This window comes from Shewanella electrodiphila (genome assembly GCF_023283985.1).
GTDB classification, from domain to species: Bacteria; Pseudomonadota; Gammaproteobacteria; order Enterobacterales; family Shewanellaceae; genus Shewanella; species Shewanella electrodiphila.
In genome coordinates, this window is record NZ_JAKIKU010000016.1 from 1 (window position 1) to 57671 (window position 57671).

The 57671-nt window shown below is 40.8% G+C and carries 45 protein-coding genes and 1 pseudogene (1 of these 46 running past the window's edge); 14 read left to right on the forward strand and 32 right to left on the reverse strand.

Annotation, left to right across the window (positions count from 1 at the left end; genetic code table 11):
• Positions 1–206 precede the first annotated feature (206 nt).
• The 7 genes from L2737_RS19885 to L2737_RS19915 all read right to left on the reverse strand — a co-directional run bounded on the left by L2737_RS19885 (position 207) and on the right by L2737_RS19915 (position 7767).
• Positions 207–887: a hypothetical protein gene (locus tag L2737_RS19885; protein WP_248956887.1), complete on the reverse strand. Its 681-nt coding sequence runs from the start codon at positions 885–887 to the stop codon at positions 207–209.
• A 113-nt stretch (positions 888–1000) separates the two neighbouring features.
• The gene (locus tag L2737_RS19890; RefSeq protein WP_248956888.1) at positions 1001–1759 is read right to left on the reverse strand and encodes a hypothetical protein; all 759 of its coding nucleotides are present in this window, start codon (positions 1757–1759) and stop codon (positions 1001–1003) included.
• Positions 1760–2286: 527 nt separating this feature from the next.
• Positions 2287–4530 (reverse strand): xanthine dehydrogenase family protein molybdopterin-binding subunit, encoded by a 2244-nt coding sequence (locus L2737_RS19895; RefSeq protein WP_248956889.1) that lies wholly within the window; start codon positions 4528–4530, stop codon positions 2287–2289.
• A gap of 2 nt (positions 4531–4532) precedes the next feature.
• Entirely contained in the window at positions 4533–5000 is a 468-nt protein-coding gene (locus L2737_RS19900; protein WP_102527157.1) for a (2Fe-2S)-binding protein, read from the reverse strand.
• Between the two features lie 3 nt (positions 5001–5003).
• Positions 5004–5660, reverse strand: coding sequence for a nucleotidyltransferase family protein (locus tag L2737_RS19905; protein ID WP_229371319.1), 657 nt, complete (start codon positions 5658–5660; stop codon positions 5004–5006).
• Entirely contained in the window at positions 5660–6778 is a 1119-nt protein-coding gene (locus L2737_RS19910; protein ID WP_248956890.1) for an XdhC family protein, read from the reverse strand. The genes L2737_RS19905 and L2737_RS19910 overlap by 1 nt, the downstream gene beginning before the upstream one ends.
• A gap of 344 nt (positions 6779–7122) precedes the next feature.
• On the reverse strand, positions 7123–7767 hold the full coding sequence (locus tag L2737_RS19915; protein ID WP_102527160.1) for an MBL fold metallo-hydrolase: 645 nt from the start codon (positions 7765–7767) through the stop codon (positions 7123–7125).
• Positions 7768–8110: 343 nt separating this feature from the next.
• Between L2737_RS19915 and L2737_RS19920 the strand changes: the two genes are divergently transcribed.
• Complete coding sequence (locus L2737_RS19920; protein WP_248956891.1) at positions 8111–9409, forward strand: alpha/beta fold hydrolase; 1299 nt, start codon at positions 8111–8113, stop codon at positions 9407–9409.
• Positions 9410–9638: 229 nt separating this feature from the next.
• Here L2737_RS19920 and L2737_RS19925 read toward each other — a convergent pair whose 3' ends face one another.
• The 5 genes from L2737_RS19925 to L2737_RS19945 all read right to left on the reverse strand — a co-directional run bounded on the left by L2737_RS19925 (position 9639) and on the right by L2737_RS19945 (position 15074).
• The gene (locus L2737_RS19925) at positions 9639–10139 is read right to left on the reverse strand and encodes a hypothetical protein (protein WP_102527162.1); all 501 of its coding nucleotides are present in this window, start codon (positions 10137–10139) and stop codon (positions 9639–9641) included.
• A gap of 217 nt (positions 10140–10356) precedes the next feature.
• Positions 10357–11343 (reverse strand): HlyD family secretion protein, encoded by a 987-nt coding sequence (locus tag L2737_RS19930; RefSeq protein ID WP_248956892.1) that lies wholly within the window; start codon positions 11341–11343, stop codon positions 10357–10359.
• A complete protein-coding gene (locus L2737_RS19935; RefSeq protein ID WP_248956893.1) occupies positions 11343–11801 on the reverse strand; it encodes a hypothetical protein in 459 nt (152 codons plus the stop codon). The genes L2737_RS19930 and L2737_RS19935 overlap by 1 nt, the downstream gene beginning before the upstream one ends.
• Positions 11802–12174: 373 nt before the next feature.
• Positions 12175–12960: a heparin lyase I family protein gene (locus L2737_RS19940; RefSeq protein WP_248956894.1), complete on the reverse strand. Its 786-nt coding sequence runs from the start codon at positions 12958–12960 to the stop codon at positions 12175–12177.
• 83 nt (positions 12961–13043) lie between these two features.
• Positions 13044–15074, reverse strand: coding sequence for a DNA topoisomerase III (locus tag L2737_RS19945; RefSeq protein ID WP_248956895.1), 2031 nt, complete (start codon positions 15072–15074; stop codon positions 13044–13046).
• 413 nt (positions 15075–15487) lie between these two features.
• On the opposite strand from L2737_RS19945, the gene L2737_RS19950 reads away from it, so the two are divergent.
• A complete protein-coding gene (locus L2737_RS19950) occupies positions 15488–15670 on the forward strand; it encodes a hypothetical protein (RefSeq protein ID WP_102527167.1) in 183 nt (60 codons plus the stop codon).
• Positions 15671–15837: 167 nt separating this feature from the next.
• Here the strand turns inward: L2737_RS19950 and L2737_RS19955 are convergent, their stop codons facing one another.
• Positions 15838–16743: a dienelactone hydrolase family protein gene (locus tag L2737_RS19955; protein ID WP_248956896.1), complete on the reverse strand. Its 906-nt coding sequence runs from the start codon at positions 16741–16743 to the stop codon at positions 15838–15840.
• A gap of 118 nt (positions 16744–16861) precedes the next feature.
• Entirely contained in the window at positions 16862–17107 is a 246-nt protein-coding gene (locus tag L2737_RS19960) for a DUF2164 domain-containing protein (protein ID WP_102527169.1), read from the reverse strand.
• Positions 17108–17483: 376 nt separating this feature from the next.
• On the opposite strand from L2737_RS19960, the pseudogene L2737_RS22565 reads away from it, so the two are divergent.
• Positions 17484–17669 (forward strand): annotated as a pseudogene (locus L2737_RS22565) (hypothetical protein); the annotation flags it as partial.
• A gap of 92 nt (positions 17670–17761) precedes the next feature.
• Here the strand turns inward: L2737_RS22565 and purF are convergent.
• From purF to fabB, 9 genes are all read right to left on the reverse strand, one after another.
• On the reverse strand, positions 17762–19273 hold the full coding sequence (gene purF / locus L2737_RS19975) for an amidophosphoribosyltransferase (RefSeq protein ID WP_102527170.1): 1512 nt from the start codon (positions 19271–19273) through the stop codon (positions 17762–17764).
• Between the two features lie 33 nt (positions 19274–19306).
• Complete coding sequence (locus L2737_RS19980; RefSeq protein ID WP_102527171.1) at positions 19307–19795, reverse strand: CvpA family protein; 489 nt, start codon at positions 19793–19795, stop codon at positions 19307–19309.
• 115 nt (positions 19796–19910) lie between these two features.
• Positions 19911–20552, reverse strand: a complete 642-nt coding sequence (gene dedD / locus L2737_RS19985) for a cell division protein DedD (RefSeq protein ID WP_102527172.1) — start codon at positions 20550–20552, stop codon at positions 19911–19913.
• A gap of 13 nt (positions 20553–20565) precedes the next feature.
• On the reverse strand, positions 20566–21870 hold the full coding sequence (folC, locus tag L2737_RS19990; protein ID WP_248956897.1) for a bifunctional tetrahydrofolate synthase/dihydrofolate synthase: 1305 nt from the start codon (positions 21868–21870) through the stop codon (positions 20566–20568).
• Positions 21871–21998: 128 nt separating this feature from the next.
• Positions 21999–22784, reverse strand: a complete 786-nt coding sequence (gene truA, locus L2737_RS19995; RefSeq protein ID WP_102527174.1) for a tRNA pseudouridine(38-40) synthase TruA — start codon at positions 22782–22784, stop codon at positions 21999–22001.
• 115 nt (positions 22785–22899) lie between these two features.
• Positions 22900–26682 carry a FimV/HubP family polar landmark protein gene (locus L2737_RS20000; RefSeq protein ID WP_248956898.1) on the reverse strand — a complete coding sequence of 1261 codons (3783 nt, stop codon included), beginning with the start codon at positions 26680–26682 and terminating at the stop codon, positions 22900–22902.
• Between the two features lie 179 nt (positions 26683–26861).
• Positions 26862–27878, reverse strand: a complete 1017-nt coding sequence (locus L2737_RS20005; RefSeq protein ID WP_102529486.1) for an aspartate-semialdehyde dehydrogenase — start codon at positions 27876–27878, stop codon at positions 26862–26864.
• Positions 27879–27880: 2 nt separating this feature from the next.
• Positions 27881–29029 (reverse strand): 4-phosphoerythronate dehydrogenase, encoded by a 1149-nt coding sequence (locus tag L2737_RS20010; RefSeq protein WP_102529487.1) that lies wholly within the window; start codon positions 29027–29029, stop codon positions 27881–27883.
• 216 nt (positions 29030–29245) lie between these two features.
• The gene (gene fabB / locus L2737_RS20015; RefSeq protein WP_102529488.1) at positions 29246–30457 is read right to left on the reverse strand and encodes a beta-ketoacyl-ACP synthase I; all 1212 of its coding nucleotides are present in this window, start codon (positions 30455–30457) and stop codon (positions 29246–29248) included.
• A 327-nt stretch (positions 30458–30784) separates the two neighbouring features.
• On the opposite strand from fabB, the gene mnmC1 reads away from it, so the two are divergent.
• Both mnmC1 and L2737_RS20025 read left to right on the forward strand, forming a co-directional pair.
• Positions 30785–32755: an FAD-dependent 5-carboxymethylaminomethyl-2-thiouridine(34) oxidoreductase MnmC1 gene (gene mnmC1 / locus L2737_RS20020; protein ID WP_248956899.1), complete on the forward strand. Its 1971-nt coding sequence runs from the start codon at positions 30785–30787 to the stop codon at positions 32753–32755.
• Between the two features lie 30 nt (positions 32756–32785).
• Positions 32786–33250 carry a hypothetical protein gene (locus L2737_RS20025; protein ID WP_248956900.1) on the forward strand — a complete coding sequence of 155 codons (465 nt, stop codon included), beginning with the start codon at positions 32786–32788 and terminating at the stop codon, positions 33248–33250.
• 78 nt (positions 33251–33328) lie between these two features.
• Here L2737_RS20025 and L2737_RS20030 read toward each other — a convergent pair whose 3' ends face one another.
• From L2737_RS20030 to prmB, 6 genes are all read right to left on the reverse strand, one after another.
• On the reverse strand, positions 33329–33874 hold the full coding sequence (locus tag L2737_RS20030) for an RNA methyltransferase (protein WP_102529491.1): 546 nt from the start codon (positions 33872–33874) through the stop codon (positions 33329–33331).
• 20 nt (positions 33875–33894) lie between these two features.
• Positions 33895–34170: a YfcL family protein gene (locus tag L2737_RS20035; protein WP_229371373.1), complete on the reverse strand. Its 276-nt coding sequence runs from the start codon at positions 34168–34170 to the stop codon at positions 33895–33897.
• A 3-nt stretch (positions 34171–34173) separates the two neighbouring features.
• Positions 34174–35343 carry an ATP-NAD kinase family protein gene (locus L2737_RS20040; protein WP_102529499.1) on the reverse strand — a complete coding sequence of 390 codons (1170 nt, stop codon included), beginning with the start codon at positions 35341–35343 and terminating at the stop codon, positions 34174–34176.
• Between the two features lie 83 nt (positions 35344–35426).
• A complete protein-coding gene (locus L2737_RS20045; RefSeq protein ID WP_102529493.1) occupies positions 35427–36599 on the reverse strand; it encodes an MFS transporter in 1173 nt (390 codons plus the stop codon).
• The gene (gene aroC / locus L2737_RS20050; RefSeq protein WP_102529494.1) at positions 36600–37694 is read right to left on the reverse strand and encodes a chorismate synthase; all 1095 of its coding nucleotides are present in this window, start codon (positions 37692–37694) and stop codon (positions 36600–36602) included.
• A 43-nt stretch (positions 37695–37737) separates the two neighbouring features.
• A complete protein-coding gene (prmB, locus tag L2737_RS20055) occupies positions 37738–38682 on the reverse strand; it encodes a 50S ribosomal protein L3 N(5)-glutamine methyltransferase (protein WP_248956901.1) in 945 nt (314 codons plus the stop codon).
• Between the two features lie 80 nt (positions 38683–38762).
• On the opposite strand from prmB, the gene smrB reads away from it, so the two are divergent.
• The gene (gene smrB / locus L2737_RS20060; protein WP_102529496.1) at positions 38763–39290 is read left to right on the forward strand and encodes an endonuclease SmrB; all 528 of its coding nucleotides are present in this window, start codon (positions 38763–38765) and stop codon (positions 39288–39290) included.
• Positions 39291–39444: 154 nt separating this feature from the next.
• Here smrB and sixA read toward each other — a convergent pair whose 3' ends face one another.
• A complete protein-coding gene (gene sixA, locus L2737_RS20065) occupies positions 39445–39918 on the reverse strand; it encodes a phosphohistidine phosphatase SixA (protein WP_102529500.1) in 474 nt (157 codons plus the stop codon).
• Between the two features lie 192 nt (positions 39919–40110).
• Between sixA and L2737_RS20070 the strand changes: the two genes are divergently transcribed.
• The 3 genes from L2737_RS20070 to L2737_RS20080 all read left to right on the forward strand — a co-directional run bounded on the left by L2737_RS20070 (position 40111) and on the right by L2737_RS20080 (position 48570).
• Positions 40111–42924, forward strand: coding sequence for an insulinase family protein (locus L2737_RS20070; RefSeq protein WP_248956902.1), 2814 nt, complete (start codon positions 40111–40113; stop codon positions 42922–42924).
• 272 nt (positions 42925–43196) lie between these two features.
• A complete protein-coding gene (locus L2737_RS20075; RefSeq protein ID WP_248956903.1) occupies positions 43197–47486 on the forward strand; it encodes an EAL domain-containing protein in 4290 nt (1429 codons plus the stop codon).
• 82 nt (positions 47487–47568) lie between these two features.
• Entirely contained in the window at positions 47569–48570 is a 1002-nt protein-coding gene (locus L2737_RS20080) for a hypothetical protein (RefSeq protein WP_248956904.1), read from the forward strand.
• Between the two features lie 655 nt (positions 48571–49225).
• Here L2737_RS20080 and fadJ read toward each other — a convergent pair.
• On the reverse strand, positions 49226–51346 hold the full coding sequence (gene fadJ, locus L2737_RS20085; RefSeq protein WP_248956905.1) for a fatty acid oxidation complex subunit alpha FadJ: 2121 nt from the start codon (positions 51344–51346) through the stop codon (positions 49226–49228).
• Between the two features lie 5 nt (positions 51347–51351).
• Positions 51352–52662: an acetyl-CoA C-acyltransferase FadI gene (fadI, locus tag L2737_RS20090; RefSeq protein WP_229372179.1), complete on the reverse strand. Its 1311-nt coding sequence runs from the start codon at positions 52660–52662 to the stop codon at positions 51352–51354.
• A gap of 398 nt (positions 52663–53060) precedes the next feature.
• Between fadI and L2737_RS20095 the strand changes: the two genes are divergently transcribed.
• From L2737_RS20095 to L2737_RS20115, 5 genes are all read left to right on the forward strand, one after another.
• Entirely contained in the window at positions 53061–54017 is a 957-nt protein-coding gene (locus L2737_RS20095; protein WP_248956906.1) for an AAA family ATPase, read from the forward strand.
• Positions 54018–54079: 62 nt separating this feature from the next.
• Positions 54080–55024 (forward strand): DUF58 domain-containing protein, encoded by a 945-nt coding sequence (locus tag L2737_RS20100; protein ID WP_102526701.1) that lies wholly within the window; start codon positions 54080–54082, stop codon positions 55022–55024.
• Entirely contained in the window at positions 55025–55564 is a 540-nt protein-coding gene (locus tag L2737_RS20105) for a DUF4381 domain-containing protein (RefSeq protein WP_248956907.1), read from the forward strand. It begins immediately after the preceding gene.
• A complete protein-coding gene (locus L2737_RS20110; RefSeq protein ID WP_248956908.1) occupies positions 55552–56556 on the forward strand; it encodes a vWA domain-containing protein in 1005 nt (334 codons plus the stop codon). The genes L2737_RS20105 and L2737_RS20110 overlap by 13 nt, the downstream gene beginning before the upstream one ends.
• Positions 56556–57671 carry the 5' portion of a vWA domain-containing protein gene (locus L2737_RS20115; protein WP_248956909.1) on the forward strand. It continues 915 nt past the right edge of the window, so the window shows 1116 of its 2031 coding nt (coding positions 1–1116); its start codon is at positions 56556–56558; its stop codon lies beyond the right edge, outside the window. The genes L2737_RS20110 and L2737_RS20115 overlap by 1 nt, the downstream gene beginning before the upstream one ends.

Below are 57671 nucleotides of genomic sequence, written 5' to 3' on the forward strand. Positions count from 1 at the left end.
CTGCATTAGGAAGATGGTTGTGATCTTAAATTCGATGCTAAGAGACGGTGTTTTGTGGGAAGCGCCAAAAGCTTAAAATTAACTATTGACGCCATAGTCTCTTGTTAGGCATTTGGTAATTTAAACGGAAAAGTTGATTTACATTTATGACATTCAACATGTGTATATTTATGCAACTCCCGCTTATCCATTCTAAGTAGTTCATTTCAGTTTGGGCAATTACCCGAAACTTCATTTGGGTTTCCGCCAAAACTAATAGACCCTCCAGCACCAAAACCTATGCCGCTACCCTGAACTGAAATAGGCCCTTGAGTCGTAATCCCTTGCATTGAAACACCACCGAGATTTCCCTGAAAAGTTGTGCCATCAACAAAGTTTTTACTATTTCCTGTTGCATGTAGATGCGTTTTTTCAGAGTTTACCGTTGAATCTTGGATTACATTAGTACTTCCATCTTTTGCTACGAAAGCTGAAATATCAGCATGAACAATACTATTACGTAATTCTTGATAACTGTGATCTTCAGTTAAAACGGTGAACTCTTTTTGACTCTTACTAAGTGAAGCTATAAATTGTTTTGTTTTAGCCTCAAGCTCAGGGAACGATTCAATAGTTTTAGCAATTTCTTGAATAGCCTCCTCTAGCGTACCGACTTTACCAACTAACTCATTAGCTTTAGAAATTTCAGCCCAAAGTTCTTCCAGTTGTGAATTAAAGGCTTTATCGCCAAGATGACGATCTAATGCCATTCCTGCTTGTTGAATTCCAGGGATTGGCAACATGCTTAAACAAAAACCAAGAAACCTCATCGGTTCTTTGATTCCGTGTTTTTCCCACATCTTTCTAATGCTATTTGATGCTACTTCAATTGATTTATTATCACTCAACTCTCAGATTCCTCTTGATGCCTAACGCCCACTTAAGCGGACAAAAATTGATGGCTATAATTTTGTGAGGAACGAACAATAGCCAACTGTTTTTGTTCCGTTTAAAGTGCTTGTTAGGCTCGTGGTAATTTAAGATTGAGCAGTTCTTCTGGAGACACCACTTTAATTTCATACTTTTGACTAACTTTAGTCAGGTTAGTGGCGCTAAAAATCGAATTTACCCCAGCACCGCTAGCTTTGTCGTTGGTACAGAAATAGTCAATGCCATAACCATAATGAGCCGCTATTGCATCGCCATCAACCCACTCTGCAATATCTTTAGCAAACTTCTTATTTGTTAGGTTGGTATCATTTGTAGTTTTCTCCACCATGCCATAACCCGCGTTTTCCTCGATATTAGTATCTAACTTCCCCTTTCCTGCCCCCAAACTCTCAATATAGCGTGCAACTTCAAATGTTCTAGCCAAGCGTTCTTTTAATGGATAATTAATATCCTTAGCAGCGCAGTCTGCTGAAGCATCAATTCCATGACTACCAATTCTTGGGGTTCTTATAAATTTGAAACCAATTTTTAGGGCTTTAGGAATATTAATTTTTAAATAATCAGACAACTCTGGTGGTGGAGTACCTACAGTCACGTTTGGTTCTTCATCACCGACTTGGATAGAAATCGTAGCCTTAAAACCACGTATATGTGCTTTTCTATCTTGTTTTGGAATAGTTTCTAATGAAACTATTCCTTCAAAAAAATATGGGACAATTTCATTATTATTAATTAAATCATATATTTTTTGGTACACAGGAGAAGCACCACGCTTTGTATCGTCTACGACACTTTCCCACACATTTGAATCGAATGTCACAGATATCATTACAACTCCGGTTAATGATGATAATAGAGCCTAACAGCTTATTAGCGAGAATTCCGATAAACACCCCTAGGCTACTTACCAACACTTAATCACTTTTCAGCTTAATTTATTAATAATTTTAATAACTTAACAGCCATCAAAATTTAAATCAATCGACTAAATAGTGGATAAAACCGAGAATTGAGATAACCGAGAATTATTTTGGGTCGTTATGTAAATATCCATATTAAAAAAGTTATTCATTTTCATAAACTTAAGGCGTAATGATAATAGAAAGTGAGCATTTTCTTGTTTACATAACGAGAAGCAAAGTTTGCATTTATGTGATACGGATATGTATTTGATAATTCACTATAATACACTGAAAAGCAGTAGGTTCTGACAATGTGCAGGTAAGTTAAATGACCAATTTCGTTGCTTATTTCCACCTATATATTCCCACCTATATATTCCCACCTATTCATTTCCAGAAAAAATGCCCAAGCTATAACCTAGCTTGGGCATTGATATTACTTTAAATGTTGGAACTACATTTTCAGGACTTTACTCAGTGGTAAATCACGATAACGTTTGCCTGAGGCAGCAAATATGGCATTGGTTAAACTCGGTGCCACGGGTGGCACGCCGGGTTCGCCCACGCCTGCAGGTTTTGCATCTGACTCGACAATAATGGTTTCGATTTCAGGTGACTGGCCGATGCGTAGCAGTGGATAGTTATGGAAATTAGATTGCTCGACTTTACCGTCTTTATAACTAATTTCGCCCATCATCGCCAAGCTTAAGCCGAATATGATGGCGCCTTCGGTTTGCGAATGTACCCTATCTGGGTTGACCACAGTACCTGCGTCAATCGCGGCAATGCTTTTTAATACAGTCAACTTATCGCCGTCCATTTCAACTAATGTGGCTACTGCAACATAACTGACAAAGCTACGATGTACTGCAAAGCCCCAACCTTGATTGGCTTGGATTTTAGGCTGTTTTGCCATGGCCTTTTCTACTGCGTCAATCACGCTTAAATAGCGGCCGATATCAATAGGAAAATCCTCTAAGGTTTCACCATAGTTACCGTATTTCACCACTTGGTTTTCAAGCTTTTCATGTCGCGGTTTGCCCAGCAGCTCACGCCACATGCTAATACAGGGTTTACCTGCATTTACTGCAAGCTCATCGACAAAGCTGCCGACACCAAAGCCATGCTGAATATTACACACTGAGCGCATCCAACCGATTCGTGAATGGGCAGTGGCTTTGACTGATTCAAGCTGAATTTGGCTTAAATTAAACGGCATATCAGAAAAGCCAAGGTCTAACTCCCCTGCTGATGGCATATCAACGCCTTCGGCAAAGGTTGAACTAATCGATGGGAAACCTGTGCGGGCAAGTAACGCCGTTGGCGCTTTATTGCCATCTAACTTAGCTTGGTAATGCTGCGCACTAATAGCATGGTAGTAACCGTTTTGAATTTCATCTTCGCGGCTCCATAGCAGTTTGACTGGTTTAGCGATTTTCTGTGATAACCACGCTGCCTCGGCGCTAAAGTCAGGTTTTGACTTGCGGCCAAAACCACCACCTAGCAAGGTGACATTCACTTTCACTTGCTCGTCTTTTAAGCCTAAAACCCCAGCAACATTTTTCTGGGTGCTTTGCGGTGTTTGAGTTGATGCCCAAATTTCGCAGCCGTCTTTAGTCACTGATGCAGCAGCCGCTGGCGGCTCCATCATGGCATGGGTCAAATACGGCACGGTATAAACTGCTGATAAACTATTATCGTCACTCCAGTCACTGACTGATTCGCCCAATTGACGAATAACCGTACCTGACTCACCGACGCGTTTAACAAGCGCAGCTAAATCTGTATCCGAGTCATATTGACTGTTTGCAGAGTCTGTCCAGGTGATTTTTAGTGCTTTACGGCCTTGCAGCGCACTCCAGCTATTAGTAGCAATAACCGCAACACCACCAAGGGGCTGAAATAACGGCGCACCTTTTGATATCGGAATTTGAATCACATCCAATACCCCTGCCACTTTGCGAGCAGCGCTATCATCTAAAGTCGCTACATCACTGCCCAATACTGGCGGTCGAGTAATTGAGGCGTGTACCATACCTGCTACTTTTACATCAAAACCATATTCAGCTTTGCCGTTAAGCATAACGTCCATATCTACGATGGTGGGCGATTTTCCGATATGAGTAAATTTCGACGCTGGCTTTAACGCCACGCTATCAAGTGCTGGTGTTGTAAGTGCTGAGGCTGCAATGGCAAGCTCGCCAAATGACAGGCTTTTACCATTAGTTTTATGATGAATTTTACCTGCTTTGGCATACACATCTGCCGGTGACACTTGCCACTGGTTAGCGGCTGCTTGCTCTAGCATGCTTCTTGCTGTTGCGCCCATTTGACGCATTTTTTGATAATGCTTACGGATACTGCGGCTACCATCGGTGTTTTGACTGCCATATTGCTCGTCAGCCAAACCTTGAACCACAACGATTTGATCCCACTCAGCTTCTAGCTCATCGGCTAAGACTTGTGGCACACCTGTTCTAATACCTTGACCCATTTCAGAGCGGTGACAGGTTAAATACACCTTATTGTCTTCACCAATGGCGATAAAGATGTTCAGCTGCGCTTGCTTGCCTTGAGCAATTGCCATGGGACTCCACGCTAAGCCAGATGCGCCTAAGGCTAAGCCTCCGCCCACTGCGCCAAACAGTTTTAGCACGTTACGACGGCTAATGTTTTCAACTGCGGTAAATGTGGTCATGGTTATGCCTCCACTTTACTGTTTTCAGCAGCGGTATTAATTGCAGCTTTTATGCGAGGGTAAGTGCCACAGCGGCAAATATTACCCGACATGGCATCATCAATTTGCGCTTCAGACGGTTTGGCTGTGGTGTTAAGTAACGCAGCCGCAGACATAAGTTGTCCTGCTTGGCAGTAGCCACATTGCGGTACGTTATGTTTCTCCCACGCGGCTTTTAGCTTATCGGCTTCAAGCCCTTCAATGGTCGTTACTGACTTACCCGCCGCTTGTTTTATGCTGGTTAAGCAGCCGCGAACTGGCGCACCATCAATGTGGACGGTACACGCGCCGCAAAGGCCTGCACCGCAACCATATTTGGTACCTGTTAAACCTAAAATATCTCGCAGCGCCCATAAAATTGGCATGTTTGGATCTGCATCTAAGGTGAAGCTTTTACCGTTCACTTCAAGTGTTTGCGTTTGTTGCGTCATCACTTACTCCTTGTTGGCCAACCACCAGCTAAGATCGGCTTGGGTATCTATATCAATGGCGGCTTGCTCTAACGGAAGTACAGCCAAGGTTTGATTAGTTAAATGTTGTTTTAATAGTTTTTTAGCCCCAGCATCACCTTCGAGCTGCTGAAGGGCATCAAAGTCTTCAGCTACAAATATCGCAGGTACACCTGGGTTTTGTTGATAATAAGCCGCGGTGGTTTGACCAAAAAGGCAAAACACACGGTATAGGCTTAAATAATGTAATTGGGAAACAGCCACTTGATCTGCAAGGCTTAACAACAGAGCATCGGCTTTTTCGGCTTGGGCATATTTTGCCGCCATGGCAACCGAACTGGCGATGCCCGATTGCCAGTCTTTATTGATGAGTATCGGTGTATTCATTGGCACTAATGGCGATAACACATCGATATGTCCGCCTAAGATAACGCAAGGTTTACCAATATCTATTTGCTCAGCCGCCTGGGTTAATTCCAATAGGCTGTGAGTCAGTAGACTGTGGGGGTTAGCTTGTGGGTCTGGGTCATTCACTTCTGGGCCTGATACTATGGCAGCAAGCTTTGCACCATCAAATCGTGTGCTTTGACCTGCAGCCAACATCACGCTGACCACTTTAGGGGGCTTAGATAAAAACGTCACTAGGACATCACCTTATCTAAACGACTCAATTCTGCCTGCTTGCCAATGCGGTGGTGTAACACGCCATGGCACTGAGATAAAATACTTAACGCCACAGAACTAGGCAGTTCACCGCCCAGTGCAAGCCCTGCAGGCGCTGAAAAGAAACCACTGAAATCTTGCTCTGTTAACTCAGCTAAGCCAAACACTTTATCCCGCCTATGCCCTGGACCTAACAATGCAATGTAATCAATATTGGTAGGCTGCAGGGTTTTAAGGGCCTCGCAGTCGAGGTCTAAGTTATGGTTCATCACCACTGCAGCATCGAGTTGAGTTAGCTCTTCTGTTTTCAATTGAGTAAGCGGTGTTTTATTGATTTTTGCCGCAGGAAAGTCATAGCTTCGCGCATAGGCGGAGCGACTATCGAATACGGTAATTTTCCAATCAAGCTCGGCAGCGATTGCGGCTAACGGCTGAGCATCTAAACCGCCACCAAATATCCCCAGATGATAAGGCGCTCTCACAGGGACAGATAAATAATCTTGCCCATCTAATGATATCCGCTTTGTTATCTGTTTAGCACTCTGTTTCGTGAGCTGTTTCGTGAGCTGTTTCGTGACCTGCTTAGCGCTCTGTTTAGTGACCTGCTGTGCTTTTGAGGAGGGTTCGAAACTGTCATGTTTAGCAGCATCAGAGGCGATAAATTTACCTGACATTTCTCCTGCATGACTCTTGTTGCCATGCAGAGATAATTGATAATGCCCCTGATTACCGCGCGTAAGCTGCTGATGAAGTTCTGGCAAGCCAAGGTATTGGTTATCTGCCAGTAATGGCACCATCATGATATTAACAAGCCCACCACAACCGAGTTGGTAACTCGTATCGTTTTCATCAGTAGCATCGTAGGTGATATGAGCAATACGTTGAGTTTGAATTGCATCTTGAGCATGACGACGTAAATCTGCCTCTAAACAGCCACCACTAAGCATTCCCAACGTTTTACCGAGTGGGTCAAACAACATGATAGCGCCCGCTTTGCGATAAGATGAACCTTCAACTGACGTGATGACAGCTAACGCCCATTCCAATTGCGGTTTTTCAGCCCATGAGTCGAGTAATGAAAGTAAGTGATGCGCCATAGTCCCTGCCTGCTAAATCAGTCCATAATTCACTTCTGTAGCAGCAATTTGTCCAGAGGGAGCATCAAATCGTTACCCAGTCGTAGCCCTCACATTTCAGCGAGGCTCAACATAAGCTAACAAAGGATGTCAATAATGCAAAGATTACTGGGAATTTAATGCTGTAACTCGAGGTGATATATCAATATAACTTGCCAGCGAGTCAAGCTACTCGCTGGTTTGCTAATATACGAAGGAAAGGATAAAAAATGTAACTGTTTATGCGAAACTGACTCGGTTGAACAAACTGTCTTAAGCGACTTTAATGTAAGCGGCTTTAATAAAAGCCAGTTTAATGTAAGCGATTAGGCCAACAACTGATCAGCAACAAATGGATTATGCTGACGCTCTTCTTCAAATGTCGACATTGGGCCATGTCCGGGAATAAAGTTAACTTTCTCTCCTAATGGCCACAATTTTTGAGTAATTGAATTAATCAGTTGCTTATGATCAGACTGCGGGAAATCAGTGCGACCTATTGAGCTTCTAAACAAAACATCCCCTACCCAAGCAATTTGTGACTCAGACGAATGAAATACAATGTGTCCTGGTGTGTGTCCTGGGCAATGCAGCACTGATAACGTTTGCTCACCGACAGTGACATTATCACCTTCATTTAAATATTGCGTCGGCTCAAACGAGTCAATGTGCGGAAATCCGAAGTTTTGGCTCTGTTTAGCCAAACCTTCTAACCAAAACTTGTCAGCCACGTGAGGGCCGATAATAGGAATATTAAGTTGATTAGCGAGAGTTTTAGCTCCGCCAACATGGTCAATATGACCATGGGTTAATAAAATCTTTTCTAATTTTAAGCCTAACTTACTGACTTCAGATACGATTCTGTCAATATCTCCGCCAGGATCAACCACTGCTGCAAGTTTGGTTTTGTCACACCAAATCACACTACAATTTTGCTGGAACGGGGTGACTGGAATGATTTGATATTTCATTGCTTATTTCCTTACAGTAGCAGGCGTTTGCTTTGAGCTTATTATGCTTCAAATAGCACAAAAAAGTTTGATCTATCTTTTAAATATTTATAAAAAACTCAGATTAGCCCTTACGTATGATGCAAAGTCGTAGCTTAAACTGCTAGTGCTGCGTTGCTAAAGGGAATATCAGCTTTAATTGACTCACGGTGAATAGACTTCAAGCTAGTGTAAATTTAAAGGAACATAAATTAGCTTTCGCTAACAAAACTTACACTGGTTGCGATAAGTTTTCATTGTGATTGATAGTTAAGCTTTCTACAATAGCCCCTTTCTAAGACTCTATTCACATCACAGGTACAGTATGCAAATGGACAGCATTCTTTCAGGTATTGTTTCCAAGAAACATTTTTTCTCGGTTCCGCTCAACTATCAGCAGCCAGAAGGGGAAAAAATCACCGTCTTTGCCCGTGAAATTGTCAGCACAGAAAACCAGCAAAAAGATCTCCCCTTTCTGGTTTATTTTCAAGGTGGTCCAGGATTTGGGGCTGTTAGACCGATTGAAAGCTCAGGTTGGATTAAACGTGCGCTACAAGAATATCGAGTGATCTTGCTAGACCAACGCGGCACAGGGCTTTCAAGCCTTATCAACCACGCAACCCTTGAGCATTTATCTGTCGATGAACAAGTGGATTATGTCAGTCAATTTCGCGCTGATAATATCATTCGAGATGCTGAATTCATTCGCCTTAAATTAACCAACAATACCCAGTGGAGTATTTTAGGCCAAAGCTTTGGTGGTTTCTGCGTACTGCATTATCTATCTGCTGCACCGGATTCAATTAAAGAAGCCTTCATTACTGGTGGTATTCCGTCGTTAACCCGTAGAGCTGATGATGTTTATAAAGCCACTTATCAGCGAGTGATAAAAAAGAATAATGACTTTTATCACCGCTTTAAAGATGCTGAGCAATTAACCGCTGAGTTAGCTGAGTTCATCGATAATAATCAAGTCACATTAGCTACAGGCGAACAACTTACCGTTGAGATGTTGCAATTACTGGGTGTGAATATCGGTATGGAGCAAGGGCCTGAAGCCGTTTACTATTTATTAGAACAAGCCTTGATTGAAACAGGCTCAGGTAAACAGATTAATCCGCTTTTCTTACATCAATTTAGTCAATTTTTAGACTATAACACCAACCCTATTTTCGCTTTAATGCATGAGTCGATTTACTGCCAACAGTTCCATCAGCAAGGTGCAAATTGGTCTGCCCATCGTGTTAGAGAACAGTTCCAACAGTTTAATTATCAGCGAGGACAACGCTTATTATTTACTGGCGAAATGATTTACCCGTGGATGTTTGAGCAATTTAATCAATTAAAGCCTCTTAAAGCATTAGCAAATGCCATTGCCGAAAAAGCTGATTGGAGCAATTTATATGATGTTGATGTGCTGATGCAAAACACTGTTCCTGTCAGTGCTGCCATCTATAGCGAAGACATGTATGTCGATATGAACTACAGCCTAGAAACGGTGCAATTAGTTGATAACTTGAAATATTGGCTCACATCAGAATATGAGCACAATGGTATTCGTATCGATGGCGAGCGGGTTTTAGATAAGCTAATCTCATTAAATCGCCAAAAGAGTCTTAGATAATATAATATTTAAGCTAAAACCTGCTTATGATCACAATATGAAAGGCTAATTTAATTTTCAGTTAAGCAAGAACGGGCATAATCTAGCCTGTTCCGCCCTTTATGTTGTGAACTAGTGAATTTTTTATGAGTAATCCTTAATTGAATTACTCATTTTTTTTGCCTCAAATTCAGTGGTTAGTATGCTTTATTTTAATCATTCACCAACAAAGCTAGATTCCCACTCATCGCTAGCTGGCTGCGGCCGCACCTTCAGTTTCATCGTTAGGTTTGTCACGAAGCGAGAAATAAATCTTCGATACCATAAATTCTGCAATCAAGATACCAAACACTAAAACAAAGAAAGCAACGATGCCGTCAAATGGGCCAGTAAAGGTAATACTGTCGCCGAAGGCTAAGTTAATGGCTTCAAGCATGATGATTTTCGAAAAGAACAAAATCGCCCAAGTACTTAGCGCGCGATAAACCTTAGGTGCAGTGCCAGGTTTACTCTTGAAGTAGTCAGCTAACTTATGTTCAAAGGCTATGGTTAGCTTTAACAGCAACTGCAACAGAATGGCGACTAATAATGAAATTGAGAAAGACGAGACACTAATATGTTGCCAGTACTCAGCAAGTAGATTTAACACCGTCAAATCGACTAAAACAGCGAGAGTATAACCAACAAAATAACGTTGGGGACTATTAAAACCATGCAAAGGTGTGGCAATACTGGTTGTTTCTGCTGACATTATAAACCTCTAATATATTGATACTTTATAAAAAAAGATTAATCACTCATTTATATTAACCACATTACAACAATACACAAACATATTACTGCATGAAGCACCTGACTAACTCATTCGAATAGCTGTTGGTTACAGCTATTCGTTTCAGCTATTCGTTTCAGTCATTCAATCCAGTGCTTAAGCCGCTATATTATTTTACCCGTTATTAAGCTAATACCTAAAAAGCGCCAAAGAAGCTTTTCAATGCTTTAAGCCTGAGTGTTGCGGCCCCTAACATATCAATCGGGCCTAGCAGTGAAAAAGGTTTCTCAGTAGAAATCCAGGCTGAGCCTCGTGCGCCAATCGGAATTTCAATGCCTTCTGGGTCGCTAAACTCTATCAACACTGTTCGGCCAATATTTTTTGAGTTATTGACTAACTGCTGAGCGACGCCTTGTTCTTGACTGCCGTGACTGCCTCTTGCCTCCCCCGTAGCTAAAGATATTGAGTGAACTCGCCCTCTAAAAATATGCCCAGGGTATGCATCTACATAAAACTCGGCAAATTGACCTTGCTTTACTCGGTTCCATAGCTGATCGGGTATACGCATCTCAAGGATTTTAGTTTCAGTATTCCACAGTTGAATATTACCAATTCTTGACCCTGCTGCTGTATCAATACGTGTTACTGCGCCATCAAAAGGAGCGCGAATTTCTAGTTGGCTATTTTCAAACTCAGCTTGTTGTTGCTGGGCAACTAATGATTCACGATCAAATTTCATCGCATTTAACCTTGTTTGATACTTATCAATGTCTCGTTTAGCCACGACATTTTTAACTTGAGTTAACCTTGTTAAATCCTGCTCAGTTTGTGCTATATCAGCGTCTAAGCTATTAATCTCAGCTTCAACCTGGCGAAGGCTATTGGTTTCTTCATTATTCACCAAAGTGTAGAGTAACTGGCCTTCTTTAACTTTCTGATTGTGCTTAACATAATACTTATCGATTGACTCTGTAATCGGGCTTAAAACCGCTGTTTGTGCTCTCACAACCGATGAATCAGTTAAGTCCACAGGAGAATAGAATCGATGAGCAAAGAACACTGCAAGGTTAATCAGCACACCTACAACAATCATAGAAATATAATTAGCCGTCGTGCGTTTCACTAAGCCAGTTTTAATTAAAATCCAGCAAATTAGTACATATGGATACAATAGTTCTTTCATTATGCTTGTCTCCCTATAATCACTGCAGAAATTTTCTTCCAGTCGGTTACAACAATTAAGATGGCAGCTATCCACAATTCATTGTAAAAAAAGCCGATAGTACATAACCAGAAAATCAATTTTGCTTGCCCCGTATGTTCAGCATGCTTTTTGGGTAGAGAATGAAGTTTCCAGTAACCCCAAATTGCTAAGCAAATAGTCACGACCAACATCATGGTTAATGCGCCAATAAAGATTTCAGTGTCCAGCAACTTACCCTTTAACGCTGAAGTGGTGGTCCAATAATCCGCTGGAATATCTTTGTGATGAACGGTAAAACCATTTGCTAGTAATACCGAGCCGCAAATGACCGCCAGCAGCGTCAATAAAATATAAAATTTTGTTTTATGGCGATTAAAAAAACCTGCTTTAGCATTAGCTGCAGTGGTATCAATAGACGAAGGTATTTGTTCTGTCATAGCCTGCCTTATTTTGATGTTGTTGAATCATCTTGGTATGGCAGAAATTATAAGGAGAGAAGCTACGGCAAAGTTACCATTTTGCGCCACACATTATTTAGTATCGAAATGAACAAAATCAGCCACAATGACTCGAACTAGAAATGAGGAGTGAGGTATTTGTAGTAAGTAGTGCGTTATGCGTTATAAATAGTGAGTTATGAGTTATGAGTAGTGAGTAGTGAGTAATGAGTAATGAGTAGTGAGTAATGAGTAATGAGTTATGAGTAGTGAGTAGTGAGTAGTGAGTAATGAGTAATGACTAACAGGAATTTAGCTAACGAGTCGTCATATAGAATATACAAGTATGAATGTTCGGTAATTAATCAGAAGATTAAAAATGGTCAACTTTCACGTTATCTAACCAAATAGATTCAACTCGGTCTGCACGTTCTCGTAGAATGCCTAACTGGATAAACATATTCTCATCGTGTGCCACAAGCGTTTGCAGGGTTAAATGTACTTGAGGCTGATTGTTTATTGCCATCATTATGCGACCTTCAGTCATCGACCAGTATGTTTCTAATGTCACCGTATACCAAGTATTAGCTTTAATATCGTCAAGATACCACAAGGCTTGCTTAGTATTAGGTTGCGCAGCTTCACCATCTATAACAACTGATTTTGCGATATTAGAAACCAAACTCATGCGTGAACCATTAAGCTGTAAACGATAACTTTGCCGGTAGGTTTTATCTGACTCCCAGTAAGCAATCTGATGGGTATCTTCACTAAATAGTTGAGGTAGTAGAAATTGCCAGCTAACAGTGGTTGTTTGACCTGGGCGAGTATGGGTGGGTTTATGTTGTAGTTCTACTCGGTTAAGTGCTTCAATCCCACGCCATAGGTAAGATTGTTCACCTTTAATTGTTAATAATGCACCGTAATTTGAACTAGGTTCACTCGTAATATCTGAAATTGATTCTGAATTAATCAGATTTAACCCTGCAGGCTTAGGAAGAATATTGATGCCTTGTGGGTGAAGCACGTATGACCAATTATCTAGATTCAATTCAGCAAAAGTTTCTTGCCACCCCCCAGCCGACCAACAAATGTTACTCATCAATACACTTAAGATGACTAAAGTTGATTTAATAAAAAAGTGAACGCCTTGCTTCATGTAACTCATCCATAAATTTCATTTAAGCTCAGGAGTAATAATTTAACTAAACACATACTTCCGATTGAATAAGTTAATTTAAGCTAATTAGCGGTTTTTTTCGATACTCGCTTAGTGGTATTTTTTATCGTTTTATTGCCAGAAGAGGAAGAAGACGCTTTTCTTTTATAACCACTGCTTTTTGTACTACTACCTTTTGAACTACTGCCTCTTGAACTACTGCTGCGACGCTTTTTATAACCAGGGCCTGTGACACCTGACAGAGCACTAGGTAATTGATTCGCTGCTTGAGTAATCAAGTCATTCAACTGGTTTAGCAAAGGAGACATAAATGCATCATAGCGTAATTGCTTTTGACTAATGGCATCCAGGCTACTTTCCCATAATGCGGTCATATCCGGTGTTGTGGCTGACTCTGGTAATGAGTTGACCAGACCAATACCCACAGGAGTTGCTACAATCGATTTACCTTGGCGCTGCAAATAACCGCGTTTAAACAGTAATTCAATAATCCCCGCACGGGTGGCCTCAGTGCCTAAGCCATCAGTATCTTTAAGGATTTTTTTAACGTCTTTGTTGGTCACAAAGCGGTTGATACCCGTCATCGCACCCAATAACGTCGCATCAGTGAAATGCTTAGGCGGTTGAGTCACCTTTTCAAGAAGCTCACCCTGAGTGCAATGTAACGACTGACCTTGAGTGAGTGCTGGTAAGGTCGCCAGTTCATCATCATCCTTTTTAGTCGTATCGCTTGCAGCAAACAGCTGTTTCCAACCTAACGAGGTTTCTTGCTTGGCCTTGGTGGTAAACAAACCGCCTGCAATAGTCACTTCTACCTGAGTTTCATCGTATAAGTAAGCCTTATAGAACTGGGCTAAATATTGCCTGGCAATATGTGAATATAACTTGGCTTCTTTACTGGATAAATTGGCCAAATTAGTGACTTTTTCTGTTGGTACAATCGCGTGATGAGCATCGACTTTTTTGTCATCCCACGCTTTGGATTTAAGTTTGCTATTTGGTGAATCCGCTTTTGCGGTTAGTGACGGATCATTTTTGGATATTGCATTAATAACTTGCGGCGCTAAACCATGTTGCTCAACCGGCAAATAACGGCTATCAGAACGTGGGTAAGTAATCAGTTTATGGCGTTCATACAAGCTTTGACACGTATCTAACACGTCCTTGGCACTCATCCCAAAACGCTTTGCAGCGTCGATTTGCAACGCAGATAAACTGTAAGGTAATGGTGGGTTTTGACGTTTACTCTTAGCTTCCAGTTTTGTGACTTCAGCAGGTTGATTAGTGATACGGCCAACCACATTTTCAGCAAGCCCTTTAGCCAGCACTCGCCCTTCTTCATCCATGTAGGGCTGACAGGCTTCACTGGGTTTCCATTTAGCCGTAAAGGTTTGATTTTCTTGAGTGATAAGATGAGCTAACACATCGTAAAACGGTTTTGGCACAAAATGAGCAATTTCTTCGTCACGTCTAACAACTAAACCAAGCACTGGCGTCTGTACCCGACCGACCGACAAAACCCCTTGATAACCGACCTTTCTACCTTGAATGGTATATGCACGAGTCATATTCATGCCGTATAACCAATCAGCGCGACTACGCGCCAGCGCTGAAGTTGAAAGCGGCACAAACTCTTTATTGCTGCGCATTTGGTTTAATGCTCTTTTCACTGCAGAGGGGTTTAAATCGCTGATGAGTAGCCGCTGAGTTTGGCTAATCTTATCGGCTTTAATACCAGAATAGGATATCACTTCATCAACCAGTAATTGCCCTTCTCTATCAGGATCGCCTGCGTTAACCAGACTTGATGCCTGTTTTATCAGTTTTTTTAATGTGCTTAGCTGAGAGCGTGTTTTTGATTTAGGTTTTAACTTCCATTGCTGTGGCACTATTGGCAAGTGAGCTAATTGCCACGACTTATAAGCGGGATCATAAGCGTCGGGTTCTGCTTGTTCTAATAAATGTCCCACGCACCAAGACACGCAATCACCATTGGCTGTCATGATGTAACCATCACCTTTTTTGTGAGGCTTAGGTAATACATCGGCTATGGCACGACCTAAGCTAGGTTTTTCGGCAATATAAAGGATCATTTAGTTCAAACCATCAAAAATCGTTAAAGCACTTTTAAGCAGGCTTTTTCATCAGAATTAGTTTACTGTATATAATTACAGTGCATTTTAATAGTCATTCAAGAAATAATTTATCGAAAACAATAAATGAATATAAATAACTCGTGTCGAACACCAGATAACATTTATAAAGCAAATCTAACTAACTCTCGCGCTGACGCGCGCCAATTATTGTAGTAAATTTTCATAATCGATTTATAAACAATATAAATTAGCTCCAATAGCCATACAATTGACTTATTTAGCCTCTTTAAACAATCAAATCATCTTCCCCTGCTTGATTAAAGCTGGAATAAAGTTGATCCAGATCATGATTGCGAACAAATTCTTGAGATAGTTTTAGTTAACGCAGAAAATGAGGTCAGGAGCCCGTTATGGAATTGAAGCAATGTGAGAAGTGCTATACCGACGTTTGTGTTAACGGTAAATGGTTTCACCATGACCACTTAACAACCAGTGCTTATATGCTAAATGGCGGTTCGCCTGAAATGATTGAGCTCGCTAAAATGCCAACAACTGAAACTGAGCTTGTGGATATGCTCACCTGCGTATTTTAAATGTCGGTGATAGCTTAAAGAGTGAATTAACACGTATTACATCTATCAGGATTAAAGACTTACGCCTTTGCGTTAACACTTAAGTCAATGGCATAAAAAAAAGCAGTGCTTGCACTGCTTTTTTATGTCTTGTCATCACCACATTTCAGTGAGCCATCAAGTGCGACTTAAGCCAATTCTTGATTAAAAAATGCAATGGTTCTGTCCCAAGCAAGCTTTGCATTCGCTTCATCAAAGCGTGATGTAGAATCATTATGAAATCCATGCTTGGCATTCTTATACATGTGCATTTGGTATGGCACATTTAACCGCTTTAAGTCAGCTTCATAATCTGGCCAAGATTTATTAACCCGTTCATCTTCTTCACCAAGTTGTACCATCAATGAGGCTTTAATATTTTCTCGGAGTTCTTTCTTAGCGGGTGTTCCATAAAAAGGCACGCCAGCGGTAAGCAAATCAGATTCGACTGCAGCAAGATAATTGACGATATAGCCACCAAAACAAAAACCTACAGCGCCGAGTTTTCCATTACTGTTTTCATGAGATTTTAAAAACTTTGCTGCAGCGACAAAATCTTGTTGGATTTTATCGCGATCCATAGATTTTTGCATCGCTCGGCCTTCATCATCATTACCTGGGTATCCACCCAGTGGATAAAGTGCATCAGGGGCGAAGGCGATAAAGCCTGCTTTGGCTAAACGGCGTGCAACATCTTTAACGTAAGGGTTTAAGCCTCGGTTTTCGTGTATGACTAACACCACAGGTAAAGAAACTGCAGCTTTGCTTGAATCAACATTAGTGGGAACAACCAAATACCCTTGGCCTTTGCCGTATCCCTGTGGTGAGTCAAATGTCTCATAGGTGGCTTTGATATCTGCATCATTAAATGATACTTGCTCTGCTAGCGCGTAATTGGGTAGTAATGCAGAAGTCAGTACAGTCATGGAGTAACCGACAGCGACTAAGGTACCTAGTTTCTTCATGAAGGTTCGACGATCCATGCCACCGTGGGCATATTCGTCATACCAGTCAAATGCTTCTTGTGGGATATCATTTCTTTGTGGCTGAGACATTGTCTTTCCTCCATTTTGAATCATTTAAAATTGAGTTTCTTTGACTAACCTAGGGGAGGAGAAGCACAATGTAAATAGTTTGTCGTACAAATAGTAAATGATTGATTTACTTGAGAAGCTATTTTATATCTTTCTCAATACCGTATATATCTTCATCAATGGTCTCGATACGAGCTTCGAATATGGCTCGTGCATCATGTAAGCCACGGTTATAAAAGTGCGCACCAATATTACTGGCAAAGAAATCCAATAAAAATTCGGCATCGAACTGACCTAAATCTTGGTCTAGTTCATCTTCAAAATAGGTTTGAATTTTTTGCACCATCAGTTCGCGCTGTTCTGCAGTAAACTCAATTTTAGACATCTGCTTGGCTCTCCGTACACATCTTAATTATCAGCGTAAATTAACAAATTAAACTGCTTAGCCCTAGGGCCTGTTGATCTTTGCTGGTTAAATTTTGTTCGAAGTAAAAGCGTTTTAATCGAGGCGGATGAGTTGATGCCTAGTCATCTAAGCCCCTTTTATTGGCAAAGATGCATCCAACAAAGAGTAAAACGCTTTTAGTCGAACCCTTCGGGCAGCGTTTGTTGGTCATTTTTACTGCGTTATCGACTTTTTATGTAGAATAACTACACCACAAAGTCTCTGCCTTGCGCCCTTGATACATAGAATGGCCAACAATTCGCTTCAAAAACAACCTTGAAAGATCAACAGGCCCTAATCATCTAAGCCCCTTTTATTGACAAAAATTCATCCAACAAAGAGTAAAACGCTTTTAGTCGAACCCTTCGGGCAGCCTTTGTTGGTCATATTTACTGCGTTATCGACTTTTTATGTAGAATAACTACACCACAAAGTCTCTGCCTTGTACAAATGGCCAACAACTCGTTGCAAAAACAACCTTGAAAGATCAACAGGCCCTAATTATTTACAATCAAGGGTCTGTTGTTTTTACATTATTCAAAAACAAAAAAGCCAGCTTTTGCTGGCTTTTAACACACAAACTGTCATAACAAATTAAGGATGACAGACGTTATGCATTTCTAAGTTAGTGCCGATGTCTTTGCTATTCGCTTTCGCGTCATCATTACGTAACTGCGTTAAGTGGTCTAAGTAAGCTTGGTCAACATCGTTTGTGATGTATTGGCCATCGAATACTGATGTTTCAAAACGCTTAATTTCAGGGTTTTCCATGCCTACTGCATCGACCAAGTCAGTTAAGTCCTGGAAGATAATGCCATCAGCGCCGATGATTTTTGCAATCTCGTCAGCATCACGGCCGTGAGCAATGAGCTCATTGGTCGTTGGCATATCAATACCGTACACGTTAGGGAAACGAATTTCAGGTGCTGCTGAAGCAAAGTACACTTTCTTCGCTCCAGCTTCACGTGCCATTTCAATAATCTGCTCTGAAGTGGTACCACGTACGATAGAGTCATCGACTAACAATACGTTTTTACCTTTAAACTCAGTATTAATGGCGTTGAGTTTACGACGTACTGACTTCTTACGCTCTTGTTGACCTGGCATGATGAACGTACGGCCAATGTAACGGTTCTTCACGAAACCTTGACGGTAAGGAAGTTCCATACAACGTGCGATTTCTAATGCGATATCACATGAGGTTTCAGGAATTGGAATAACCACGTCAATGTCATGATCTTCCCATTCTTTTTGAATTTTAGCGCCTAGTTTTGCGCCCATGTTTACGCGACTGCCGTAAACTGAAATTTTATCCATCGCAGAATCTGGACGAGCAAAATATACGAACTCGAAGATACACGGTGCATAGCTTGGGTCTACTGCACATTGGCGAGTAAATAGCTGACCATCTAATGAAATATAAATCGCTTCACCAGGTGCAACATCACGCATGACTTCAAAGCCAACAGCGTCTAATGCAACACTTTCTGATGCCACCATGTATTCAGTACCCGTTGGTGTTTCATGCTTACCTAACACTAACGGACGAATGCCAAATGGGTCGCGAAATGCCACTAAGCCTTGACCAATGATCATTGCAGCTACGGCGTAAGCACCACGAGTTTGCGCGTGCACTTTAGCAACAGCGTCAAATACTTCATCGGCACTTAAGGTTAAACTGCGAGTCTCTTGAAGCTCATCAGCAAGTAGGTTTAATAACACTTCAGAATCTGAGGTGGTGTTAACATGACGACGTTTTTTCACTAAGCTTTCAGCTAACTCAACTGTATTGGTTAAGTTACCGTTATGGGCTAATGAAATACCAAACGGTGAATTAACATAAAACGGCTGCGCTTCTGAAGCACTTGAGCTACCCGCAGTTGGATAACGAACGTGTCCAATACCTGCTTTGCCTTGCAGGCGCTGCATATGTTTCACTTCGAAAACGTCTTTAACTAATCCATTTGCCTTACGTAAACGAAACGCACTCTTGTCAACAGTCACAATACCTGCTGCATCTTGACCACGGTGCTGAAGCACGGTCAATGCATCATAAATGGTTTGATTAACCGATGACTGACCAACTATTCCGACGATACCACACATGGGTAAGCTTCCTCATTGTAAGATGTTTTATATTTATATTTTGGGTACAAAGCTAGATGTGTTTTCCAAGTAGTCAAAAAACCACTGAATAACGACACCAAATTGGGGTACAAGTTCTGACTCTTTCCACCAGTCTTGACTTGGTGAACCAGTAAAAGCATCCAGAAAAAATAAGATAGCGCTGACAATTAATGCCCCGCGAAGCGCACCGAAACACAAGCCTAAGACTCGATCGGTGCCTGATAAACCGGTTTTAGAAACCAGTTGACCTAATAAATAATTAACTAATGCGCCCAAGATAAGCGTGGCGACAAATAACACGGCGATGGCAACACCATTGCGGGTCATTTCATCGTTCATTTGGGTTAAATGAACGGCTAAGTCTTGATAGAATTGGCTGGCAATAAAGAAGGCAGCGAACCATACCACTAAAGACATGGCTTCTTTGGCAAATCCGCGGATCAAACTGATGACAGTTGATAAGCCGATGACGATGAGAATAGCGTAATCAATCCAAACCATTGAGATGGGGATCCGGTATAGATGTTAAGACGGCGCGATTCTAACAGAGACAGAAAACTTTCTCACCAACTGCTAGATAAATTGACTTTGCGCTGTACCAAACAATAGTGAATAGTTAGTTTTCTAGGGGATTGTATTGAACAATTTTGCCTTGAAGACCATTTAGTTTATTGATTTTTTTCTGGTATGTTTTGAGTTTTTCAGCAGAAAGTTCAGGCCCTACGAATACCTTTGTTAGCGAGCCATCTATCGGTTTAGCTGGCAAGGTATATGCGGTAAAACCATTTTGTCTGAGTTTTTTGACTAACTCTTCAACATTTTTAGCATTATTAAAGCCGCCAAGTTGTAAGGTATAACCCGCTTTAATAGGCTCGACTTTTTTAACTTCTGGCTTTGCTTTAGCGACTTGTACAGGTGTTGATGTCGCAGATGCTGCTTTGGCACTCGTTGATGCATTTTTATCTGAGGACGTTCTATCAGAGGCAGTAGTGGCAGCTGGAGTGACTTTTTCAGACGAATCTTCAGAGGCTCCTAAGTCTTGAGTTTGGGCAATTTCTTCCACTTCAAATGTTTCAGGTGTGTAGCCTTCGCCAATGACATCGCTGGTTTGCTCATTAATCACTGGGCGCAGCGGAATTTCGGTAAACTCTTCGATTTCACGTTGTTTTTTGCCATCGAGCAAGTCAGGTAAAAAAATCACCCCAAGCGCTACGATAACAACCGTTCCCACTAATCGGTTTTGAAATTGAGCAGACAAATGTTTATTTCCTTTATAAAATTTTGCTAAAGCCAGCCACAGTGTAAAATGAGCCAAAAACAATTACCACATCATCTGCAGTAATATTTGCACTGACACTTTGCCAAGCTTGATCTATCGAATCAAACTGAAATGCCTTCACAGCAGTTGTATTGGTTGCGTTATTAGCTGCAAGGCAACTTGCCAGTGTATTGGCATCTAAACCGCGCTCAACATCTAAGCTAGTAAAGTACCACTCATCCACAGTATCGTTAAGCTCTGTAAGCACTGCTGATGCATCTTTATCTTTTAGCATGCCGCACAAAGCAATAATGCGAGCCGGCTTATATTGTTGCAATTGAGATGCTAAATACTTTGCCGCATGGGGATTATGAGCAACGTCAACTAACACTCTTGGCGAATCTGATACTTGTTCTAATCGGCCTGATAACCTTGCTGTGGCAATGCCTGTAGTGATAGCTGCTGTACTGATTTCAGGCCAAGTTTGTTCTATCACAGCGATGGCCGTAGCAGCATTGGCTAATGGTAACTTAGGTAAAGTGAGTGAATTTATTGCGCCATTTTTACCGCTAAATTGCCATTTATCACCGTTAAGATGATAACTAAAGTCTTTATTCACCTGATAAACATTCGCGCTAATTTCAGCTGCGTAATCCAATACCGTATGCGGTACGTCGGGCTCGCCAATAACGGCTAAACGATGACGTCTAAAGACACCTGCTTTTTCACGGCCAACGAGTTCTCGGGTATCACCAAGGTACTCTTGATGGTCGATATCAATTGAGGTAATCACACAAGCATCGGCATCGATAATGTTAGTGGCGTCTAAACGTCCGCCTAAGCCAACTTCGAGTAACACCACATCAGGTGTCGCTTGTTTAAAAATATACAAACCCGCAAGTGTGGCGTATTCAAAAAAGCTTAATGAAATTTCTGTTTGTTGCGGCTGACTTCTGGCTTGTTCAATCGCTGTGAAAGCGGCAATTAATTGCTCATCTGATACATCTTTATGATTAAGACGTACTCGTTCATTGAAGTGAACTAAATGAGGCGAGCTATACACGCCAACCGTTTTACCAGCTTGCAATAACACTGACTCAATCATGGCACAAGTGGTGCCTTTGCCGTTTGTGCCTGCAACCGTGATTACCGTTGAGTTAAGGTGTAGCAGGTCTAATCGTTGTGCCACTTCAGTGACGCGCGTTAAGCCCATTTCTATTTCAGTTGGATGAATAGAAAGTAAATAATCTAACCATTGAAACAAATTTGCCTCTTTTGCTGGGGCCGATATAGCTTGATTGCTATTCACTGAAACCATGTTATTCCTTAACGCAACAATGCTTATTTGTTCTATTTATATTCGAGCTAAGTATATTCGTGCTAAGTATATTCGTGCTGGATATATTCGTGCAGCTGTTTTATTCGAGTGTTAATTTAGTAATAAAATCAATCCAGCATAAACAATGGACCCATAGGTGGTTTGGGTAGCCCATAATGCTCAGGGTAAGTCACATCAACTAAATAAAGGCCATTAGGCTTTGATGTTGGCGCGGCATACTTGCGGTCTTTTAATGCAAGCAGCTCATTAACCCATTCCACTTTTTGGTTTGATTGACCAATCTCAATCAAAGTACCAACAATATTACGCACCATGTGATGTAAAAAAGCATTGGCTTTAATATCAATCATGATGAACCTGCCTTGACGAGTTACATTAACGAACTCAATGGTTCTCACTGGGCTGTGGGCCTGACATTGAAGTGCACGGAAGCTGGTAAAGTCATGCTCACCCACAAATAACTGCGCGCCTTGATGCATTAACTCATGGTCAAGTTCATAGTGATAATGGCTTAAACCATTACGCAGAATGCCAGGTCTAAATTCACTGTTATCAATAATATAACGGTAACGACGTGCCGTAGCAGAAAAACGCGCATGAAAGGTATCATCCACCTCTTTTGCCCAGCGAATAGCAATGTCATCAGGCAGTTTGGCATTAACGCCTAGTGTCCATGCCGACATTTGACGCGTAGATTGCGTATCAAAGTGCACAACTTGACCTGTGCCATGAACACCAGAGTCGGTTCTACCGGCACAAATTATCTCAATTGGTTCATTGGCTATTGATGATAAAGCAGCTTCGATTCTCGCTTGCACAGAAGTAACTTCTTTCTGTCGCTGCCAACCGAAATATTGACTACCATCGTATTCGACACCTAACGCCACACGCATTGAAATAACCCTCAAGTTTAAAGAGCGCGCATTTTAGCACAAAAAAAACGGCGCATGCATGCTGCGCCGTTTGATCATGTTTGTTGCTTACTTAACACACTACACTCGTTGAATATTAGCTCATATCGTTAAGTAATTTACCCGCTTCAGTTTGTTGGCGCTCATTACCATCAATTTGTACTTCTTTTAAAATGGCTTTAGCTGCATCTTCGTCTTCAATTTCAATATAAGCGCGAGCTAAGTCTAATTTGGCATTAACCGAATTTTCTTCATCGTCAACATCAATCATTTCGGCGTTGCCTATGAGTGCATTCACTTCACCCATATCTACATCAACATCTTTATATTGATCACTCAACTCAACATCTTCGTCTGCGTCATTAAGTAATTTGTCGATATCGATGAAACCATTTTCTTGCTCAAAGGTATTCAGCATGTCTTCTGAAGGCTCAGCTGCGTGACTGGTTTCAGGAGTTTGACCGACTAAGCCTTCGCTACCACCTTTCGCTTTAAGGCTTTCTTGAGCATCTAAAGCGGCCAATGCTTCATCGACAGTTAAGTTATCATCAACTAATTGATAGCTATCATCGTCGTTATTTATTGCTTCAGATTGCTCAGCTGCTGGGTGATTAGAAGCTTGTTGAAATAAATCTGCTTCCCAATCAATACCTGGCGCACCGGTTTTTTTAGACTTTAGATCATCGAAGAAACCAGACTCTTTAGCGACGAGTTCACTGTCAGGTTGCTCTTCAACATTTAATGCGCTGTTAGTCGCATTAATGCTTTTGTCTTCAGTTGTATCGGATTCATTGGTGGTTGAAAGGTCAGCCAGCATGGTATCGAAATCTTGTTCTGAAATCGTTTCATCATCGTTTGAAAATAACGCCTCTTCTTCATCAGCGATTTTATCAACGTCAAAATCTGCTAAAAGAGCATCGAGTTCATCGATATCAGAATCTTGTTCATCATTGCTTTGCTGCGACAGTTGATCTTGTTGCTCAGCAGCTAATAACTCAGCCACTAACGGATCTTCATCAGTCTCTGCTTGCGTTGCTGCTTGAGTATCATCTTGAATATCTAATGCTGACTCATCGCCTGGGGCAAACTTAAGTTCTGTTGCATCTAATTCAAGTTCACTAGATTCAGCCGATATTTCATCCTGTAGCTCTGTCTGCTCTAGATTACTAACATCTAAATCAGCCAGCAACTCATCTAAATCCGCATCAGCTATCGCAGGGCTCTGCGTAGATAAATCAAGTTGTTGCTCTGGATCAAGTTCTGGTTCGGGTTCTGAAGTATTCTCAAAAGAGCCTAATTCTGAATCTTCATTGATTGATTCTTTATTAACAGACTCTTTATTAACAGATTCATTATCAATAGGTTCACTAGCAATTGGTTCATTAGCAACCGAAAGATGAGAATCTTCAGCTTCGATATCGGCAATAATGTCGTCGATATCGGCATTAGAATCTGCTTCAGTTTCAGCCAATTCAGCTTCAAGGGTTGAGCTTTTAGCCTCTAACTCATCAACATCTGATTCATCAACAGCAACACTTTCTACTTCTGTGTTTTCACTAGAAGCGCTTTCAAGCTCAGAAAGTAGCGAGTCAATATCATCATTATCAGATTCAATATGAAGCTCTGATTCAATTTCCTCAAGTTCTGCACTCAGTACTTGCTCAACATCAAGCCCTTCGTTGCTCAGTGGAGCAAATTCTTTTTCTGGATCAACTTCAGCAATAAGTTCATCAATATTGGCGGTTTCATCTAGGCTAACTGAAACATCATCCTCTAACTCAGCTGCAATCTCTGCTGTGAAATCATGTTCTTCTTCAGTTGGTGCATCGATAGATGCTAATAAAGCGTCGAGATCATCTTCATCCGCTACTGCATTAGCATTAGTCTCAGTTACAGCTTCTGTTTCCACTGGCGCTTCACCAGATACATCGTCTTCTGGCAAATCAAAATCAGCTAATAAGCTATCAATATCATCTTGTGGATCTGTATCCGCTGCTTTTTCTGCATCTGGCTCTGAAGTTACATCATTTGATGACACATCAAATCCAGCTAAAAGACTGTCAATATCATCTTGTGGATCTGTATCTGCTGCTTTTTCTGCATCTGGCTCAGAAGCTACATCATCTTCTGGCACATCAAATCCAGCTAAAAGACTGTCAATATCATCTTGTGGATCTGTATCCGCTGCTTTTTCAGCATCTGGCTCTGAAGCTACATCGTCTTCTGGCACATCAAATCCAGCTAAAAGACTGTCAATATCATCTTGTGGATCTGTATCCGCTATTTTTTCAGCATCGGGCTCAGAAGCTACATCGTCTTCTGGCACATCAAATCCAGCTAAAAGACTGTCAATATCATCTTGTGGATCTGTATCCGCTGCTTTTTCAGCATCGGGCTCAGAAGCTATATCACCGTCTGGCACATCAAAATCAGCTAAAAGACTGTCAATATCATCTTGTGGATCGATAGCCTCTTCTGTTTCAGAAATCGCTTCATCTGAACGAGTTTCTGGCTCATCAAGCCCAGCCAATAAACTGTCTAAATCGTCTTCATCGGCAACACTTTCAGATACGGCTTCTTCAACTGGGGTATCAAGTCCCTCAAGTAGGCTATCAAGGTCATCTTCATCCGCTTCAAGCGGCTGTAGGTCTTCCTCTTGCTCTTCCATGGCTTCAGCCCAAAGGTCATCAAGTGATGTCCCTTCAGCTTCTTCCTCAGTTGTTTCTGCATCTTCAGTGATATACATATCAGCATCGGATGAGTCATCAAGACTTAACTCTTCTGTTGCTGCACTGTCTAAATCCAGTAAATCATCAATATTGTCAGCATCGGCCTCGTCATCATCCAAATGGATAGCCAAGTTTTCAATGTCATCAACTTCTGGCTGAACCTCTGTGACAGCTTGTTCAGCAACAGGAGCTGTAACGGTTTCTGGTTCAGTTGCCGCTTTACTCTTACGGCGCATTAACCAAAATATAATTAAGAAAATAACGATAAGTGGCAACGCAGCTAAAACGGCCAATAAAATCATGTTGTCAGAAATCGAACGCCAAAAGTCAGTCGGCTCTTCTACTACTTCAGGTTTATTGTTTTGCTCAATAAGTTGCTGGTGTGATGCTTCTAACGCTTGATGTTTTTCAGTCAGTAACTGAAAGTCTTCTTGCATTGCAGATAGCTGCAAAGTGAGTTCTTGAATTTTTGCTTTTAATGCCGTGTTGTCAGCATCTTTAACCATCAACATATCTTCTGAGCGTGCTAACTCATCGGTCAGTGACAGCACTTTAGTTTGCTCATCTTCAAGCTTGACCGTTAGCTCATCAATTTGAGGCTGAACTTCTTCAGCAGCTTGTTTAGCAAGCTCTTCTGCAGTTGGTTGCTGAGTTTCTGCCACGATTTGTAACGGCTTTTGCACTGAAGGTGAGTTGTTTGTCGCTGCTGGATTGTTAGTGGCAGGAATTGTTGCTGCTGTTGTTCTCGGGTTGGCATTAGGCAAGCGTTTATCATTATTTTCAGCCCGAGTTTTAGCGTCAGCACGGCTTATTTGCGCCATAACATCTGCAGATGGCACTAATAGCGTCATCCCGCGTTCTAATGAATTGTAATTATTACTACTAAAAGCGTGAGGGTTCGCATCAAACAATGCTGCCATCACTTGGTAAACAGAGATATCTTGATTAGGTCTGACTTTTTGAGCAATGCTCCAAAAAGTATCTGAAGATGTTGTTGGACCATATTGACGGGTTGGCGCTGAACTTACTTCACCATTAGGGCCAGTAATTCTGAGCGTTTCTGCATGAGCAGGCTCGATAACATGAGAAGCAGAAACAACGGCCAATGCACAGGCCATAATGCCAACAAAATAAGAGGTACGAAAAATCATCAATCTTTCCCTTTGAGCGCAATCGAGTTGTCTTCATGACAACGGGCTTTAGGTCATTTATTTTTATTAATTAAGACTATAAACCAGATTTAGTCACCCTGCTACTGCTGACAGCGGTAAAACGAAAAAAGCCTGCAGGCTGCAGGCTTTTTAGTCTAAATAACTCTATTCATAGTAGATTAGTAATAATCTCTAACAAGAACTTCAGCTATTTGAACACTGTTTAAAGCAGCACCTTTACGGATGTTATCGGCCGTAACCCATAAATTTATACCGTAATCGTGAGAAATATCTTTTCTCACTCGGCCAACGAATACTGGATCGGTACCTGCTGAGTCTGTCACTACTGTTGGGTAGTCTTCATCATTTTCAAATAAAACAATACCTTCAGCATCACGTAAAACAGCTTTAACTTCTTCAGCTTCAACAGGTTGGCGAGTTTCTAAATGCACAGCTTCAGAGTGTCCGTAGAACACAGGAACACGCACTGCCGTTGGGTTAACCACAATATCGTGATCGCCAAAAATCTTCTGTGTTTCCCACACCATTTTCATTTCTTCTTTGGTGTAGCCGTTTTCCATAAACACATCGATTTGCGGTAATACGTTAAATGCGATTTGCTTAGGATATACCTTATTTTCCGCAGGTAGACCTTGTAGTAACTTAGATGTTTGACCTGCTAACTCATCAATCGCTTGCTTACCAGAACCTGATACAGATTGGTATGTTGCAACGTTAATACGTGAAATACCGAATGCATCATAAATAGGTTTTAGCGCCACTAACATTTGAATCGTCGAACAGTTAGGGTTAGCAATAATGTTACGGTTACGGAAGTCAGCAATTGCTTGTGGGTTCACTTCAGGCACAACAAGTGGTACATCGATGTCGTAGCGGAAGTGCGATGTGTTATCAATCACAACACAGCCATGCTCTGCCGCAATTGGTGCCCATTTAGCTGAGACATCACCACCAGCAGAGAAAAAGCCAATTTGTGCTTTGCTCCAATCGAACGTGTCCACATCAAGAATTTCTACTTGTTTTCCATTAAAGCTAACGGTATCGCCAGCACTTCGGCTGCTTGCTAATGGGTATAAGTTCGCGACTGGGAATTTTCGTTCTTCGAGGATCTCAATCATAGTTTGACCCACTGCACCCGACGCACCTAAAACAACAACATTAAATTCCTGTGACATAATTAACGCTCGACTCCTGAAAAACCTAATTTAAGCATCCAATTTACCTCAGATTGCCCCGTGTTGACTAGCGACAATGCACTAAATTCACGTCTATGAGTGTGATTTTTTCTCATATGGTCAAACCCATGGTTATTAAGGAAGCTATTTCTAAACAAATAGTCATCATCATTGAGGTTATAGACCAATCTGGCAATATTAAGCAGCTGTGTTTCTGATAACGCATCATTGATATCAAGCTTGCTAATACTAAAAGCAGGTAACAAGTTACTGACGCTTTTATCAACATCAATATTCATAATCTCGCACAGTTTTTGAAACAACATATGCGTGCCTCGCGCTTTGCCTTCAAGGCTGTAGCCGGCAATATGTGGTGTGGCAAATTCAACTAAGGGCACGAGTTCAGGCATAGGGTTTGGCTCGCCCTCCCATACGTCTAGGACCAGTTTTAAATCAGCTCTTTGTTGCTTCACTTTTATCAAAGCGCGGTTATCGATAACTTCACCACGGCAGCAATTTAACAGCCAAGTATTGGGTTTTAATTGGTTAAGGCGTGTTTCATCGAACATATACCATGTTTTATCTTCACCAACTCGTGTAATTGGCACATGAAGACTGATGATATCGGCCTGCTCGATGATCGTATCAAGGGATACAAATTCACGGGTATTGCTGTTGCCAGTTTGCGTCTGCTCTCGCGCTAATACAGGATCGCAGAGTAAAACCTCAATGCCGTATGCTTTTAAACAATGTTCAAGAGCGGAGCCAGTATTGCCAGCACCCACAATGCCAACCACTTTGTTTTGTAATGGCTGCTTAAATCGTTTAGCTAACTCAAGCATTGCAATAAAAGCAAATTCACCCACTGCGGTTGCGTTACAACCAGGCGCATTGGTAAAAGGAATATTTTGCTGCTGTAAATAATCCAAGTCGATATGATCAGTACCGATAGTGGCACTACCGACAAATTTAAGCTGATTAGCTTGTGCTAACAGTTGCTGGTTCACTTTAGTGACAGAACGTACCAATAAAACGTCAACATCAACCAATTGTTCAGGCGTTAACTGACGACCATTAACACGGGTTATTTCGCCTAATTCGCCAAATAACGCTTCGACATAGGGCATATTCTCATCAGCAACAATCTTCATATTTGGGATTTACCATCATAAAACGACTTAATGGGCTTATTCTATCAAGTTATTAATGGCATTCGTTACCTACAAAAACGAAATAATGTGTTTTGTTTATAAAAGCTTATGAATTGAGCAACATTTTTTTCATTTCTACTGGCCTAAAAACAAAAAGCCTTTAACGTTTCCGTTAAAGGCTTCAAATCTAATTTGGCATGAGCTCAAATAATAAGACTATTTATATTTGCGCATCACTAACGTGGCGTTCGTGCCACCAAAACCAAAGCTATTGCTCATCACAGTCGTTAGTTCAGCATCACGATATTCTGTGACTAATGGAATGCCAGCCGCTTTCTCATCCGGCGTATCAATATTGATACTTGGGGCGATAAAGCTGTTTTCCATCATCATTAAGCTATAAATCGCTTCATGAACACCTGCAGCGCCTAAAGCATGGCCTGTCATTGATTTAGTTGAAGCAACTGGCGGCATGTTTTCAGGGAAAACTTCATGCAATGCTTCAAGTTCACGTACATCACCCACTGGGGTAGATGTACCGTGAGTATTGATATAATCAATTGGCGTATCAACATCAGCTAAAGCCATTTGCATACAACGCACAGCGCCTTCACCAGATGGAGCTACCATATCGTAACCATCAGAAGATGCACCGTAACCAATAATTTCGGCATAGATTTTAGCGCCACGGGCTAATGCGTGTTCTAACTCTTCAACAACAACGATTCCGCCGCCGCCAGAGATAACAAATCCATCACGGTCTGCATCGTATGTACGCGATGCTTTTTCTGGCGTGTCATTGTACTTAGTTGATAACGCGCCCATTGCATCAAACCCCATAGTCAGGGTCCAATCTAATTCTTCAGCACCACCAGCAAATACCATATCTTGCTTACCCATTTGGATAAGTTCTGCCGCATGGCCGATACAGTGAGCTGATGTCGCACAAGCTGAACTGATTGAGTAGTTCATGCCTTTAATTTTAAATGGCGTTGCTAAACATGCACTCGCCGTACTCGCCATAATGCGCGGTACAATATATGGACCTACACGTTTAACGCTTTTTTCGCGTAACGTATCTGCCGCTTGAACTTGGTTTTTAGAAGAAGCACCACCCGTGCCGACAACTAAACCCACACGATGATGAGAATATTGCTCTTCTGTTAAATTTGCATCACTGATTGCTTCTTGCATCGCAATGTATGCGTATGCTGCTGCATCACCCATAAAACGTAACGCTTTACGGTCAATGTGATCTGCTGGGTTTAATTTAATATCGCCCCACACATGACTGCGTAATTTCATTTCTTCGAATTGGTCAGAATGGGTAATACCACTGCGTCCAGCTTTTAGTGAATCTGTCACTTCTTGCTTGTTATTACCGATGCTTGAAACAACACCTAAACCTGTTATTACGACTCTTTTCATTTTTTGCTATCCATTTTGTACGTGTCAGTACCTAATTTTGCTGCCGCAATGATATCCGCTTTAGACGAATAAAGTGGTCAGCTTTCAGTAAACATAGGTAAAATAATCTCAATAAAACCAATTTGAGTATGAGCTTTGACCCAATTAACCACTGACTTCCCTATAGTTACCCGAGATTGTGCATCAATATCGGCCAATTTTCCAAGTAGTTACTGTCAAAACCCTGATTATGCAGCAAGCATAAGGCATTATTATGAAAGTGTCTTGTCTCATAAGCCAATCTCGAGCAAAACCCTGTGTATTGGGCAAATTGGGCTCGGAGTTGGTATGGAGGCCATGCTACTTTGGCAATTATCTGAACAATTTAATCAAACAATACACTTAAATGTTTTTGAACATTATGGCTTAAATGCATTTGAGCTCGTTCAGTTAATGACGCTTGCTGATAGTGAAATCAGCCAATCATCACATTGCTTTCATCGCTATGCTCAGCTACTGCAAAATGCATGTATTGCTAATATAGATGGTTGTCAGCGACTCAGTTTCAATCGCGGTCAATTTATCATCGACTTATACTTTGGTGATTATGCCCGCAACGCTCAGAGCTTGCCATTCAGTCAGCAAGGTCAAATAAGCCATTGGCATTGCTTACCTCATACGACTGAAGCGGCGTATTTTGATCAACACCTAACAGAAAAACTTTTCTGGCAAATGGGTCGAATAAGTCTAGATAATGCCAATGTTTACGCTTTTGATGCTAATGCAAACTCCAATAAACTAGCACCACTTACACGGCTCACAGGCTTTAATCTTGTTTCTAGCCCAGAAGCTATTAAGGCGAATGAACAGACCAGAATGCTGCAAGAGATCCCTTTATGTGAGCGCAGAGCATTACGTCAGTCTTTGCAAAGTGAATATGCCTATTCACTGCCTTCAAGTGCTTTTGTCACAAACGACTTAACTGCGAGTGCTTTAGCTACAAGTGCTGTAACCGCAAGCTCAGATACAAACAATGTTAATGACTCAATTGCGATTATAGGCGGTGGCATTGCAGCAGCTCACCTTGCTTTGTCGCTGGCAGAGAAAGGAAAAAGTGTCACAATTTACTGTAAAGACAAAATACTGGCTGATGGCGCTTCAGGTAACAAACAAGGCGCAATTTACCCGCTGTTAACCCCAGATAACAGCTTAATGAGCCAGTACTTCCAACAGGCCTTTTTGTATAGTCGTCGCCGCTTGCAAGAACTCACCGCTGCAGGGCATCAAATCGACCATCAATTTTGTGGCGTACTGCAAACAGGCTTTGATGAAAGAAGCGACGCGAGATTAAATAAAATAATTGATGGTCAAGATTGGCCAAGTGAAATTGCATTTGCCGTTAGCCCACTTCAAGCCAATAACATTGCCAAGATTCAAATCGACAAGCCAGCATTTTATTACCCATTAGCAGGTTGGATTTGTCCCCATGAATTTGCAAATGCGGCAATTAAGCAAGCACAGCAGATTGCCGCAAGTAAAGGTAATGAGGTGGTGGTAAAGCTAAATTGTGAGATTTCAGCATTAACTAAATCAGGAACGAATTGGCGATTAACCTCGACTGAGCATAATGAAGTAAGTAAGCAACATTATGAACATCCCGAAGTTGTTGCAGCATCTGGGGCCCAGTTAACGGAGTTTACACAAACCCGTGCACTTCAAGTCACTGGGTTTCGCGGCCAAGTGAGCCATATCCCGTCAAAAGGTAAACTGGCCGAATTAAAAACGGTGATTTGTGCTCATGGTTATCTCACCCCTGAAAATAATCAACATCATTGTGTAGGGGCAAGTTACGTCAAGTCACCTGAAAACCTTGATTACTGCCCTGATGAACAGTTAGAAAATGCCCAAAAAATGCAACATAGCTTTCCAGACAGAACATGGGTTAATGACATAGATGTTTCAGATGAAAATGCAAGAGTCGGCGTGCGAATGGTCACCCGCGATCATTGCCCTATGATGGGATTAGCTCCGGATATAGATGCGATCTTCAAGCGCTATAATACTGAACCATTAAAAGACCATCAGCTTACCGTTACAAGCCGAAAATTTTGGCGGCATCAACCTGCACCATCTCATCAAGGCTTATATGTATTAGGCGGTTTAGGCTCAAGAGGGTTAAGTTCTGGGCCATTAGCTGCAGAAGCATTAGCATCTATTATTTGCGAGCAAACGCCTCCCATCAGTTACGATATGTTTGCCATGCTCAATCCAAATAGAATGTGGTTAAGAAAATTGCTTAAAGGCAAATCGCTAATCTAATCGATGGCGATTATTCCAAAGGAATGACAGATGAGCACGAACAATGAAAAGATACATCAAGCTTATTTAGGCGAGCTATACGGCATTGCCTTTTTTAGTTTACTGCAAAATGTTGAAGAAGATGAACGGCGAATAGAACTCTGGAAGAAACTGGTTGAAGTAGAAACTATCACTGCTGAGTTACTGTTATCTCACTTACTCAAGCAGACGGAGCGATTCAGCTTTCCTGTCGAAACCATGACACAAAAAGGCCATGATGACGCACAAAAATGGCTTGATTTGTCATGGACAGAATTACTGCAAACTTTGGTTAATTGGGTAATCCCTTACGAAGAAGAGTATCGTCAATGGGCAACAGATTGCACTGAGCATAATAAGATTTTTGATTTAATTGCAGCCCATGAAACCGCTATTCTAGATTGTTTCCGGGCTGAATTAGCACAAAAAAATGGCCAAGTAGAACTTGACCATTATATTAAGCAGCTTATTCATTAGAGTGTGCTTAATTCATTAGCGAGCGCTTAGTTTATTAAACAGCATGTAGACTAAGCGCCTAGTTAGCTCAAATTAGTGCTATTTCTTCCACGTTTTGACTTTAGTGCGATTATTATTATCTCGACTTTCGCGGATCAGTTCATCATCCGCTGCGATTTGTGCACTTTTAGCCAGTCGATCATATAACAATACATTGACTGAGGCCGCTAAATTCATACATCCCACCGTTGGCACATAAACCACCTCATCTGCAGCATCAATAATTTGCTGCGGAATGGTGCCATCTTCAGGGCCAAAGATATAAAAAGCATCTGCAGGATGTTCAAATAACGGCAACGGTGTTGCGCCAACCACTAAATCAACACAGATTATTTTAGCGTTTTTGGGGGCTTGTTCTAGCAACGATTCCACCCTTGTTAACGGGATCGTTTTGGCTGCATTTTTAGTATCAACATCATATTGTGCTTCACCTGAGCGAGCCGCCAATTCATAACGATTACCCGTATAAAATACCGCATTCGCTTGATAACAACCTGCTGCGCGCATAATCCCACCCACATTTACAGGTGTTTTAGGATTAACCAGCCCGATTGAAGCTGTTGATATATTCTTTTGTTCTGTCATGCCAATTCGCTTACTAATGCTTATTTTATATCGCTGATGATTTGACGTAATTGTTGCCAAGCCCTTTGCACTAAAGCAAAGTCGGCAGCTTCTAATTCATCATCTGCCAATGCTAAACAATCGACCATTTTGTCATCTAGGGCATCAATACCGCTAAGTTGTTCTTGTTCAAGCTGAGAAAAAACCACTGCAATATGACCCTGTAAGTAACCGCTGGCAAATAGCGCGTCATCATCACCATTGGCAACAGTGTGTTCAATCCAACCTTCTAAAGCTGCATCATACTTCTCTAACATGGTCTAACTCTCCGATAAATCTGGGTTGGCAACTTGGTACATCACGTAATCGTGGTATCCAGTGGTAATTTTATAATAACCAGTAAGTGCACTATCTAATTCAGGGTCGCCACTATCCACAATTAATGGCCGTCCTTCAAGTGCTTTTAGCTTAGTTTTTGTTGCTAAGATAATAATATTGTCTTTTCCGACCTGCTTAATCAGCTCTGGCGAGAGTTGCTGATTACCACGGCCAAGAATATGCCCCTGACCGCCAATTAAGGTAATGACTAACTTCGTCGGTTTATTAGTCGTCAATTCAAGTAACTGTTTAGCGGTGACATCAGCAGCAACCACTTGCTCATTCTGGATAACATCCACACCCAATAATGTGTTGTCTAGATTAAGCTCTTCCATTAACGCAGCAACCGTTGAGCCACTGCCAATGATATAAAGCTCATCTTCCATTTGATTAATAACATCAGCAGCGATATCAGCAAGCACTAACTCGTCGACCTCTTTACCGCCCATTTTAACTGCTTGAATATAACGTGGCTCGGCAGGTACTAGCATTTCACCAAAGCGTTTCGCTTTAACTGTGCCTTGCCTAAATGCTTGCTCATCGATATCCATCACATCAGCCGTCATCAAGCTCACTAACTCGCCTTTAAGTAGCATATTGACTACCACACCAGCAGCATGCGGGGTTATCGCGTATACGCCAGAGTGAATCTTCACTCCAGCTGGCACGCCAAGTACAGGTAAAGCGTCATCAACTACGGCAAAAATATCTCGCGCAGTACCGTCGCCACCGGCGAAAAGTAATAAATCGAGTGACTCGTTCATTAACGCTTCTACTGTGAGTTGTGTATCTCGAGCGTGAGTAAGTTGATGATGTTGTGGTTGCTTATCTGGCGTCAAAGTCTCATTTGGCGCAGTCGAATGCACACAGGTAACTGTAAACCCCATTTTCTGCGCGAGGTTTTGGCCCATATCACCGGATGCGGTAATGATATCAATTTGATCTTTAAACGGCTCAATTACGGCTAATGCTTGTTCCATTCTTAAGTTAGCTTTTGGCTCTGCGCCCTTTTCAATTGCCAATTGCGCCACATTATCAGAACCTTTGAGGCCTACACTGCCTCCTAATCCTGCTAATGGGTTAATAATCAAACCTAATCGAAAACGCTTCACTGCAATCAATCCTCTTTCACTTTTCTAATGAATTTTAACAATGCTAGTTAAGTTAATCTTATTCATGGGCAATATGTTATGTATTAGCTTTTGACTTTCAAATATGGTTTTGGCTCACGAATAGCCAATGTAGCTAATAATGCTAACACAGCGCAAAAAGAAGCAAATAACCAAGTTTGACTAGCACCTGAACCATCACCCCAAATCATACCACTCACCCATATTCCAATCGCGCCGCCTAAACCAAAACTTAAGCTAGCATAGAGCGCTTGGCCTTTACTGCGATGCGCAATATCAAAATTACGATGAATAAACTGAATTGACGCTGCATGTGTTAAGCCAAAAGTGAATGCGTGAAGTGCTTGGCTGATGGACAATAGCAAAATATTATCTACGCCATATGCCAATAAGATCCACCTTACAACCGTAAAACCCATACTGACTATCAAGAGTAATTTAACCCCAAACCGACCCAATAATCTTGGCGCAAGCATGAACATTAAAATTTCAACCACCACGCCAAAAGCAACGAATAAACCTGCTATGCCCTCGGTATAACCTGCTTGTTTAAGGTATAAAACAAAAAAGCCATAAAAAGGCCCTACACTCATTTGCAGTAATATCGCTGATATAAGAAACCAAATGATAGAAGGAGACAGTGTTAAAGGCGGTCTTGAGCCTACGTCAGCTAAGGACGCTCTATTATTGGGAAGTGCCAAAGCACATAAGAACATGCCGATAAAAAGTACCATCCCAATTGAAGGGACAATTTCAGCACCGAACTCACTGATACAAAAACCTGCAATGATGACTAAGCAAATATACCCGACACTTCCCCAGCTACGTATTGCACCATATCGATGGGACTCATCCCCTAAACTTTCGAGCGTTATGACCTCAAGCTGAGCCAAAATCGCATTCCAAAAAAAGGTGTATACCATCAAACTGATAGCTAAATAAGTGAGGCTGCCATCAAAGAAAAAGCTGACATAGGTAATCGCAGCGGCTGCAGAACCGAATTTAACTAACTCAGAACGCATACCGGTTCTATCGGCAACCATAGCCCAAACATTGGGAGCAATAATTCGCGTTCCCATAAGGATTGCCATCAGAAAGCCAATCTCTTGGGCATTAAAACCTCGGTTATCAAAAAACACACCAAGGTACGGAACCATTAAGCCAAGAATTGAAAAAAAGAAAAAGTAACAAGCGCTGAGCCAACGAACGTTAGGCTCAGCTGATGACGCATTAGGCATTTATTTCATACCGATAACGGGAGTTTCAGAAACCACGTCCTGATTTTGTGCGCGATGGCGAAGTAAGTGATCCATTAATACAATTGCAAGCATTGCTTCTGCAATCGGCACAGCACGGATACCAACACAAGGATCATGACGCCCTTTTGTGACCACATCAGCCGTAGTACCTTGAGCAGTCATGCTTTGACCAGGAACTGAAATGCTTGAAGTTGGCTTAAGTGCAATATGAGCAACAATAGGTTGACCAGAAGAAATACCACCTAACACACCACCAGCATGGTTTGACTCAAAGCCTGCTGGAGACATTAAATCACGCCCCTCAGAACCTTTTTGGGTTACCACACCAAAACCATCACCGATTTCAACACCTTTAACAGCATTAATACCCATTAATGCATGAGCAATATCAGCATCAAGACGGTCAAATACTGGCTCACCGAGTCCAACAGGTACGCCTGTTGCCGCAACGGTAATTTTAGCCCCGACTGAGTCACCTGATTTTTTCAAATCACGCATGTACTCATCCAGTTGCTCTAATTTAGACGCATCAGGAAAGAAAAAAGCATTTTGTTCAACTTCATTTAAATCTACTGATTCTGCGCAAATAGGACCGAGCTGAGACATGTAACCGTTAATTTCGATACCATGAACTTGCTTTAAGTATTTTTTCGCTACAGCGCCAGCAGCAACACGCATTGCAGTTTCGCGGGCAGACGAACGTCCACCGCCACGATAATCACGTAAACCGTACTTTTGCTGATAAGTGTAATCAGCGTGGCCCGGACGGAATAAATCTTTGATATTGGAGTAATCTTGACTGCGCTGATCGGTATTTTCAATCAATAAGCCAATGGAAGTACCTGTGGTTTTATCTTCAAACACACCAGATAAAATACGCACCTCATCAGGCTCGCGGCGCGCAGTGGTATAACGTGAGGTACCAGGTCGGCGGCGATCTAAATCGTGTTGCATATCCTCAACGGTAAGTTCAAGACCTGGTGGGCAACCATCAATAATACAACCTAATGCAACACCATGACTCTCGCCGAACGTCGTCACGACAAAATTTTGACCTATGCTATTTCCCGACATGCTATCTGATTACCTCAACGTAATTTATTTTTTCTAATCGTTATTATTCACTATCTTTATAGATGGCGAAAAGTGATTCATTTTCAACTAGCTGATCATATGTAAGTACAAACACACCGTCTCCGCCATGTTCAAACTCAACCCAGGTGAATGGCACATCAGGGAATTGCTCATTCAAATGCACCATTGAATTACCGACTTCAACAACAAGTAAACCATCTGGTGTCAGATAATCGACAGCATTGGCCAGAATACGCTTAGTTAAATCTAAACCATCACGACCTGATGCTAAACCAATGGCTGGCTCGTGATGATACTCATCTGGCATATCGCCAATGTCTTCTTCATCTACGTATGGTGGGTTCGATACGATCAAATCGTAATGTGGGCCTTTTTCAATTGCGGAGAAAATATCCGATTGAATTGGGAACACGCGATCTAATACATTCAGTGATTCGATGTTTATTTGTGCCACTTCTAATGCATCTTCACTAATATCTAATGCATCAACTTCAGCATCTTCAAATGCATAAGCACATGCAATGGCGATACAGCCACTACCGGTGCATAAATCCATCACTCGAGTAACAGGCTTGTTATATAACCAAGGACTGAAACCATTGTTGATCATTTCAGCGATTGGCGAGCGCGGCACTAACACACGTTCATCAACGTAAAACTCTAAATCAGCAAAACGTGCTTTGTTGGTTAAATATGGAACGGGTAAACGCTCACGAACACGACGAATAATTAGCTCAACAATTTTGTGTTTTTCACTGCTGGTCAAGTTGGAGTTAACCACCTGCTGACCAATTTCTTCAGGAAGATGTAAAGCATGGAAAACCAAAGAAATAGCTTCGTCCCAAGCATTATCAGTTCCGTGCCCATAATAAATGTTCGCATCATTAAAACGGCTTACAGCCCAACGCAACATATCGCCAACGGTTCTTAATTCGGTGACAGCTTCATCTACAAAGATTTTATCCAAAACATAACTCCTGAAAAATTGTTCCTGACCATTGTAACTGAAGTCTATTAAGATGACCTAGAATTCAATACAATAGCGCCATGAATAAAGAAAATAATCCTGACTTTGCACTGTTTTCAGAGCAATTTGGCGGTGTTAAGCCGTTAAATCAAGATAAACATCACTTTAAGCAGTCGGTCAAATCCAAACAACAAGTCGAAGTAAAAGAACAACAGGTTTACGCTGATAGCTATTTTTCAGATAATTATCATCCGATATTACCTGTTGAAGGCCCTATGCGTTGGCTCAATGAAGGCGTAGAGAAAATTGAATTAAAGCGTTTGCGCCGCGGAGATTATCAGCCTGATTTGCTACTGGATTTACATGGCATGCGCCAAGCAGAAGCTAAGTTGGAATTGGCTGCATTGCTACAGGCTTGTGTAAAACAGCACATTTTGTGTTGCTGTGTCATGCACGGTTATGGCTCGGGAATATTAAAACAACAACTACCGATGTGGCTGGCTCAACACCCTAAAGTTAAAGCGTTTCATCAAGCGCCTAAAGAATGGGGAGCTGATGCTGCATTATTGATTTTGATTGATATTGGCGAGCATGCGCATCGAAGATAAGCTGTGATGTTTATTTACCAGAGCTCTTAATTTCGAGCCCTTAATTTAAGAGCTCTACTTTAAGAGCTCTGTATTTATGAGTTCAAAGGTTATGAGCTCTAGACTTATGAGCTTTAGGGTTATGAATTCAGTATTCAAAACCTAACAATTCGCTTTATGCACTCATTTGAGCGGGTGTCTGCATTAAATCAAAATGACCGCCATGCTCATTACGCTCAATTGAGGCAATGGCTGACGTTGCAAAAATGGGCGGTTCCATGCCTGCGACTAACTCGCTGACCATGTAGCCAAGAATAGGCATGTGTGCAATCACTAACACTTTTTTAGCTTGATAATGTTCGGCATAAGCCAAAATAGCATCGACAGCAATTTGTGGGCTTCCTGATGGTGTAATATCATCTAACACTAACCATTTACTTGGTTCAGGTAGATGTTTAGCAACTTCTTGCCAGGTTTGCTGAGCTCGTAAGTAAGGACTAACAATCACTAAGTCTACACTGCTGACTTTTTCAGTTAACCAATTGGCCATGGCGTTAGATTGAGTGCGCCCTAATTGTGATAGCATTCTTTCTCTATCTGATGGTGCATCAAAACCAGCTTCACCATGTCGCATCAAAAATAGCTGCATACTTCTATTGCTGCTCATTATCGCTACTCATTATTATTGTGTTTGTTTTCCAATTGTAGCCTTAAATATCGCATCTACAAAGTAACAATGAAGTAAATTTAATTAGTCTTTAGTCGATATTTTCATTAGATATTTGCTAAAAGCCGCCAACGAGATCAATATATAACAAGCCTTCTTATCTGGAGCATTATCTTGACCATAAAACCAGACACAGCACAAAACAAACTAAATAGCATAGTCACCAGCCCAAATGATCATCGCCAATACCGACATATTGTGCTTGATAACGCATTAAGGGTATTACTCGTTGAGGATAAAGCAGCGACTCAAGCTGCTGCATCGATGACAGTCTCTGTTGGTCATTTTGATGATCCGATATCACGTCCTGGTATGGCTCACTTTTTAGAGCACATGCTGTTTTTAGGCACAGATAAGTTTCCGGATTCTGGCGAGTACCATCAGTTTATTAATCAACATGGTGGTTCAAATAATGCTTGGACAGGCACCGAGCAAACAAACTTTTTTTACAGTATCGATGCTGACCACTTTGAAGAGTCATTAGATAGATTCAGTCAATTTTTTATCGCACCCAAATTCGATTTAGAACTAGTAGACAGAGAAAGACACGCCATTGACTCTGAATATAGTTTAAAGCTTAAAGATGATATTCGACGGGTATATCAAGTTCAAAAAGAGTCCGTTAACCCCGGCCATCCTTTTAGTAAGTTTTCTGTGGGCAACCTGCAAACCCTTGCAGGAAATGAAGCTGAAGTGAGACAAGAGTTATTAGACTTTTACCAATCGAAATACAGTGCAAATATTATGACGCTCTGCTTGGTATCCCCCTTGTCACTGGATGCGCAGGCTGAATATGCGGAACATTTTTTCAGTACAATTAACAATCGAAATGTTAAAGCAAGCTATCCTGATACTCCCTATCTCGATGACAATGCAAAGTTAAAACATATCAACATCGCCCCCGTTAAAGATCAAAAAAGATTAAATATCAGTTTTGAGCTCCCTTGCATTGAACCCTTTTATCAACGTAAACCACTGACGTTTATTAGTCATTTACTCGGCAATGAAAGCCCTGGCAGTTTACTTTCTTATTTAAAAGAGCAAGGCTTGGCAAACAACCTATCAGCGGGTGGTGGTGTCAATGGTTATAACTTCAAAGATTACAGCATCAGTATTCAGCTTACTGAGAAAGGATTACAGCAAATAGACTCCATAATTGAGTGCACTTTCGAGTACATTCAATTAATTCGTACTTCAGGAATAGAGTCTTGGCGTTATGATGAAAGAGCGAGCCTTTTGTCTACCGCGTTTAAATACCAAGAACAAATTAAAATCCTTGATTTAGCCAGCCATCTCAGTATCAACATGCAACACTATGAGGTTGAAGATATTGTATTTGGTGATTACCGCATGGATGGATTAGATGCAGATGAAGCACTCGCTCTTTTAGCTATGTTCGTACCAAGCAATATGCGTACTCAGCTTGTTTCAAGAGAAGTCAGTACTAACCAGCAAGCTAAATGGTATTTCACACCTTATTCAATTGAGGAAATACCTGAAACCAAAATTGCTCTCTGGCAACAAGCCGAACCAAGAAAAGAGTTATCACTGCCGACTAAAAATCCTTTCATCGTCAGCGATCCACAATCACGTATTGAATCGAGTAAGAGTGATGTACCTGTAGTTGTAGCTGAAGATGAAGGTTATCGAATTTGGCATCGTAAAGATGATGAGTTTAATGTTCCTAAAGGTCATTTATATCTTTCGTTAGACTCTGAAAATGCAAGCCCTACCCCTAAGCATGCCGCGTTAACCCGTTTGTATGTTGAAATGGTTTTAGATTATTTAACTGAGTCAACCTATCAAGCTGAAGTAGCAGGACTTAATTACAATATATATCCTCATCAAGGTGGCATTACCTTACATTTAACTGGGTTTACCGGTAATCAAGAAACTTTGTTGGCCTTGGTCATAGATAAAGCTAGAGAAAGAAACTTTACCCAAGACCGTTTTAAACTCATCAAAAAACAATTACTCAGAAGCTGGACTAATGTTGCACAAGCAAAACCTATCGCTCAATTATTCTCCAGCTTAACGGTTACCTTGCAAAAACGTTCATATGAACCCGCTAAGATGGCAGAAATGCTTGAAGATGTCACCTTAGATGAACTACATGACCATGTAAGCGCATTTTACGAGAAAATCTATGTCGAAGGATTGGTTTATGGAGATTGGCTAGTCAGTGAAACGCAGCAGCTTGCAAAACGTTTGAAACTCGTGCTTTCACTGGTAACAAAACCCAGTTCAGAATCAAGCCGAGAACTGATTAACCTTACCGATAGAGGCACGTTAATGCGTGAACTCTCAGTCGAACATCAAGATAGCGCCATTATTGTTTACTACCAATCAAATGAAACTACCGCTCATAATATTGGTTTATTTAGTTTGCTAAACCACACAATGTCGTCTACTTTTTTCCATGAGCTTAGGACAGAAAAACAGCTTGGTTACATGGTAGGAACAGGATATCTGCCACTCAATCGCCATCCAGGGATGATATTCTACATACAATCTCCAACCACCGGACCTCGCAAGTTACTCGAAGCTATCGATGAGTTCATTGCAGACTTTAATTACGCTGTTATGCAAATAACCAAAGAGCAATGGGAAGCCACTAAGCTTGGATTAATAAATCAAATTTTAGAGAAAGATGCCAATCTTAAGAGTCGAAGCCAGCGTTACTGGGTCTGTCTTGGCAATAGAGATTACGACTTCAAACAGCGTGAAAGAGTCGTTGAAGAAATTAAGCAATTTACCCGTGCAGATTTGATTAAGTTTATTGTTAGTAATATGCGTAGTAAACACAGTGACAGATTAGTGATGTTTAATGCTGGTGAGCAGCATAATCAGTTAGAGCCAATGCCAACAGCACAGGTCATTACCGATTTAAAAGGCTTTAAACATAACGCTGATAAATTTGAGTTCTAGAAAAACAGCCTAGCGTTTATAAACTTTTACAAGTTTTATAAAAACACCAACGGAAATGAATTTGCAGAACAAAAATCTAATTAGACATCAAAATACAGTGTTTTAAAGATGTTTTTCAATCAAACAAATACATTGGCTGTACAAAATAAGCACAAGTGTTCGAGTGAGATTTTTTTTATTCTTACCAATTTTTGACAAACTATTAACTTTCTGAAAAAGTGGAGTATTACATTGAATAAATCTCGTTTACAGAAGATAAAAGTATAATTTTTATGCAAATGATAAGTCGGTTGGTAATTTGTACATTTCTCCTAGCCCATGCTTTAACGGGGCTCGCTTTTGCTGATTCTGGTACTAATTATGATCTCACTCTTAATACCGAAATTTATAATACCGAAGATGGCTTATCACAAGTCACAGTTACTAGCATTATTGAAGACAAAGATGGCTTTGTCTGGTTGGGAACTGTAAACGGGTTAAATCGTTTTGATGGAACAAATTTTAAACACTTTTTTGCTGAAGATGGCAGCTCAAACTTACCAAGCTCTTTCATTAAAACTTTAATTGTAGACAACCAAAACAGGATAATTGTTGGTACTGATTTAGGTTTAGCAATGTACGATGATGAATCCGAATCATTTACAACAATAGAAATTGATAATAAGCCTTTGTCAGAAGCCATTTGGTCAATAGCACCTCTTTCTAAGGGGATAGCTATAGGTTTAAATAATAAAATTTTAATATTAAGTGATAACCTTACTAGAGTATTATGGGAGTTTAATAGTGAGGTTTTACAAGAGGTCAAAAAGGTCATTGAAGTAGGTAACAGCCTCTTTATTCGAAATTATAATGGTATTGTTTTTAAGTTGGAAGATAATAAGCTATCAACGGTTGCTTACAAATCTAATGACATTGGAATCATTTCAAATAAATTATTTATATCTACTAATGATGGTTTGTACAGTATAAAAAATAATACCAAAGAAAAAGTGTCAGATATTGTTATGACCTACCTTGAACCATCAAGAAGCGGTGATGAGTTAACTTCAATAATAGACTCTGACATTGTAAGGATAGATAGTACTAACAGAATAAAGAAAATAGGGTTTATCGAACAAGATGCATCAAGAAAACGTCCTTATATAAAAGAAACTAAATCTGCCATATTTATAACCGATGTCAATTTAGGTGTCATTAAAATAGATAGAAATCGAAATCTTATAAAAAACTCAAAAATTATTAAAGAAAACATTTGGGCTATTACACAAACAGATGAAAATATATTTTTAGCAACAGACTCTTTGGATGTTAGAGTTTTAGATAAATCGCTAAAATATTTATACTCAGTAACGATTGAAAACGCATCAGGCCCAAAATCTATAAAAGTTTTAAACAACCAACTCTATACAGGAAATATTACAGGTTTAACTAAAACAGACCTTTCGACTTTAGAGACTGTTCAAATATTAAATAGACATATTAGCAACGTAAAAATAAGTGAGAGTAAAGATAAAATATATGCTTCGACTATCAATGGCAAAGTATTTGTTATAAAAAACTCTAAAGTTATCAACACACTGACTACTGGTGAACGATATCCAATATTCGATTTAATTGAAAAAAACAATGAACTTTGGATAGCATCTCAAGGTGGGTTATTCAAAATTAAAGATGGTAATACAGAGAAAATATTCTCTGAAAGCATGGTTACCACATTAAAATTTGATGAAAACGAACTCTACTTTGGTACAAGAAACTCTTTATTAAAGCTGAATATCAAAACTAACGAGTTAAAAGAAATATTTAGACATAACAAACTAATATATTCGATAGAGATTTTCGATAACTTTTTAGTTTCAGCCTCAGCGATGGAACTAAATATAACGAATAAAACCAGCTTTAAAAATTTAAAATTAACAAATAGAAACGGTTCTCAAAGCGATTACAACTCTTTAGCTTCATTACATATTGGAGATTATTCTTTATTTGGAGGCACTAAAGGAATTAGCATTGTAAACCCGAATGAAATATATAATGATATTTTAATGTCAGGAAGCACTAATGCAGCTTTGATTGATTTCTCATTATTTAATGTTTCAGAAAAAATTGGTGGAAAAATCTTAAACAAACCAATAAACAAACAGAGAAATATCACCTTAAAATACTCTGACTACCCTTTTACCTTCACGTTTGTTACTCCAGGACAACCTCTAGAAGAGTTTGACTTTTATTACCAAATGGAAGGATTAAATGATAGTTGGTTGCCCTCGCAAAATATAAACTCAGCAACATACACTAACCTTTCAGCTGGAATTTATAACTTCCATGTTTATGCTATTAATAAACTTTCAGGAAAACAAAGTGAGACCAAGTCTATTCAAATAACGGTCACCCCTCCTTGGTATTACTCTTTTGAAGCAAAACTTTCCTATACATTACTATGCTTTATTGTACTGTTTATTATAACTAAAATAATTCTTCGCCGTCGTCAAATACAAAAACAAATCGCACTAAGCGAAGAAAGATTAAAGCTATCTCTTTGGGGGAGTGGCGATGAAATGTGGGATTGGGATATCGAAACGGGAGAGATATACCGCTCTAATATCTGGGGAACTTTAGAATTCCCTCAAGATGGTCAACGTTCAGGTAAGCCTGGCGAAGAAAGTAATATTCATCCATTAGATCAAAACCGAGTTAAAACAGCGCTTAATGACCACTTTAAAGGCCTTACAGATCATTTTGAAGTTGCTTATCGTGTCAAAAGTCGTGAAAACCTTTGGATGTGGATTTTAGATAGAGCAAAAATAGTAGAAAGAGATCAGAAAGAAAACCCTGTTCGAATGACAGGAACAATAAAAAACATTAATAATTTAAAACAAACTGAAGAACAATTACGTTTGTTTGAGCGCGCCATTGAAAATATCTCAGAGGGTATGTTTATCCTCGATGAAAAATATCGTTTTGTTGAAGTCAATGATGCCTGTTGTGAACTTACAAACCAATCACGCGAAGAGTTTATTGGTCAACTATTCAGCTTTAGCCGCTACCCTGAATCATATTCAAATCAAATCCATGCTTCACTGTCACAACAAGGTTGTTGGAGTAATGAACTAGAAGCAAATAAAGGTGATGGTAGTCATTTCCTGATGGAACTCACTGTTGATGCAATATACAACCAACAAGGCGAAACCACTCATTATGTTGGTGTATTCTCAGACATTACCCGTCGTAAACAACAAGAAGAAGAATTAAGAAAGCTCACTAACAGTGATATTTTAACGGGCCTTCCTAACCGTTCTAGCCTTCAAGTTACCTTGAATAATTTAGTTAAAAAAGATATTCATCACACTTTGATGGTTTTAGATTTGGATAACTTCAAGCGGATTAATGACTCTCTTGGTCATCAAATTGGTGATGAGTTACTTGTTGATGTTGCCAAACGTATTCAAAACAATGTGCCTAAACATGTGAGTTTATATCGTTTAGGCGGCGATGAATTTGCAATTTTAGTTGATCACAACCCTGATATTGGGTCTTGTGCAGCAATTGCCTCACGGATCATTGATGCTTTAAAAGAAGAGTTTAAAATTGACGATGAGTCATTAGTTGTGGGCTTGAGTATTGGTATTGTGCTGTATCCAGAAGACGAACAAAATGAACAAGCCTTGCTACGTAAAGCAGATATTGCCATGTATCACGCAAAGTCAGGCGGTGGCAATCGTTATCAATTCTATTCAGAATCATTAAATCAGAATGCATTACGTCAACTGGAAATTGAAAACTTAATTCGAGAAGGCCTTAAAGAGGATCTCTTTGAAGTTTACTACCAACCTAAAGTGGATTTGAAACAAGACAGCCTCGTTGGCATGGAAGCTTTGGTTAGGCTAGTTCACCCCGAACACGGAATTATTGCTCCTAATGAATTTATTCCATTAGCTGAAGAAAACGGTCTTATTGTTGAAATCGGTGATTTAGTTTTACGAAAAGCTTGCTTTGCAGCACAGAAATGGCGTGAACAAGGCATTTTTAACGGCCGTGTCGCCATTAATTTATCATCTAGACAGTTTGCCCTTCCCGATCTACAACAACGTATCTCCAGCGTCTTACAGCTTACTAAGCTACCTGCTTGTCATTTAGAATTGGAGATCACTGAAAGTACAATCATCAAAAACCCAGAAAATGCAATTAAAGTTATGAACCAACTTGCCCAAATGGGCGTGACCTTAGCGTTGGATGATTTCGGTACTGGTTATTCATCATTATCTTATTTAAAGCGTTTCCCAATCCACTGTTTAAAAATTGATAAGTCATTTGTTGATGACATCAGTAAATCAGATAGAGATCTGAAAATGGTAGACAGTATTATCACCATCGCACATAACATGGGCTTATCAGTTGTCGGTGAAGGGGTTGAAGATGATGCTCAACTCAATATATTGAAAGCGCTAAAATGTGAAGAGATACAAGGTTACATTTTTAGTAAGCCAGTACCAGAAGTTGAATTTACCAAGTTATTGAATATCAATTTCAACAAACAAGAAGAAAAGCAAATTATCAGTTAACATTGGCACAACAAGTGCAAGTAGCAGTTCAGACGTCAAATAAAAAACTTTTTTATTAACCCTGAACTGAGAGACTAAAACAATGATTAACGGAATTATCATAGCTGCACTTCTAACTTCGACTTCTGCTGCTAACACTACAATGGAAGTACTCCCTACTATTCACCCTGAAATGGTTAAGACAGTAGGACTACCAAACATTAAGTTCAGCAACACAAATGCCCAAGTCGCTGGCCTACCAAACATCAAGTTCAGCAACACAAACACACAAGTAGCCGGCCTGCCAAACATCAAATTCAGCAACACAAACACACAAGTTGCCGGTCTGCCAAACATCAAATTCAGCAACACAAACAATCAAGTAGCTGGCCTGCCAAACATCAAATTCAGCAACAAAAACAGGCAAGTTGCCGGCCTGCCAAACATCAAGTTCAGCAACACAAACAATCAAGTAGCTGGCCTGCCAAACATCAAATTCAGCAACACAAACACGCAAGTTGCTGGTCTGCCAAACATAAAATTTAGCAACACAAACACACAAGTAGCTGGCCTGCCAAACATCAAATTCAGCAACACAAACACACAGGTAGCCGGTCTACCAAATATTAAATTCAGCAACACAAACACACAAGTAGCCGGTCTACCAAACATTAAATTCAGCAACACAAACAATCAAGTTGCCGGTCTGCCAAACATCAAATTCAGCAACACAAACACACAAGTCGCTGGTCTGCCAAATATCAAGTTTAGCAACACAAACACACAAGTTGCCGGTCTGCCAAACATCAAATTCAGCAACACAAACACACAAGTTGCCGGTCTACCAAACATCAAGTTTAGCAACACAAACACACAAGTAGCTGGCCTGCCAAACATCAAATTCAGCAACACAAACACACAAGTTGCCGGTCTACCAAACATCAAGTTTAGCAACACAAACACACAAGTTGCCGGTCTGCCAAACATCAAATTTAGCAACACAAACACTCAAGTAGCTGGCTTGCCAAACATTAAATTTGCAGAAACTAATATACATGTAGCAGGTTTACCAAACATCAAATTCAGCAACACAAGCATTGCTTAAGGAAATCATTATGTTTAATTCATTAAAGAAAGCCCTTGGTATTGCTCAACCACAACGTAAAAAGGTAAAGCTACCTGAAGGTTTAGAACATTTAGAAGTCATTAAAGCTAAAGCTTGGTGGAGTTAAATTTGCGTAGTTTAACAATCAACTATAACCAATAAAAAAGGGAGCAAATGCTCCCTTTTTTATTGGTGTTATCAATTCAAAAATGATTGGTCTGCTCACTCTCAATAGAGAGCTTTCTAAGCAATAAGTATTTGTGACTATTAAATAACGGATACGCTAATGGCCCCATTAACAATCCCGCCAATGACCACCTTTTAACAGCCATACCGTTACTAAAAGCCTGGTTACCTAGGTAATAGCCTGATGCACACGATAATAAGATAAGTAGAAATATCACTGAAACCTCTATAATTCATTCAGTTAACATCATTCCTTAATGTATGGGTAAATTAATATGTATTGTCATCACCCTCAACGCTCAGATTATAACCAAACCTAAGCGTATTTACTAATAGCCTTTAAAAGCAATAATCAATCAAATACACAAACGGGCTATTTTTTAGGCAAATAACTGCCACTTTCGCATGAAAAAGCGGCACAATGTTGCCGCTTTGTAGAATTATCAATAGCAAAAAGTATTAATTAAGGCTAATAAAAATTAATCCCCTCTTCCGCCATTTGAATTAATTTGTCACATGGTGTGAAACGTTCACCATGTTGTTGTTCATATTGACGTAACTTTGACACTAGTGTCGCGATGCCCATTGAGTCCATATAACGGAATGGACCACCTAAAAATGGTGGAAAACCGATACCAAAAATAGCGCCAATATCACCGTCGCGAGGGTTTGCAATTATTCCTTCATCTAAACAGCGCACCGCTTCGTTCAACATGAGTACAACGCAGCGCATCGCAATGTCACTTGCTGAGCCTGTTGTTTGATTGCTGACACCCAGTACTTGGTAGACAGTCTCGTCCACTAATTTAGCTTTAGACTTTTTATTGCCATATTGATAGAAACCTTTGCCATTTTTACGTCCCTTACGGTCATCAGCAAGTAACTTATCAAACGCATCTGGCGCTCTAAAACGTTCACCTAATTCTTGCGTTAAGATTGGCGCGATCTTAGCGCCTACATCTATCCCCACTTCATCAAGTAGTGTTATAGGTCCGACAGGAAAACCGAATTTAACCAAGGCTTTATCAAGGCTTTCTACTTTCTCGCCAGATAATAAAACTTGAGCGGCTTCATTCATGTAAGGAGCAAGAATACGGTTAACATAAAAACCTGCACCATCCTGAACAACAATAGGCGTCTTGCCTTGCTTACGCGCAAAAGCAACTGTGGTAGCAATGGTTTCAGGTGATGTAGTTTTATGTGCAATAACTTCAACTAACGGCATTTTTTCTACAGGAGAAAAATAATGTAAACCGATGACATTTTCAGGTCTTTGCGCCGCTTCTGCAATCTGACCAATAGGTAAAGATGAAGTGTTAGATGCAAAAATTGTGTTTTCATGACATTCGCGCTCTACATCTTTCACCATCTGATGCTTGAGTGCTAAATCTTCAAATACCGCTTCAACGACGATATCCGCATCTTTAACGCCTTTATATTCTGTTGTCGTCGTCATTAACGCCATTAAATTATCTCTAACAGCGGGTGTCATATGACGTCGCTTGACCCCTTTCGCCAATAATTTATAGGCATAAGCTAATGCGTTGCTTAAGCCTTTGTCATTGATGTCTTTCACACGAGCAGGAATTTTAGCTTTAGTGGTTGTAACAGAAGCGATACCGCCACCCATCAAGCCACCACCAATCACAAGTGCTTTATTCACTTTTCGTGGTTCAGCACCTTCTGCTCCAGTTTCTTTTTTCATTTCAGTCGTTGCAAAAAAGATGCTGCGAAGTGATTCAGATTCAGGAGACATGACGAGTTCTGCAAAATGGCTTGCTTCAACCTCAAGCCCTTTAATCATGCCTTTATTCATCCCTTGCTTAACACAGTCGATGATTTTAGCTGGTGCAGGATAATTACCCAGTGTTTTCTTTTGTACTTGTTTTGCGGCTTGATCGAAGATGATATCGCGAGTGGTACTTGTGGATTCAAGCACCTTATTTAGTGCGCTCTTCTTGGCAACTTTAGCCGCAGACTTTCCTTTCTTGGCCATTGCAATGGCGGTGTCCAACAAAATTGACTCAGGAACAACATCATCAACAAGCGCCATTTTAAGTGCTTGCTTAGGACGGATTTGCTTACCCGTTAGCATCATATCAAGTGCAGTTGTGATGCCTACTTTTCTTGGTAAACGTTGCGTACCGCCACCACCTGGCAATAAACCAAGCTGAACTTCAGGTACACCCATGATAGTTTTCTTATCATCAGTACACACACGTAAATGACACGCTAAAGCTAACTCTAAACCGCCACCTAAACAGGCACCATTAATTGCAGCAACAACAGGTATTGATAGTTTCTCAAGTTCATTGAAAACGACATGGCCTTGTTGTGATAATTCTTTCGCAGCTGACACACTGGTACATGCGTCAAGCATACTAATATCAGCACCTGCGACAAAAGAATCTGATTTCCCTGAAATAACCACTAAGCCTTTTACACTCGCGTCGTGTTTAATTTCAGCTAAAATTTCGCTTATTTCAGGGCCAAACTCTGCTTTTAAGGTGTTCATGGTTTCACCAGGAACATCCATAGTCAAAATAGCAATACCGTCTTCGCGGCGAGATAAATTAAATGTCTTTTCCATCAGAATTACTCCACTTCAACTATCATTGCTGCGCCAAGACCACCAGCAGCACAAGCTGTTGCTAGACCAGTACCACCACCACGTCGTTTTAATTCACGACACACTTGAGTGATTAAACGTGTACCAGTAGCTGCAAATGGATGTCCATAAGCCAACGAGCCACCTAAAACGTTAAATTTACTCATATCGATTTCACCGATTGCGCGGTTTCTACCAAGCTTTTCTTCGGCAAACTTTTTAGAACCAAACATTTGCATATTCGCTAGTGTTTGCGCAGCAAACGCTTCATGCATTTCAATAAGGGTTAGATCTTCAAGCTCCATTCCTGCACGTTTTAATGCAAGCGGCGTAGCGTAAGACGGTCCCATTAACATGTCTTGCCAAACATCAATGGCAGTAAATGCATAACTCTTAATGTAACCAATAGGCTGATAACCTAACGCTTTAGCTCTGCCTTCACTCATTAAAATAATGGCTGAAGCACCATCAGTTAATGGCGTACTATTGGCTGCAGTAACAGAACCATGTTTACGGTCAAAAGCAGGACGTAATTTTGCGTAAGACTCAAGCACTGAGTTTTCGCGGATATTATTATCACGGTCAATGAATTGCTTATAAGGAGGTACGTGAGCGGTCATGACTTCGTCACGTAAGTTACCTGTGTTCCAGGTTTCTGTAGCCAATGTGTGCGAGCGATGCGCCAATGCATCTTGATCAGCACGGCTAATGCCATAGGTCTTTGCCATTTGCTCAGCTGTTTGCCCCATAGAAAGGCCAGTTGAGTACTCAGCTACCGCTGGCGGTACAGGCATTAAATCTTTAAGACCTAAGCGCCGAGCTATCGCGAATTTTTGCTTGAAGGTACGCGCTTTATTTAAATCAACCAGAGCATGTGCTAATTTTTTTGAAACGCCAATTGGCAATACAGAAGAAGAGTCTGCACCACCTGCGATACCTATTTCAACATTGCCTGTCATGATAGATTCAGCCACATTCACTGCAGACTGAAAACTTGTAGCACAAGCTCGGGTCACACTGTAAGCATCGGTTGAAACATCCATGCCTGTGCCCAACACAATTTCACGGGCGATATTCGGCGCGGCTGGCATTTGCACCACTTGACCATACACAAGCTGTTCAATAGTTTTAGGGTCTAACTCTGAACGCGATAGCAATTCATTAACCACCATTTTGCCCATATCTAATGCTGATACGCCATGAAATGCGGTAGCTTGTTTTGCGAATGGGGTACGTAAGCCCGCCACGATTGCAATGCGCTCTCCGCGGGCGTTGGTTACTTGTTGTCTATCACTCATTGTTCACCCTCTTGTAATTGTTTAGCCTTTAACTGGCTTATCAGTGAATATCGATTAATGTCAGACAGATCTGGTCTGACCATAAAAGTGTGATCTGATTCTAACTTTTAATTGCGAAGTTTTAAACATCTGTATGAAAATAAGCTCAAATTAAAGGCATACCTTGCCTGAAATACGCAATTTATAGTAATAAAATCATCGAATTAAAATTTAGAGCTTTAGCTTTAATTTGTCATTTTTTGTATATATTCATTCATTCTTTGCGAACTTAACTCAGTTAACCTTTGCTAATGAATAAATAAAAATGAAAATCTGTTAATCATACTAGCCAAAGGCTAATGAAATTCATTAACATGGGTTTAATTAGAACAAAATTCAGCAAATAATTGAGTATCATCATGCCTTTGAGTCGATTTCATTCCTTACGCGCTTATTTAGATAATGTTATTTTGGGACAGCCTGTATTAACAGAGAACTTACTTATCGCATTAATTGCCGATGGGCATTTACTGGTTGAAGGCCCTCCAGGTCTTGCAAAAACACGCGCTGTAAAGGCCTTGTGTGATGGGGTTGAAGGTGACTTCCACCGTATTCAATTTACTCCCGATTTATTACCTGCCGATTTAACCGGTACAGATATTTATCGTGCGCAAACAGCCACATTTGAATTTGAAGCAGGACCTATATTTCATAACCTTATTTTGGCGGATGAAATCAACCGTGCCCCTGCAAAGGTGCAATCAGCACTACTTGAGGCAATGGCTGAAGGTCAAGTAACCGTAGGTAAAAATAGCTACCCACTTCCAGATTTATTTTTAGTCATGGCGACTCAAAACCCACTAGAGAATGAAGGTACCTATCCGCTACCAGAAGCTCAACTAGACCGCTTTTTAATGCATTTAAATCTCGATTATCCAAGTGCTGATACAGAGCGTAAAATTTTGCGTCAATCGCGAAATGAAGCCGTCACTAAGCAGCTACCTACCATTGAACCTGTGGCGCAATCTGATGTGTTTGCTGCCCGCGAACAAGCTATGGGATTGTACTTAGCTGAGCCACTCGAAAGTTATATTGTCGAAATTATCATGGCAACTCGTCAACCTGAACGCTATAGCCCTGAGTTGGCTAAATGGCTTGAATACGGTGTCAGCCCTCGTGCATCTATTTCACTCGAGCGCTGTGCCCGCGCAAGAGCTTGGTTACAAGAGCGAGATTTTGTCTCGCCAGAAGATATTCAAGCAGTAGCGCCCAACGTACTGAGACACAGATTATTACTCAGTTATCAAGCACAGGCTGAAGGCATTAATGCAGACCATGTTATCAACCATATTTTAAGCCAAGTTGCAGTACCTTAAATGGGCGAGCTCGCATTTAAGTACCGTTAATTTTATCGCTTTTAAATTGGAACAATAGCACTATGCCAGTTGAACAAACGCTTGAAAATTCATTGCCATTATTCAGTAATGGCGTGAATTTAACTGAGCAAGAACTCATTAGCTGTCAAAGCACCGCTCGCGCGATGCCGGATAAACGCAGCAGAGCCAAAGCCAGCCAAGCAGGTCATCGCAGTAGCCTGATTAAAGGCCGTGGGATGGAATTTGCCGAAGTACGTCATTATCAAAATGGTGATGATGTCAGAACCATTGACTGGCGAGTCACCGCTCGAACTGGCAAAGCGCACACTAAGCTGTTTGTTGAAGAACGTGAACGCCCCATTATTTTGTTTGTCGACTTTAGCCATAGCTTATTTTTTGGTTCGCGCTTGTTATTGCAATCAGTACAAGTTGCCCACCTTGCTGCAACACTCGGCTGGAATGCGATAAACCATGGCGATCGCCTCGGCGCTTTTATCGCAAGTGAAACTGAACACCTTGAATTAAAACCAAGAAGCCGCCGCCAAGGAATACTGCAACTTACTTCTGCATTAATTAAAGTACATGAAAATCAGTTAAATCATTTTGATGAACTGCCCCAAGACCCACAGCATATTCTTCGTGCCTGTCAACGCCTGCAAAGAATCGCTAAACCAGGTTCCTTAGTATGGATTATTACCGATGGGCAGCACTTTACTCAGGAATGCTTAGCGGCATTAACTGAACTTAAACGTCACTGTGATGTAGGTGCATTTATTATTAGCGACCCATTGAGACAAGGAACACTCACCTTGCCTAAACGTTTTAGTTTACCAGTGAGAGATGGCAAGCAGCAGTTAACACTTACCCGAGACAGTTATGATGCATGGCTTAGTCAACAACTGGCTAGCCAGCAACAATTTATCGCACTAATGAAAATGATTAAGGTGCCGACTCGATTTATCGATGCCGGAAAAAGTCTTAGTGACCAATTGGAAGTATTACGTTAAATGAATACTGCTCAAACAAACCCTGCACTAATGCAACTGGAAGATATCGTACTACCAGAAAAAATTAGCCAGTTCCCTATTGCACCAGGGTTTTGGATACTCGCACTATTCATTATCGCGATAATCATTTTTGCTGTGGTTAAAATAAAGCAGCATCGCCGCTATCATCTCCCGAGAAAAGCAGCATTAGCGGATTTTGAACAACTAGAACCTGCTAATAGCCAATATGCAAGTGACATTAATACGCTATTAAAAAGAACCGCGATGAGTTACTTCCCTCGTGAGGATTTTGCTAAGTTAGACGGCGAGCGTTGGTATCAATGGCTAGGGTTACGCTTATCCGAACAAGATGCAATAAACATGGGGCAACTCCTGAAAAAGCGATATCAGAAAGACGGCCTGACTTTAACCGAGTCGACACAGTTACACACTTTTACTGAACAATGGTTAAATAAACGTAGTCGCTTTATCGCGCTATCTGATATGCCTGAAAATATCACTCCGACAAGTCATCAATCGGAGGCATCATGTTCTCAATAGCTTGGCCATGGCTGCTTTTATTATTGCCACTGCCCTTTTTACTCAAACAAAAACATCTTGCTAAAAATAGTGGCGGCCAACTGCAACTCCCAGGCATTGGCAGCGCTGAACAACAATTAACAGTCCATCAAGATAAATCAAGCCGCAAAGCCTACTGGTTTATGTGGTTATGCCTATTGTGTGCCTTAGTTCGACCACAATGGTTAGGCGAGCCTATCGAACTGCCTTCAGAAGGCCGAGATGTCATGTTAGCAGTTGATTTATCAGGTAGTATGCAAATAGAAGACATGGTGGTCGATGGCAAAACAGTCGATCGCTTAACCCTCATCAAGCACGTCATCGGTGATTTTATTGAAAGACGAAACGGCGATAGACTCGGCCTGATTTTATTTGCAGATCACGCTTATCTTCAAGCGCCACTCACCCAAGACAGACGCTCAGTTGCCAAGTTTCTTGCCGACAGTGAAATTGGCCTAGTAGGTAAACAAACGGCCATTGGTGAGTCGATAGCACTTGCTGTAAGACGTTTTGATATGGTCAATGACAGCAATCGAGTATTAATCTTATTAACCGATGGGTCTAATAACGCAGGGAACATTGAACCTGAAGTTGCGGCAAGAATTGCAGCTAAACGAAATGTCACCATTTATACCGTGGGTGTTGGCGCAGAAGTACTTGAACGCCGCAGTATTTTCGGTACCGAACGGGTAAATCCATCGCTTGATTTAGATGAAGAACAACTACAACAACTCGCAGATATGACAAACGGTCATTATTTTAGAGCAAGAAATAGTGAAGAGTTGGCACAAATTTACCAAAAGATTGATGAGTTAGAACCTGTGAGTCGCGATCAATTGACCTATCGTCCCAAAAGTGAACTGTTTTACTGGCCATTATTGTTAGCCTTACTGATGAGTGTGTTTATCAGTTTACGCGGCCAATTACCTTCTTCATCACCTTTAAACGCTAAAACAACATCTGGAGGGCGATAATGAGTTTACATTTTATTCGTCCAGAATGGCTGCTTGCCTTAATCCCTTTAATCGCAATTGCGTTGTTTTTATGGCGCAGCCAACAGCGTAATTCGGCTTGGCAAAGTTATATTGCACCGCATTTGGCAAACACATTAATCAGTGAAACCAACCAAGTGAAAAAGCAACCTAAGTGGTTACTTATGATATGTTGGTTTATCGCTGTAATCGCGATATCGGGTCCAGCAGTCAATAAACAGAGTTTGCCTGTTTACAGCAACGAGCAAGGTCGAGTGCTGGTCATGGACATGTCCTTGTCTATGTATGCAACCGATCAAAAGCCTAATCGCTTATCCCAAGCAAAATTTAGGGCCACTGATTTTTTAACGAACTTAACTGAAGGTGAAACAGGTTTAATCGCCTTTGCTGGCGATGCCTTTACAATTAGTCCTCTTACCCGAGATAAATCAACACTACTCAACTTATTACCAACACTGACGCCTGATATCATGCCTGTTAGAGGGTCTGATTTATCTGCTGCACTTGAACTCGCTCAGCAATTACTGTCCCAAGGCGGGCATATTACCGGTGATATTATCGTTATGACAGACGGGGTAAATCCACAACAATATGTTGATGCTGCAAAAGTACTTGATGGCAGTCGTTACCGTGTATCAGTGATGGCATTTGGCACACAACAAGGCGCAGCAATACAGTTACCTGATGGTCAATTAATGCGTGATAATCGCGGTGAGATAGTCATAGATAAAACCGATTTTAAACGACTTGAAAACTTAGTTATCCCTACTGGTGGATTAATGATCCCTGCCACTGCAGATGGCAGTTCATTAAGCCGATTAGAGCGCTGGCTTGCTAATGGTGGCGACGCTAAAGCCACTGAGCTTGAAGGTGAAAGCTGGCAAGATTTAGGTCCATACATCGCCATGCTATTGATTATTCCTGTGTTACTCAGCTTTAGATATACTCTAGTACCAGTATTTACTGCCCTAACCTTAGGTTTATTGTTTCAACCAAGTCCTGTTATGGCCAACACTTGGGATGACTTATGGCAAACTCAAGACCAACAAGCAAGCGACACCTTTAACCAAGCACAATCTGCTGCAGATTATGCCAGC

Bases quoted from the DNA above. Each gene is read 5' to 3' on its own strand.
- L2737_RS19890 (WP_248956888.1), bottom strand. From the start codon at position 1,759: ATGATATCTGTGACATTCGATTCAAATGTGTGGGAAAGTGTCGTAGAC.
- L2737_RS19895 (WP_248956889.1), bottom strand. From the start codon at position 4,530: ATGACCACATTTACCGCAGTTGAAAACATTAGCCGTCGTAACGTGCTA.
- L2737_RS19900 (WP_102527157.1), bottom strand. From the start codon at position 5,000: ATGACGCAACAAACGCAAACACTTGAAGTGAACGGTAAAAGCTTCACC.
- L2737_RS19910 (WP_248956890.1), bottom strand. From the start codon at position 6,778: ATGGCGCATCACTTACTTTCATTACTCGACTCATGGGCTGAAAAACCG.
- L2737_RS19915 (WP_102527160.1), bottom strand. From the start codon at position 7,767: ATGAAATATCAAATCATTCCAGTCACCCCGTTCCAGCAAAATTGTAGT.
- L2737_RS19920 (WP_248956891.1), top strand. From the start codon at position 8,111: ATGCAAATGGACAGCATTCTTTCAGGTATTGTTTCCAAGAAACATTTT.
- L2737_RS19925 (WP_102527162.1), bottom strand. From the start codon at position 10,139: ATGTCAGCAGAAACAACCAGTATTGCCACACCTTTGCATGGTTTTAAT.
- L2737_RS19930 (WP_248956892.1), bottom strand. From the start codon at position 11,343: ATGAAAGAACTATTGTATCCATATGTACTAATTTGCTGGATTTTAATT.
- L2737_RS19935 (WP_248956893.1), bottom strand. From the start codon at position 11,801: ATGACAGAACAAATACCTTCGTCTATTGATACCACTGCAGCTAATGCT.
- L2737_RS19940 (WP_248956894.1), bottom strand. From the start codon at position 12,960: ATGAAGCAAGGCGTTCACTTTTTTATTAAATCAACTTTAGTCATCTTA.
- L2737_RS19945 (WP_248956895.1), bottom strand. From the start codon at position 15,074: ATGATCCTTTATATTGCCGAAAAACCTAGCTTAGGTCGTGCCATAGCC.
- L2737_RS19950 (WP_102527167.1), top strand. From the start codon at position 15,488: ATGGAATTGAAGCAATGTGAGAAGTGCTATACCGACGTTTGTGTTAAC.
- L2737_RS19955 (WP_248956896.1), bottom strand. From the start codon at position 16,743: ATGTCTCAGCCACAAAGAAATGATATCCCACAAGAAGCATTTGACTGG.
- L2737_RS19960 (WP_102527169.1), bottom strand. From the start codon at position 17,107: ATGTCTAAAATTGAGTTTACTGCAGAACAGCGCGAACTGATGGTGCAA.
- purF (WP_102527170.1), bottom strand. From the start codon at position 19,273: ATGTGTGGTATCGTCGGAATAGTTGGTCAGTCATCGGTTAATCAAACC.
- L2737_RS19980 (WP_102527171.1), bottom strand. From the start codon at position 19,795: ATGGTTTGGATTGATTACGCTATTCTCATCGTCATCGGCTTATCAACT.
- folC (WP_248956897.1), bottom strand. From the start codon at position 21,870: ATGGTTTCAGTGAATAGCAATCAAGCTATATCGGCCCCAGCAAAAGAG.
- truA (WP_102527174.1), bottom strand. From the start codon at position 22,784: ATGCGTGTGGCGTTAGGTGTCGAATACGATGGTAGTCAATATTTCGGT.
- L2737_RS20000 (WP_248956898.1), bottom strand. From the start codon at position 26,682: ATGATTTTTCGTACCTCTTATTTTGTTGGCATTATGGCCTGTGCATTG.
- L2737_RS20005 (WP_102529486.1), bottom strand. From the start codon at position 27,878: ATGTCACAGGAATTTAATGTTGTTGTTTTAGGTGCGTCGGGTGCAGTG.
- L2737_RS20010 (WP_102529487.1), bottom strand. From the start codon at position 29,029: ATGAAGATTGTTGCTGATGAGAATATGCCCTATGTCGAAGCGTTATTT.
- fabB (WP_102529488.1), bottom strand. From the start codon at position 30,457: ATGAAAAGAGTCGTAATAACAGGTTTAGGTGTTGTTTCAAGCATCGGT.
- mnmC1 (WP_248956899.1), top strand. From the start codon at position 30,785: ATGGAGGCCATGCTACTTTGGCAATTATCTGAACAATTTAATCAAACA.
- L2737_RS20025 (WP_248956900.1), top strand. From the start codon at position 32,786: ATGAGCACGAACAATGAAAAGATACATCAAGCTTATTTAGGCGAGCTA.
- L2737_RS20030 (WP_102529491.1), bottom strand. From the start codon at position 33,874: ATGACAGAACAAAAGAATATATCAACAGCTTCAATCGGGCTGGTTAAT.
- L2737_RS20035 (WP_229371373.1), bottom strand. From the start codon at position 34,170: ATGTTAGAGAAGTATGATGCAGCTTTAGAAGGTTGGATTGAACACACT.
- L2737_RS20045 (WP_102529493.1), bottom strand. From the start codon at position 36,599: ATGCCTAATGCGTCATCAGCTGAGCCTAACGTTCGTTGGCTCAGCGCT.
- aroC (WP_102529494.1), bottom strand. From the start codon at position 37,694: ATGTCGGGAAATAGCATAGGTCAAAATTTTGTCGTGACGACGTTCGGC.
- smrB (WP_102529496.1), top strand. From the start codon at position 38,763: ATGAATAAAGAAAATAATCCTGACTTTGCACTGTTTTCAGAGCAATTT.
- sixA (WP_102529500.1), bottom strand. From the start codon at position 39,918: ATGCAGCTATTTTTGATGCGACATGGTGAAGCTGGTTTTGATGCACCA.
- L2737_RS20075 (WP_248956903.1), top strand. From the start codon at position 43,197: ATGCAAATGATAAGTCGGTTGGTAATTTGTACATTTCTCCTAGCCCAT.
- L2737_RS20080 (WP_248956904.1), top strand. From the start codon at position 47,569: ATGATTAACGGAATTATCATAGCTGCACTTCTAACTTCGACTTCTGCT.
- fadJ (WP_248956905.1), bottom strand. From the start codon at position 51,346: ATGGAAAAGACATTTAATTTATCTCGCCGCGAAGACGGTATTGCTATT.
- fadI (WP_229372179.1), bottom strand. From the start codon at position 52,662: ATGAGTGATAGACAACAAGTAACCAACGCCCGCGGAGAGCGCATTGCA.
- L2737_RS20095 (WP_248956906.1), top strand. From the start codon at position 53,061: ATGCCTTTGAGTCGATTTCATTCCTTACGCGCTTATTTAGATAATGTT.
- L2737_RS20100 (WP_102526701.1), top strand. From the start codon at position 54,080: ATGCCAGTTGAACAAACGCTTGAAAATTCATTGCCATTATTCAGTAAT.
- L2737_RS20105 (WP_248956907.1), top strand. From the start codon at position 55,025: ATGAATACTGCTCAAACAAACCCTGCACTAATGCAACTGGAAGATATC.
- L2737_RS20110 (WP_248956908.1), top strand. From the start codon at position 55,552: ATGTTCTCAATAGCTTGGCCATGGCTGCTTTTATTATTGCCACTGCCC.